Source organism: Pseudomonas azotoformans (genome assembly GCF_900103345.1).
In the GTDB taxonomy this organism is placed as follows: Bacteria; Pseudomonadota; Gammaproteobacteria; order Pseudomonadales; family Pseudomonadaceae; genus Aquipseudomonas; species Aquipseudomonas azotoformans.
In genome coordinates this window covers 1,379,130-1,436,800 of the sequence record NZ_LT629702.1, presented here as the reverse complement: position 1 = coordinate 1,436,800, position 57,671 = coordinate 1,379,130, and the positions used below count along the sequence as shown (strand labels likewise).

Below are 57,671 nucleotides of genomic sequence, written 5' to 3'. Positions count from 1 at the left end.
GGTGTGCGCCAGGAAGCCAGCCTGCGCCAACCCATCGCGCGCCTGGCCGAGCTGGTTGCCCAACAGTGTGTGTTCGACGCCGCGCCAAGCCTGGCCGAGCTGGCCGAGTACCTGCGCGACCTGCGTGAAGAGCTCGACGAACTGCCCGACACCCTGCCCCTGCTCAACGAGCTGCACCAGGCCGACCCCGGCTGCCTGGCGGTCGTGCAACAGTATGCTTTGCCACAACCCGTGCTGGACGGGTTGATTGCCCAGGAAAACCTGACCCGCCTGTACCGCGCCAACCCGCAGATGGCCCGCTTCGATGGCCCGGCCTTGAGCCTGGCCGCGCGCCAGGTCAGCCAGGCCGAAAGCAACCTGCTCAAGAGCAATGCTCACGTGCTCAGCGCCACCCTGCACCAGCGTTTTCTGGAGCACGTGAAGCAATCGGCGATGTCAGTGACCCAGCTGGATGCCCAGGCCCGCGAGTTCAAGAAAGCCTATGCCAAGGGCCGTCGCGAACTGGAACATGAGTTGGGCAAGACCATGCGCTATCGCTCCATTCGCGAAATGGCCAGTGGCGACAGTGGCCGGGTGATCAACGACCTCAAGCCCATCTGGCTGATGAGCCCGTTGTCGGTGTCCGACACCCTGCCCTTGACCCCGGACCTGTTTGACGTGGTGATTTTCGACGAGGCCAGCCAGATCCCCAGCGAAGAAGCCGTGCCCGCCCTGAGCCGTGCGCAGCAGGTGATTGTGGTGGGCGACGAGATGCAGTTGCCACCGACCAACTTCTTCTCCAGTGCCGGTGACCCGGACGATAACGACCTGATCGCCATGGAGGACGGGGAACAGATCGCAATCAACCTCGATGCCGACAGCCTGCTGAGCCAGGCCGCACGCAACTTGCCGGCGACCCTGCTGGCCTGGCACTACCGCAGTCGCCACGAGGCGCTGATCAGTTTCTCCAACGCAGCGTTCTACGAAGGGCGGCTGATCACCATTCCCGACCGGCGCATCGAGCGCCCTGCCCCGGCCCACGCAGCCCTCGACTCCAGCGACGCCCAGGCCGTGATCCAGGGCGCCGACACGCTGCTCGACAGCCCGATCAGCTTCTTGAAGATGAGCGATGGCGTCTACCTCAGCCGCAGCAACCTGGCCGAAGCCCGCTACATCGCCAACCTGGTGCGTGAACTGCTGCAACGCGAGACCGGCCTGAGCCTGGGCATCGTGGCCTTTTCCGAGGCCCAGCAAGGCGCCATCGAGCAGGCCCTGGAAGACCTGGCCAGCAATGATTCGGCCTTTGCCACACGCCTTGAGCGTGAGTACGTGCGTGAAGATGCCGGGCAGTTCAATGGCCTGTTCGTCAAGAACCTGGAAAACGTGCAGGGTGATGAGCGCGATGTGATCATCCTGAGCATCTGCTACGCGCCGGGACCGAACGGCAAGATGCTGATGAACTTCGGCCCGATCAACCAGCGCGGCGGGGAAAAACGCCTTAACGTGATCTTCAGTCGTGCGCGCAAGCGCATGGCGATTGTCTCCAGCATTGAGTCCGAGGCCATCACCAACACCCACAACGACGGCGCCGCTGCATTGCGCGCGTTCCTGCAATTTGCCCAGGCCAGTGCCAGCGGCGATGCACCGCGCTCCCAGGGCATCCTGGCCAACCTCAACCCGGGCGCCAAGCAGTCCTTTGCCGTCGGCCTGCCCAAGGACAAGCTGCGCAGCGCCCTCGCCGTCGCGTTGCGCCAACGCGGGCATTCGGTGCAGGAGTATGTCGGGCGTTCACAGTTCCGCTGTGACCTGGCGATCAGCGACGCCAGCGGTGAATACTTCAGTCTGGGGGTGCTGCTCGACAGCGACACGGCAGCGGCGACTGACGTGCGTGAGCGTTATATCTTCCGCCCGACGGTATTGCGCAGCTTCGGCTGGAAGATCATCGATGTGCTCAGCCATGACTGGCTGCGCGATCCGGAGGAAGTGCTCAAGCGCATCGAAGCGCTGCTTCGGGGTGAAGAAGCGCCTGCACTGCCAGCGCTGGAACAGGTCGTGGAAACCGTCGAGATCGACGCCGAGCCAGCGGTAACCCTTGAAGCGGCGCCGTCGATGCGCGAGTTCACCTATGGCGAAGGCAACTCCAATAAGTTCTGGCGTATTGGTGTCACCGAGGCCGAGGTGGTGGTGAGTTTCGGCCGCATCGGCACCAAGGGCCAGACCCTGATCAAATCCTTGGAAAACCCCGAACGCGCGTTGCGTGAAGCAGAGAAACTGATCGCGGAGAAACTGCGTAAAGGCTATCAAGAACAGGTATGAATGAAAGGACGGCGCCCGCCCCGGGCGCCTGTCCACCCCCAAACCGTAAACCCACGCTCCATGCACCAGCCCCTGCCCTAATGCTGAAACGTCATCATCTCCCCCTCGCCCGCATGTTAATCTGGCCCCACCACGAATAGACATTGATCGTCACAAGACGATGACCAGAACCAGGAAAGCCCATGCCAAAGATTTCTCACTCAGCCCTGCGCCGCAACTTCCGTGAATTGCTCGCCACCCCAACCTGCGTTGAAACCGCTTCCGTCTTTGACCCGATGTCGGCGCGTATCGCCGCTGACCTGGGTTTTGAAGTCGGCATCCTCGGTGGCTCCGTCGCCTCGTTGCAGGTATTGGCCGCACCCGATTTTGCGTTGATCACCCTGAGTGAGTTCGTTGAGCAAGCCACCCGCATCGGCCGCGTTGCCCAGTTGCCGTTCATCGCCGACGCCGACCACGGCTACGGTAACGCCCTGAACGTGATGCGCACCGTCGAAGAGCTTGAGCGTGCCGGTGTGGCCGCGTTGACCATTGAAGACACGTTGCTGCCGGCGCAGTTCGGGCGCAAGTCCACCGACCTGATCTCCATTGAAGAAGGCATCGGCAAGGTCCGCGCGGCGCTGGAAGCACGTGTCGATCCGGAGTTGTCGATCATTGCCCGGACCAATGCCGGCGTGTTGCCGACCGAAGCCGTTATCGAACGCACCCAGGCCTACCAGAAGGCCGGCGCCGACGGGATTTGCATGGTCGGTGTGGCCGATTTCGAGCACCTGGAGAAGATCGCGGAAAACCTGACGGTGCCACTGATGCTGGTGACCTACGGCAACCCCAAACTGAATGATGCCCAGCGTCTGGCCAGCCTTGGCGTGCGCATAGTGGTTGCCGGTCACGGGGCTTACTTCGCCGCGATCAAGGCGACGTATGACAGCCTGCGTGCCCAACGCCAGTTGACCCACAGCACTGATAACCTCAGCGCCACCGAGCTGACGCATACCTACACGCTGCCGGAAAGCTACGTGGCGTGGGCGGAAGAGTTCATGGATGTTAAAGAGTGAAGACAACGTCGGAGCGAGGGGGGCTTCCCCCCCTCCTCCTGTTTTCACGACGTCCACTGCTCCCCGCCTGGCCAATCCTTGGTGGGAATATCCGCAATGGTCCCGTCCTTGACCCCATCGATGCCATAACGCTCGATTGAATCCCCCAATATCTCGCCGAACTTGTCCGACTTGACCTGCGCCTGCCCTTCCTTGACCAGCCCAGGCACGATAGCCGCCAGTACCGCCACGCCAGCCGCCAGGAAGCCCAGCACGCCCGCCGTGGCCGCCAGGCCCGGGAGAAAGCGCGGCAAGTTCGCCCCGAGTAAGCCCAGGCCGCCCTCCGCGGCCGAGGCGCTGCCGGCCAGCACACCCAGCGAGCCTGCGGTGATGCCAAAGCCTCCAGTCAGCTTGTCGCCCCGGCGCAACGCGTTGACGCCATCAAAAATGCCATACGCCCCGGCGACGATGCCGGCCAGGCCGCCGATACCTTTGGCGGCTTCCTCGAAGTTCTTCGCCACGACCTTGGCATGCTTGCCGTCCTTGACGTTGTCCTTGACCTCATCGAGCAGGTCGAGCATGACCTTGCCGTCCTTCATATCCTTGAGGGTCTGCTCACCGTTCTTGATCGACTTGGCGAGGTGTTCCTGGTAGCCCTTGGTGCCGCCCTCGATCAGTACGGTGGTGGTCTGCACGGAGCCGGTGGTGATGTCGACGATGTTGCGCGTGGTCAGCTTTCCACCGCTCTGCGCCCCGCGTGCAATGGTGACACCCGCCAGGAACAGGCCGCTTACACCATGCAGCACACCGCTGCCGTAGGCGCCCTTGGCGCCGCCATTGGGGTCGAAGTCCGACAACTTGCCCATTTTGTCCAGGGCCTTGGTGCCCTGGCGGAGTAGGTCCCAGTTGCCACGGAAACCCGCCAGGACCTGGTCGGTGGTGGCCACGGTGCCGTCCTGGTTCAGCAGCAGCTCGGGACTTTCCTGGCGCATCTGGTCGATCAACGTGCGGACCTTGTCTTCATCCAGCTCGGCGCCGCCGTCCTTGCCGAAAGCCGTCTTGATGTCGTCGAAGCTGGCGCCCTTGAACAGGTTCTCCTGGGCGATGCTGGAGAAATTCTCGTTGAGCTGTTGGTCATGCTGGGCCGTGAAGGCCGGATCGAGCGCGGCGTTATAAAGCGCTACTTCCAGGCTGAACTCCGAGGCGGCCTGCTCGGGCGTGTTGTGCTTGAGCAACTCACGCAGGCGGTCGCCACTGGCCAGCTGATCCTTGTAGAAGGTCTTGAAGTCTTCGTTATGCGTGGATTTGGCGACCGCGCCCTGGATCGCCTTGGCATCGTCGATACCCAGAATCGACTGCAGGCTGGTGGCGGTGGCATAAAAACCCGCCAGTGCTGCGTGCTGGTCGGTCTTGCCGTCCTTGGTGTTGGCGTCCCACGCGGCGTCCAGGGCCTTGCCGGACTTGACTTGGTCCTCATAGGTCTTGGTGACGGCGTCCTTCAGGCCGGGATTCTCTTCAAACAGTGTCTTCACCGCCTGGTCGCCGGCGTTCTTGATGTACTCGGCAGTTGGCTTGTCGCCCTGCAAGATGGCCATGTGGTCGTTGATGTCTTGCAGCAGCTTTTGCGGCTCCCAGATCGCGCCCGAGCGGTTGGCGATGGAAACCTTGCCATAGTCGCTGTTCCAGACCCCGGCGTTGGCGCCGTCGACCACCAGTTTCTGCGCCTCTTGCAGTTCCAGCAGCACCGCGGCCTTCTGCTCGGCCGTGTACTTTTCCGGATGCTCGAAGATGTCCTTGTCCAGCTTGCGGGTGTCGACCTTGCCCGTGACGTTGCCGGTGGCCACGTCGGTGATCAGGCTGGCAAGACTCCGGGCATCGGTGGGTGCGGATGTCTTCAGCCAGGCCTGCACGTCGTCGCGACTGACCTTGCCGTCGGGCTTATCACCAATACTGTTGCCAGCGGTGTCGAGCTTGCGGAAGGCGCCAGGCTGGGCGAAGAAGTTGAGCGCCTCTTTCTCTTCCTTGCTCAGTTGCGGGTTTTGCTTGAGGTAGTCCTTGATGTTCTGTTCGGTGACAGCGCCATCGCCGCCGGTCTTGCCACGGATCGAATCGAACCTGGCATCCAGGATTGCACCGTATTGGGCGATCTGCCTGGAACCTGCGTCGGCCTCCGGGTGGATCTTGAGAAAGTCCTTGTAGCTACCGACCTGGTCATTGGCCGGGGGCTTCGCCAGCGCCTCGAAACCGTATTTGCCGAAATCCTGCAAGCGCCCCGCTTCGGTGCCATGGCGCGCTTCGCCGCTCTTGGTAAAGCCGTCGACACTGCTGTTGGCCACGTCCTTGCCGGTCAGCGCGTTACCTTTCTCGTCAAAACCCACCACCCGGTCGAGCACCTGGCTGGCACGGAAGGCCGCGTTGGGGTCCTTGTCGAAATCGCCGACCTGCTCCTTCAATGCATCCTTCACCCCACTCTGGTTGCCAAGGTTTTTCAGCAGCGGATTGTCATTGATGTCCTGGGCCGAGCGCCTGTCACCCTCGGGCAGTTCCCAGACGATGCCAGCCTTGTCCGCCGCCTCACGGCGCTTATCGTCCAGGCCCACCGTGTCCGCGTGCGGCAGCTCGCCCTTGAGGTTCTCCCAGCCATACTTGCCGAAGTCTTGCAGGCGCCCGGCCTCGGTGCCGTGCCTGGCATCGCCGCCCTTGGTGAAACCGTCCACGCGACCATTGTCGATCGTGTTGCCAGCCAGGCGCGAACCGTTTTCATCGAAGCGCTCGACGTGGCCCAGCACCTGGTTGGCGCGATAAGCCGCGTCCGCATCGTGTTCAAAATCACCGACACGTTCGCGCAACTTGTCCTTCACTCCGCTCTGGTTGCCGAGGTTCTTCAGCAGCGGGCTATCGTCGATGATGTCTTGGGCCGAGCGGTGGTCATCCTTGGGGCGCTGCCATTCGATACCGGCGTCCTTGGCCTTGGCCCGATCGACCGCGTTACCCCATTCGGCGCTGGAATCGTTATTCGTGACAGTCTTGATCGCGGGTGCATTGCTGACCGGTGCTGACATGCGTGTGCTCCTTGAAGACGGGAGGCCGGGGCATGATCGTCAGGGGCGATCATGTCGGACCAGTCAGGAGAGCAAAGACCTTGAGGGTTACTGAAAGATGACAGGCCGACCTGTCGGGTCGACGCCGCGCGCCTTGCAAGCCACTGATGCACCGATGCCGAAGGGATGAAACCCAGCTTGTGAAATGTTGTGAAAAAATCCGCCGCAGAATCTGCGGCGGCAACCAAAGGATGTTGTCGAAGCAGAGCGGCTAAGACAGGTTCAACGTACACCCGAAAGAAATTAAACAGCGTGAAGTTTAATTAATTGAGTTTCATCCCTTGGCCCGCTGCCGGCCGCGCAGACTGTGCCTGGAATCAACCTCGGCAACCACGCCGAACACAATAAAAAACCGTAACAGCTCACCTGCAAACATCTGCCCAAACAACGTTATGCGCCATTCAATCAGTGCGGTGTTTCTGTGCGCGCGTTCATTATTCCGGGGAAGTCACAACATGATTAAACAGTCGAGCCTATTGGCACTGGCGGTGTGTGCCGGTATCAGCCAGATGGCCTTTGCCGAGTCGGTCACCGACCAGGCGGATGCCAAGGGATTTGTCGAGGGCAGCAGCGTCACCGGCTTGTTGCGCAACTACTACATGAATCGCAACCGTGAAGGCGGCCGGGCCGATAACATCGACTGGACCCAGGGCGCGATGCTCAACTACGCCTCGGGTTTCACCCAGGGCACCCTCGGCTTCGGCGTGGATGCCTATGCCTACGGCGGGCTGAAACTCGACGCCACCCACGCGGACGCCGGCACCGGCAACCTGCCGACCGACCGCCATGGCGATCCTGAAGACGCCTACGGCTCAGTCGGCGCCGCAGTGAAGATCAAAGTCTCCAAGACCCAACTCAAATTCGGCGACATGCAACCCACGGCCCCGGTCTTCGCCACCGGTGGCACGCGCCTGTTGCCACAGACGGCCACCGGGTTTGACCTGACCAGCAGCGAAATCGCCGGCCTGGACCTGGAAGCCGGGCATTTCACCAGCACCAACAGTGGCATGACCAGCAACCATGACCACGATATCTACGCCACCTACGCCAACATTGCCGCCAACAGCGCAAGCTTTGTCGGCGGCAAGTACAGCTTCAGCCCGTCCCTGAGCGCCACGCTGTATGCCGGTGAGCTTGAAGACATCTGGCGCCAGTACTACACCAACCTCAACTACGTGATCCCGTTGGCGCATGACCAGTCCCTGGCGCTGGACGGCAACCTGTACCGCACCCTCGACACCGGCAGCGCCAAGGCCGGGGCGATCAACAACACCACCTACTCGGTGGCGGCGGCGTATTCGTTCCTGCAGGCGCACACCCTGACCCTGTCGTTCCAGAAGGTGCATGGCGACACGCCGTTCGACTACATCGGCACCGGCAACAACGGCGCCGGCGAAGGTGGCGATTCGGTGTACCTGGCCAACTCGGTGCAATGGAACGACTTCAACGGCCCGGGCGAGCAGTCCTGGGGTATCCGCTATGACCTGAACATGGCCAGTTATGGCGTGCCGGGGTTGAGTTTCATGGGCCGCTATATCAACGGCTCGGATATCGATGGCACCCACACGCCGGCCCATAGCGCCTATGTCGGCAACTACGGTGCGGATGGCGCGCACCACGAGACCGACCTGGAAGCCAAGTACGTGATCCAGAGCGGTCCGGCGAAGAATCTGTCGTTGCGTGTGCGTGATGCAATCGTGGCGTCGAATGCCGACCAGCGCGATGGTGACCTGAACGAGCTGCGGTTGATCGTCGACTATCCGTTCACCCTGCTCTAAACAACCGCCCCGCCTGTAGGAGCGAGCTTGCTCGCGAAGAACTTGAGGACCCCGCATGCATTCAGGATGTATGCGTTATCGTTGACGTTTTTCGCGGGCAAGCCCGCTCCTACAGGGGGACGTGTCAGCCTACCCAGCCGACGGCGGTCTTGGGTATGACTTCCGACTCATCCAGTTTCGAGGCAAACATGCTCACCGCCTGTACCGCATCGCTGGTGCTGGTGCGAATCTGCAGGATCACCGAACCGGCCTGATCGGCCAGGTTGACGCCGCGTTGCGCGCCTTCCTGGGTCGCGTTCATGCTGGTCACTGCGTCGCGGGTTTCCGAGAGGATCATGCCGATCATCTCGGCGATTTCCGCCGTGGAGCGGCTGGTGCGTCCGGCCAGTTGCCGCACCTCATCGGCCACCACCGCGAAGCCACGCCCCTGGTCCCCGGCGCGCGCCGCCTCGATGGCTGCGTTGAGCGCCAACAGGTTGGTCTGGTCGGCAATACCGCGAATGGTGTTGACGATGGCGGTGATCTGTTCGGAACGGTCGCCCAGTTGCCCCACCAGCCGCGCAGAGGCGCCGATATTCTCGGCGATGCGGCGCATTTCCGTGGCGGTCTCCTGGATCACCTGGGTGCCATGTTCGGCAAAACGCTCGGTCTCGGAAGAAATATGGTAGGCCCGTGAGGCGCCACGGGAGTCTTCCTCGAATTTCTCCACGCGCTCGGTGATGTCGCTGGCGAACTTGGCGATCTTGATCAGTTTGCCGTCGCCGTCATACACCGGGTTGTAACTGGCCTCCAGCCACACCACATGCCCGTGCTTGCCCAGGCGCTTGAATTGCCCGGTAAAGAACTCACCGTTGTTCAAGCGACGCCAGAAATCGGCGTACTCATGGCTGCTGACCAGCGCAGGCTCGCAAAACAACCGGTGGTGCTTGCCTTTGATTCCCGCGAGGGTGTAGCCCATCACGTTGAGGAAATTCGCGTTGGCGTCCAGCACCTGGCCACTCAGATCGAATTCGATAACGGCCATCGCACGGTCCACGGCCGTCAACTTGCTGCGGGTGGCCGCGTCCTGCTCCACCTGGGCGGTGACGTCCAGCGCGTACTTGACCACTTTCAGCACCTGGCCGCGCTCGTCCAGCACTGGGTTGTAGCTGGCTTCCAACCAAAGGGTCCGGCCGTTGGCATCCACGCGCTTGAACGTGCCGGAGACAAACTTGCCGGCTTTCAAATCACTCCAGAACTGGCTGTAGGCCGGGCTGCTGGTCAGCGCTGGCGGGCAAAAGTCGCGATGGGACTTGCCGGCCAGTTGACTGGCGCTGTAGCCCAGGGTCTTGAGGAAATTGTCATTGGCCCGCAGCACTTTGCCGTTCAGGTCGAATTCGACCACGGCCATGGAGCGCTCCAGTGCACTGATCAGTCCTTTGTACTCGGTGACTTCGGCCGTCCTGGCCGCCAGTTCTGTTTTGAGTGATTTATTGAACATGACGTGCCCTCAGCCGTGCGGAAAAACCCTGTGTCTTGATGAGCTATCGGCTGCGGAATACGTGACTTTACGGGCCTTGAGGGGATTATTTTCTGGCGTCAAATACTTGCGCGATCAAGGTTTTGCATCGAGCCACGCAAGACGTTCGCGCATGCCCGTACTGGCCGCCGGACCGGGCTGCAACGTGCACTGGTCAAACCCCACCACTTGGCCATCCGCGCTGGCCAACATGGGCTGCACCGGCCTGCCCGTTTCACGCTCTACCAACTCGACACTGGTGCCCTCCTCGGCGTAATGCCGATTGCCCCAGGCCACCAGCGACATCAACACCATGCGGAAATCCTCGCCCTTGGCCGTCGGCACATATTCGTAGCGCGGCGGTCGTTCGCTGTAGGCGCGGCGCTCCAGCATCCCCGCCTCCACCAAGGCACTCAGGCGACGCGTGAGCATATTCGGCGCGATGCCCAGGCTGCGCGAGAACTCATCGAACCGACGCAAGCCCTGCAACGCGTCGCGCATGATCAGGATGCTCCACCACTCCCCTACCCGCTCAAGGCTGCGGGCGATGGGGCATTCGTCGCTGATGAGGGACTTGCGTTGCATGGGGATTCCTGTGGGTCAGTGCCAATGTGCGTGATGCCATGTTACTTTCATGATGATAGTGACGTCCATAAGGTCTGTTCCTTCACCGCAACTGGAGTCGATTGATCATGAGTAAACGCATCGTTGTAACAGGTATGGGCGCACTGACGCCGTTGGGCGCTGACGTGGAATCTACCTGGCGACGCCTGTTGGCCGGGCAATCGGGTATTCGTCGCCTGCCGCAAACGTTGATCGGTGATTTGGCCGTCAGCATCGGTGGCCAGGTGCAGACCGTACTCGAGGACCCTGAAGCCGGATTTGATCCCGACCGCCTGCTGGCAGCCAAGGAACAGCGCAAGATGGACCGCTTCATCCTGTTCGCCCTGGCGGCGGCGGACGAAGCCTTGAAGCAGGCCGGCTGGGCGCCGAACACGCCTGAAGCGCAGGAGCGCACCGCGACCATCATCGCCTCGGGTGTCGGCGGCTTCCCGGCGATTGCCGACGCGGTGCGCACCACCGACAGCAAAGGCCCACGGCGGTTGTCGCCGTTCACCATCCCCTCCTTCCTGAGCAACATGGCCGCCGGGCATGTGTCGATCAACTACGGGTTGAAAGGCCCGCTGGGTGCACCGGTGACGGCCTGCGCAGCGGGTGTGCAGGCCATCGGTGATGCGGCGCGCATGATCCGCGCCGGTGAAGTGGATGTGGCGGTGTGCGGCGGTGCTGAAGCGGCGATCCATCGCGTCAGCCTTGCCGGGTTTGCTGCGGCGCGGGCGTTGTCCAGTGACTTCAATGACAGCCCGGAGCAGGCTTCACGGCCCTTCGACCAGGCGCGGGACGGCTTCGTCATGGGCGAAGGCGCTGGCATCCTGGTCATCGAGGAGCTGGAGCACGCCCTGGCCCGAGGTGCGCAGCCGATTGCCGAACTGGTCGGCTACGGCACCAGTGCCGATGCCTATCACATGACCGCCGGCCCGGAAGACGGCGACGGCGCACGCCGAGCGATGCAGCAGGCCTTGCGTCAGGCCGGGATCGGCGCAGACCAGGTGCAGTACTTGAATGCCCACGCCACGTCGACGCCGGTGGGTGATAAAGGCGAATTGGCCGCGATCAGGACGTTATTCGGTGCGAACGGCAGCCCGGCGATCAGCTCGACCAAATCCGCCACCGGTCATCTGCTGGGGGCGGCGGGCGGTATCGAGGCGATCTTCACCGTGCTTGCCCTGCGCGACCAGATCGCCCCGGTCACCCTCAATCTGCAACACCCCGACGCCCTTGCCGAGGGCCTCGACCTGTTGCGCGGTGCTGCCCGGCCGATGCCGATTGACTATGCACTGTCCAATGGCTTCGGGTTTGGCGGCGTGAATGCCAGCGTGCTGTTCCGCCGCTGGGCGTAGTTTGCCCCTGCCGTCATTTTCGGGGACCATGGGCGCCTTTCTGAACCTGCCAACGCGAGGCGCCCATGGCCAACCACGACCTGCACTACACCCCGGACCCCGATGCCGACTCGATTTCTTCGGATGTGATCGGCTTCAACGGCATCCTGGTGTCCACCCAGATCCCGACCCGTGCCGATGGCAGTCTGGAACTGGGCGACATCACCCTGCAAAGCGAATGCACCCTGCAAGCCCTGAAAGTCGCCCTGGAAAAGGCCGGCAGCTCCATGGACCGGGTGATGCACCTGACCATTTATCTGACGGACATGGCCGATCGCGCCGCCTTCAACGCAGTCTACAAACGCTTCTTTGCCAAGCCCTGGCCCGTACGTGCAGCGGTTGGCGTGGCCGCGCTGGCGGTAGACGGCATGCGCGTAGAAGTCACGGCCATGGCCGCTCAGGCCTGAGTGGGTGCCGGTCAGGCATTTCACAGCTACAATGCGCGCCTCAACCGTGACAAGCCTGACTAAAAAAACTATGTCCTTGCCCAAGCACCACCTTGAATTGCTCAGCCCTGCCCGCGATGTCGCCATCGCGCGCGAGGCGATCCTGCATGGCGCCGACGCCGTGTACATCGGCGGCCCGAGCTTCGGCGCGCGCCATAACGCCTGTAACGACGTGAGCGATATCGCGCAACTGGTGGAATTCGCCCGCCGTTACCACGCCCGCGTGTTCACCACGATCAACACCATCCTGCATGACAACGAACTGGAACCGGCGCGCAAGCTGATCCATCAGCTCTACGACGCCGGCGTCGATGCGTTGATCGTGCAAGACCTGGGCGTGATGGAGCTGGATATTCCGCCCATCGAGCTGCACGCCAGCACCCAGACCGATATCCGTACCCTGGGCCGTGCCAAGTTTCTCGACCAGGCCGGTTTCTCACAGTTGGTATTGGCCCGTGAGCTGAACCTGCAAGAGATCCGCGCCATTGCCGACGAAACCGATGCCGCCATCGAGTTCTTCATCCACGGCGCCCTGTGCGTGGCGTTCTCCGGGCAGTGCAACATCTCCCACGCGCAGAACGGCCGCAGCGCCAACCGTGGCGACTGCTCCCAGGCCTGTCGCCTGCCGTATACGCTCAAAGACGATCAGGGCCGCGTCGTGGCCTTTGAAAAGCACCTGCTGTCGATGAAAGACAACAACCAGAGCGCCAACATCCGCGCACTGGTTGAAGCCGGCGTGCGTTCGTTCAAGATCGAAGGCCGCTACAAGGACATGGGTTATGTGAAGAACATCACTGCCTATTACCGCCAGCGCCTGGATGACGTGCTTGAAGACCGCCCGGACCTGGCGCGCGCGTCCAGCGGCCGTACCGCGCATTTCTTCCTGCCCGACCCGGAAAAGACCTTCCACCGGGGCAGCACCGACTATTTCGTCACTGACCGCAAGGTCGACATCGGCGCCTTCGACACCCCGACCTTCACCGGCCTGCCGGTGGGTGTGGTGGAAAAAGCCGGCAAGCGTGACCTGCAAGTGGTCACCCATGAGCCGCTGTCCAATGGCGACGGCCTGAATGTGCTGGTCAAGCGCGAAGTGGTGGGTTTCCGCGCCAACATCGCCGAGCCTAAAGGCGAGTTCGAGGAAGACGGTGAGAAGCGCTACCGCTACCGCGTCGAGCCGAATGAAATGCCGGCCGGCCTGCATCAGCTGCGCCCGAATCACCCGTTGAACCGCAACCTCGACCACAACTGGCAACAGGCGCTGCTCAAGACCTCATCCGAGCGCCGTATCGGCCTGACCTGGGCCGCACGTCTGCGCGAAGCACAGCTGGAAGTCACCGCCACCAGCGAAGAAGGTATCAGCGCCAGCGTCACCCTGCCCGGCCCGTTCGGCGTGGCCAACAAACCGGAACAGGCGCTGGACACCCTGCGCGACCTGCTCGGCCAACTGGGCACCACCGAATACCACGCGACCGACATCCAGCTGGATGCACCGCAAGCGTTCTTCATCCCTAACTCGCAGCTCAAGGCCTTGCGCCGTGAAGTGATCGAAGCGCTGACCGCCGCGCGCGTGGCTGCGCACCCAAGGGGTGGCCGCAAGGCGGAAACAACGCCACCGCCGGTGTACCCGGACGCGCACCTGTCGTTCCTCGCCAACGTCTACAACCAGAAAGCCCGCGACTTCTACCACCGCCATGGGGTGAAGCTGATCGACGCCGCCTTCGAAGCCCACGAAGAAACCGGCGAAGTACCGGTGATGATCACCAAGCACTGCCTGCGCTTCTCGTTCAACCTCTGCCCTAAACAGGCCAAGGGGGTGACGGGCGTGAAGACCAAGGTGGCGCCGATGCAATTGATCCATGGCGATGAAGTGCTGACCCTGAAGTTCGACTGCAAACCCTGCGAGATGCACGTGGTGGGCAAGATCAAGGGGCATATCCTTGGCTTGCCACAGCCGGGCAGTGCGGTGGAGCACTTCAACCCGGAAAACATTATTTTCCAGGGCACGCACTGACCCTTTGCACGCGGGGCCACCACCAGCCCCGCTGCAACCCCGCAGCCGCCACTAGAATCGCAGCCACACCCAGCCATTGCAGCCAGCCCAGGCGATGCCCGAAGGCGATCCAATCGACGAAGATCGCCGCAATCGGGTAGATAAACGACAGTGCGCCGGTCAGGGCTGTCGGCAGTTTCTGGATCGCGCCGTACAACAACACATACATCACGCCGGTGTGCACCACGCCGAGTGTCACCAGTGCGCCCCACGCGCTGGTCGTAGCCGGCAAGCTGTTCCAAGGCACCAGCGGCGCCAGTAGCAACGCGCCGGTGGTTACCTGGATCAACGCCATCAAATGGGGCGGCACTGCTTTCAAGCGTTTGATGATCAGCGCGGCAATCGCGTACAGCAACGCCGCGCCCAGTGCCAAGACGATGCCGGTCAGGTAATCGTCGCCAGTTGGTTGTTCACCATGAGCGCTGACAATCGCCAACATGCCCAGGAATGCCACGCTCAGCCAGGCGAGTTTCTGCACAGTGATTTTCTCGCCCAGAAACACGGCCGCCAGTATCACCAGCATGAACGGCTGCACGTTGTACACCGCCGTGCTGATGGCAATCGACGCGCGGGAATAGGATTCGAACAGCAGCAACCAGTTGCCGACAATCGCCACGCCACTGAGCATCGCCAGGCTGAGCTTGGCCCAGCTGATCAGGTCCAGGCGCAGATAACCGAGCAGCGCGCACACCAGCAACAGCGTCAGCCCGCCGATCACACAGCGCCAGAACACCACTTCGATCACCGACACGCCGGAGACCAGGACAAACCAGCCAATGGTGCCCGAGATCAGCATGGCGGCGACCATTTCCCACGACCCGCGACGGATGGATGTATCCATGATTGAGGCTCCTCAAGTGAGGCTCAATTATGGCAATCTGCCTGGTAACGGCTCCAGCGACTAAAATAGGCAATATGCCTGGCTTGCCTTTACTTATTAGGCGGAAACCATGATTGACACCATCGACCAGCAACTGATCGCCGCTTTGATGGACGACTCGCGCCTGTCGCTTAAAGCCCTGGCGGGGATTACCGGCTTGTCTTCGCCGAGCGTCGGTGAACGCCTGCGCCGTCTCGAAGAACGCGGCGTGCTGACCCACTACACCGTCGACATCGACCCCAGGCACTTCGGCTACCTGCTGCAGGCCATCGTGCGCATCCGCCCCTTGCCCGGCAAACTGCATGAGGTGGAGCGGCAGATCCAGGCGATTCCCGAGTTCACCGAGTGTGACAAGGTGACCGGGGATGATTGCTTCATTGCGCGATTGCATGTGCGCACCATGGATCATCTGGACAGCCTGTTGGATCGGATTAACGCCTATGCCGAGACCAACACCGCCATCGTCAAGAAAACCCCCGTCAAGCGACGGTTGCCACCGCTGTCCGGTCCTTGAGTCATCGAGTGAAGACGACCGGTTTATAAGAAATCCGCTGCAGTACGACTTTTGGCACTCCATTTTGACTAGTCATACTGATTTGAATGTAGGAGCCGTCAGCTTTTTCCACGCGTTGAACCTTTTGCGTGAAGAGGCCCTGCATTTTTCCAGTCGCGATGGTTTCGACATCCTGATCGGACAAGTCGGGGAATGATTGTTTAATTTGCTGAATCAGTTTTTGGCGGATCTGGTCCAAGTTGGTGGATCCATAATTGACAGTCACTGTCCCTTCAAAGGCCTTTACCGGTTTGCCCACCGCCTTCTGAAATTCGCGGCCGAAAGAACTTTCTCCGCCATCAGCTGAGTAACAGATCAATAATCGAACGCTGTCAAATTTTGGGTCTGCCGGATCGACGCCTTTAGCTTTCAGGTATTTGACGAACTCAGCCGCGGTGTATTCTTTTCCGTCAATGACGGCCTTGGAAGGTCTTCCCAGCGTCTTGTCGAAAAAGCCGCGTTCTACCCCGTGTGCGACGATATTCAGGCGGGTTCCTTGTTTATAAGTATCCGTATACGTATGAACCTCTCCGCCCATCACATTGAGGTCATTCATGGGGCCGCCCATTTGCACCACATATTCATTTTCCGGCATTGACGATACCGTTTTTTCGCCTGCTGGTTTTTCCTCAATCTGTGATTGAGTCGGTGCAGGGTGTTTCTCGGACGTGTGCGGCGTCATGTTTTTCCGTGCCGGACTGTCAGGTTTCAGGGCTAACGCATCCGCCAGGTCACGTGTTTCCTGATCGCTCAACGGCTCATTTCTGATGGCCTTGGCCAAAAGACCACCCAACATTCGGGCCTGTCCGTAAAACGGCACAAATCCTTGTGCGAAATCTCCTGCACCGTTCAAGACACCGTCCATGGTCGCTTTGTCCAGGCCAAATACCTTGCCGATCTGATTGTTTTTATTCAAATCGAGTAAAAGTGCGCTAAAGGGATTGTCCAGATACCGTTCCACGGTATCGGCCGCCGATTTGCTGATACCCAAGGCATTCAACGCTTCACCGATGCCCTCAAAAGGATGCTCAAGATGGGTCAGAATCGATTCAAACAAGCCTCGTAAATCATCAGCGCCGACGTTCTTGCTGATTTCACGCTCCAACGCGATCTCATATTCCTTTTGAGTCATTGGCGTGAGCGGGCGACTGCTGTTGATACCGTTCTGGAGAAAGTAGTAGTTCCCTTTATTGCCCGCTCCCAAGAGGTTGCCGTAAGCATCGTACTCAAACAGTACTTTTTCTCCGTCGGGGCGCAGCCCTGAATACAATGTCCGGCCTGTTTCCGTTTCTTTGACTTGTTCAATTTGAGTCAAACCATTCACCGGTGCCGGAGGACTATTTATTTCTCTGTCCATCCGCTCAAAGATATTCCCCTGTACATGCGCGTAAGGTCCAACGATGGCATTGATATCATCGTTGCCATATTGCTTCATGACGTCCTTGACCCGATGGGCACGAGCCGGCCCTGCACCTTCGGTAAAGTGAGCGGTAAATGTTTCCAATCGGTCGGCGTCTGTAGCCACCCCCTTGAGCCACTTGTTCATCTGTTCTTTGTTATCAAACGGAATGAATGAGTTGCCCGCTTGCTGCGGCATGAATAGCACTATGTTTGGCCGGTTCGGCTCAACAGGTACCCGCTCTATGACAATCATGTCCTTGGACTGAATACCGTCTATCGCAAACGTCTTGACCTGGACTTTCGGCAAACCGGTTTTCCCGGGCATCAATACGGCATCGACCAACTTCTCGGTTTCAACATTGAGCGTACCGCTCTTTATGTCTCTCGCCTTGGCGTCTCTGAACTTGTCCTCTGTGGTCTTCAGCGTGTAGTCGGAAGACTCCGGCTCCCATCTCGTTTTTTCACTCGTTGGCGTTGTCGAATAGGGGGGGGTTGAAGCGGAGATCGAAGCGCTTTGCAGGGTTGTCATATCAGCGAATATTCCAGTATCTACGAAGGGGCCTTTTCCAGGCCGCGCAGTGATTTGACCGCGTGGCTTGTAATCTCCTGCGTGGCCGCTCCGTAGGAATTTGTTCCAACTCGACGTGTGACTGGTTATTGCGATAAACGGCGCCTACTCGCGCAGCATTTTCGCCGCTGCAAGCAAACCCTGGAACTGTCGATAACGTATCCCTAACACCGCTTGCTGCATGGCGTCCGGCAAATACCTCGCCTTCACCGGCATCCCCGCCTGCAATAACCCATTCCCCTGCCCGATCGACAAGAAGCCCAGCTTCGCCGCACCGATACACGCGCTCAATTCGCTGCCGTGCAAGGTGAAGATGTCCCGTTGCAGGATATTGGCCAGCAATTGCGCCCAGTATTCACTGCGCGCCCCGCCGCCCACCAACGCGCAGGCACCCACGTCGGCCCCCGCTGATTGCACTGCGCGCAACGCATCCCGCAGCCCGAACCCCACGCCTTCCATCACCGCATAACCGAGCATCGCCGGTGTACAGTCATGGCCCAGGCCCATGAAACCACCGCGCAGCAGCGGGTCGTTATGCGGCGTGCGTTCACCGGCCAGGTACGGTAGGAACAACGGCGTACTAAGTGGCACTGCCTGTTCGATCGGCAGTTGCGCCTGCACCTGGTCCAGCAAGGTTTGCTCATCCGCCGTGCCCGTGAGCCGCGTGACCCAACGCAGGCAACTGGCGCCGGCGAGCATGGCGCCCATGGTGTACCAGCGATCAGGCAGCGCATGGCAGAAGCTGTGCACGGCACTCGCAGGATTACCGGCAGCGTGATCGGTAATCGCGACAATCGCAGCGCTGGTGCCGAGGGTGATGAAGCCATCGCCGGCATTGATCGCCCCGATCCCCACGGCCGCCACCGGGTTGTCACCACCGCCGCCGGCAATCACCACCGAGGGCGCCAAGCCCAGGCCTTGCGCCGTCAGCACGCCACTCGCAGTGCCACCTTCCACCAGCCGAGGCATCTGCTCCAGCGAGAGTCCCGTGGCCCGCAGCATCGGCGCGAACCACTCACGTTGCGCCACATCCAGCCACAACGTCCCCGCTGCATCGGACATCTCGCTGATGCGCTCGCCACTCAAGCGCAAACGCAGGTAATCCTTGGGCGACAGTACGCAATCAATGGCCTTGAACACCTCGGGCTCATGGCGTTGCAGCCACAGCAGTTTCGGCGCCGTCAGCCCGGCCATGGGCAGGCTGCCAGTGATGTTGGCAAACGCAGGACCCAACTCTTCGGCCTCGGCGATGGCACGGGAGTCGTCCCACAGGATCGCCGGGTACAACACGCGGTTGTCCGTGCCCAGCAACACCGCGCCGTGCATCTGCCCGGACAGGCCGATACAGGCCACGCGGGCAAATCCAGGATGCCCGCGCAATTCGGCCAGCGCCTGCAGGCACGCTTGCCACCAATCTTCCGGCGCCTGCTCGGACCAGCCGCTGTGGCGCCGCGACACACTCAAGCGCACGCCGGCATGGGCCAGCACCGTACCGTCAAGGTCCATGAGGATGGCCTTGAGTTCCGAGGTGCCGAGGTCGATGCCGAGGGAAACGGGACTGCTCATAAGGGGGTCATTCCAATCCATTACAGCCACATGAATTACGCCATTGCAGAGTCGGCGCCAGGCGCACACTGTGGGCGGGTGCGTCGGGCGACGCCATGCGCTGCAACAACAGGTTCACTGCCTGCGTGCCCAGTGCCTGGACCGGCTGCGCGATCAGGGTCAGGCGCGGCACGAAAAAATCCGCCCAGTCAAAATCATCAAAACCCACCAGGGCCATCTGCGCCGGTACGTCGATCTGCGCCTCACGCAGGGCCTGCATCGCGCCGAGGGTCATCAGGTTATTGCCGGCCATGATCGCCGTGGGTGGCGCCGCCAGGCCCAGCAACTGCACGGTCGCCTGGCGCGCCGGAGCGGTATTGGAGCCGCCGTTGACCAGCAACTGCGGATCGAACGCCAGCCCCGCGCCGTGCAGCGCCGCGCGATATCCGGCAACCCGCTCATCGGTGGTGCTGAACCCCTCACGCCCGGCGATAAAGCCGATGCGCCGGTGCCCGTGTTCAATCAAGTGCGTAACCAAGGCTTGGGTGGACTGCGTGTTCTCCACCCCGACCTGGTCGAATTGCTCGCTCATCATGCGGTCCACCAACACCGCCGGGATCTGGTTGTCCCGTAGGTACTCCAGGGCCTTGGAACCGTTGGAGGGCGCCAGCACTATGCCGTCGACCCGTCGATGATGCAGCGCCGTGACCACCCGTAGCTCCTGCTCCGGGTCGTCATGGGTGTCGACAAACAGCATCATGTAGCCGTGCTTGGCGCACTCGTTTTCAATGGCGTGCACGGTTTCGCTGAAGTAATGGTTGGACAGCGCCGAAATCGCCACGCCAATCGTGCTGGTGCTTGACCGTGCCAGCGAACGCGCCAGGGTGTTGGGGATGTAGCCCAACGCCTGGATCGCTTGCTGCACCGCGTGCACCGTTGCCGGGCTGACCTTGCGGGTGCCGTTCAACACATGGGACACCGTCGACGTCGACACCCCCGCCCTGCTTGCCACGTCATCCATGGTGACCACGGCGCTGTTCCTCTCAATGAATCAATGTTTGCTCGACCAACCGCTGTACGTTGCGACGTTGTCACGGGTGATCAGTTTTGGCGTGAGCAGGGTAACCGCTTCGGCCGGGGCTTTGTCATTGAGAATGTCGTTGCCCACGTTGACGGCGGTCTGCGCCATGGCCCATGGGTCCTGGCTGGCCGATGCCTGGATCTGCGTGTCGGTCTTCAGCGCGTTCTCGATATCCGGCGCACCGTCCACCGAAGTGATGATGATGCCGCTGCGCTTGAGCTGCTTGGCCGCCAGGTCGCTGCCGATGGCTTGCGGGTCATTGATCGCGAACAGGCCGTCGATTTTCGGGAAGCGCGTGAGGTAACCCTGCATCACGTTCAGGCCGCCTTCGCGGGAGCCTTTGCCGTCCTGGTCATCGGACAGCACCTTGATCTCCGGTGCGCCGGCCAGTGCGGCCTTGCAGCCTTTGACCCGGTCGGTCACGGCGGTGACCTGCGGGCCGTTCTGGATGATCACGTTGCCCTTGCCGGAGAGCTTGTCCACCAGATACTGGCAGGCCAGCTTGCCGGCTTCGACGTTGTCGGTCTGCACCGTGGCGTTGACGCCCTTGGCGTCCACATCCACCGCCACCACGACGATGCCAGCGTCGCGGGCTTTCTTGATCGCCGAGGCCATGGCGGACGGGTCGACGGCGTTGATCAGGATCAGGTCGACCTTGGACGAGATGAAGTTATCGATCTGCGAGAACTGCTTGCTCAGGTCATAGTCGGCCGACACCGAGGTGACCTTGACGTTGGGGTTCAGCTCCTTGGCGCGGGCGGTAGCGCCATCGGCCAGGGTCACGAAATACGGGTTGCCCAGCGAGCCCATGCTGATGCCGAGGGCCTTCAACTCACGGGCTTCGACGGCTTGGGACATCAGGGCAGCCAAGGCAATGACCGGAAAGATACGTTTGAGGTTCATGCGGGTCTCTCTTGTGATTGTTGTGGGAGTGAATTCAGGTCCGTGCACCGGACTGGCGATAACGATCCAGCGCTACCGCGCCGATGATCACGATGCCCTTGATGATGTACTGCCAGATGTCCGAGACGCCCAGCAGCACCAGGCCGTTGGTGAGGACCGCAATGATCAGCGCGCCGATCAGCGTGCCGCCGATGGTGCCGACACCACCGGTAAAGCTGGTGCCGCCGAGGATCACCGCGGCAATCGCATCCAGCTCGTAGGATTGCCCCAGTTGCAGGCCATTGGCGGCGAACAGGCGCGACGCGCTCATCACCGCGCCCAGCCCGGCCAACGCGCCGGACATGGCGTAGACGAACAGCAGCACCTTCCACACCTTGATCCCCGACAACCGCGCAGCTTCCGGGTTGCCACCCACCGAGTAGATCTGCACGCCCATCACGGTGCGGCGCAGGATGAACCACGACAACGCCACCACTGCCACGGCGATCACCACCAGCCAGGGCACACCGAGGATCGAGTCGTTGCCGATAAAGGCAAACGGCAGGTCCGGGTTGAACACGGTCTTGTCGTCCGCCAACAGGCGCGCCAGACCGCGCATGGCTGTGAGTGCACCGAGGGTGACGATAAACGGCGGCAGGCGCATAAAGGCGATCAGCCCGCCGTTGACCAGGCCCAGCAACAGGCCAAAGCCGATACCGGCGGCAATCCCGAACATGCCGAACTGCGGCGACATCGACGCTTGCAACGCGACCACCGCCGACGCCGCGAGGATCGCGCCCACCGACAGGTCGATGCCCGCCGTGAGGATCACAAAGGTCATGCCCGCCGCCAGCACCACGTTCACCGACGCCTGCTGGGTGATGATCGACAGGTTCTGTACCGTCAGGAAGTTCTCGCTGGCCAGGGCAAAGCCCACCAGCAGCAGGATCAGCACCGGCAACATGCCGACCGTGCGCATCAGCTCGCGCGCGCGCTGTGCCTTACCGGTTGTTGCGATATTCAATTCAGCCATGGGCCACCACCTGATCGCCACCGGTGGCGAGGTCAATAATACGTTCCTGGGAAATAGCGTCGCCGGAGGCGCCGCCGACTTCTGCGACCAACTGGCCTTCACGCATGATCAGCACGCGGTCGCAAGTGCCGATGATTTCCGGCAGCTCGCTGGAGATCACCACGATGCCGACCCCTGCCTGGGCCAATTGGTTGATGATGCGGTAGATCTCGGACTTGGAGCCGATGTCGACGCCACGGGTGGGTTCGTCGAGGATCAACACATGGGGCTTGACCTCCAGCAGCCGTGCCAAAAGCACCTTCTGTTGGTTGCCACCGGACAACGCACCGACATTGACCTTGCCCGAGGCCACGCGAATCGACAGTGACTTGATCGCCTGCGTGGCGCGCTGCGCGGCATGGGCGCGATCGAGTACCCCGCCGGCATGGGCATCCGGCACGCAGGCGCAGACATTGATGTTGTCCGCCACGCTCATGTCCAGGAACAGGCCCTGGGCCTTGCGGTCTTCGGTAAGGTAGACGACACCGGCACGGATCGCATCCGCCGGGGTGCGCAGTTGGGTGACGGTCTTGCCGACCACCTCCAGGGTTCCCGAGGTGCGTGGGTCGGCGCCGAAGATCAGCCGCGCCAGTTCGGTGCGCCCTGCCCCGACCAGGCCGGCGATGCCCAGCACTTCACCGGCATGCAGGTCGAAACTGCACGAGCGCACGCGCTTGCCATCGGCCATGTCGCGCACGCGCATCACCACGTTGCCGGGGTTATAGGCGGCGTGTTCCTTCTTGTAGAACCCTGACAGGTCGCGACCCACCATCATCTTCACCAGCACTTCGGCCGACAGCGCCTCGCGGGTCAGTTCGCCGATGTACTGGCCGTCGCGCAGCACCGAGACGCGGTCCGACAGCTCGTAGATCTCGGCCATGCGGTGGCTGATATAGATGATCGCCAGGCCCTGGCTGCGCAGTTGTTTGATCAGCGCAAACAGGCGGTCGGTCTCACGGGAGGACAGCGGCGTGGTCGGTTCGTCCATCACCAGGATCTTGGCGTGGGCATGCAAGGCGCGGGCGATTTCCACCAATTGGCGCTCGGCAATCGACAGGCTGCTGACCCGTGTGGCCGGGGTGAACTCGGCGCCCAGGCGTTGCAGCACTTCGCTGCAACCGGCCTGCATGCCATTGCGGTCAATGGTCCAGCCACGCCGCAGTTCACGGCCCAGGTAGATGTTCTCGGCCACGCTCAGGTTGGGGCACAGGCTCAGTTCCTGGTAGATCACGGCGATGCCGAGGGCTTTGGCGGTGGCGGGGTCGAATGTGGGGACGGGCTGGCCGGCAATGCGGATTTCACCGCCGGGGTCGGCCTGGTAGGCGCCGGAGAGGATCTTCATCAGCGTCGATTTGCCGGCGCCGTTCTCCCCCATCAAGGCGTGGATTTCGCCGGGGTAGACCTTCAGGCCGACATTCTTGAGCACGCGCAAACCGTTGAAGGTTTTGCTGATGCCCTGCATTTCGAGCAAGGGTTCAAGGCTCATGGATGAGCTCCTGGTTTTATTATTTTTGTCGTCAGTGGGCCGACTCTAATGTAGAAACATTTCTTTACGCAAGCGCTTGCGCTGCTCATTTATCGATAGATGAAACGTTTCATCAGTCGTTAATCCGAAAAGCAGCTAATTGGACCCGATGATATTCATTTGAAGTGGGATAGCTGGTAGCCCGCCATCAAAACGCCACAATCTCTGCTATTGTCCAATGACCTCATCTCCTCCTCGTCGCCCCCCAGCGATCTTCTGTGAGCATGCTCTGCGCCATTGTCGTTCGATGATGGCGGGCCTGAACGTCACGGAACGCCAACGCGATGGACACACCGTTACCCGAACAACCGCAATCGCGGGCTGAAAAGATCGTCGAGTTCAAGCGGCAGAAAACCCTGCTCAAGACCGGCGCCCTGCAAGACGCAATCTTCAACAGCGCGTACTTCTCCAGCATCGCCACCGACGAGAAGGGCGTGATCCAGATCTTCAATGTCGGCGCCGAACGCATGCTCGGCTATGCCGCCGCCGATGTGGTCAATCGCATCACGCCGGCCGATATTTCCGACCCTATCGAGCTGATCACCCGCGCCGCCGCCCTCAGCCTGGAGCTGGACACGCCGATCACGCCGGGCTTCGAAGCGCTGGTGTTCAAGGCCTCGCGGGGTATCGAAGACATCTACGAACTGACCTACATCCGTAAGGACGGCAGTCGCCTGTCGGCCATGGTCTCGGTGACCGCGCTGCGCAATCGGTATGACACCATCATCGGCTACCTGCTGATCGGCACCGACAACACCGCACGCAAGCAGGAAGAAGCCGAGCGCAAAGGCTTCGAGCGGGCACTGGAAGAAAAGAACCTGGAGCTGGAGCACGCCAGCCACATGAAGTCCGAATTCCTCGCGACCATGTCCCATGAGCTGCGCACACCATTGAACGCGGTGATCGGCTTTTCCGAAGCGCTCAAGGACGGCCTGGTCGGCGACATGAGCGAGACTCAGCGCGAATACATCGGCGACATTTTCACCAGCGGCCAGCACTTGTTGTCGTTGATCAACGACATTCTCGACCTGTCCAAGGTCGAGGCCGGCATGATGGAGCTGGAACTGGAAAACGCAGAACTGGCGGGGCTGTTGGCCAATAGCCTGCTGATCGTGCGGGAAAAGGCCGCGTTGCAGCGTATCCAATTGAAGCTGGAATATCCCGAGGACCTCGGCCTTCTACAGCTGGACCTGCGCAAGACCAAACAGATCGTCTACAACCTGCTGGCCAACGCCGTGAAGTTCAGCGCCCACGGCAGCTCCGTGACGTTGACCGTGCGCCAGGTGCCCCGCGCACAGGTCGGGCAGATTCCCGGCGACTGGCCGGTGTACCGCTTTGCCTTGCCCGACGGCGCTGATCAACCCTTCCTCGAACTCAGTGTCAGCGACACCGGCATCGGGATTGCCGAGGTGGACATGGACAAGCTGTTCAAGGCGTTCAGCCAGATCGACAGCAGCCTGGCGCGCAAATTCGAAGGCACCGGCCTGGGGCTGGCGATGGTCAAGCGGCTGACCGACCTGCATGGCGGCAGTGTCGCCGTGGCCAGCCGTGAAGGCTGCGGGGCGCGGTTCGTCGCCTGGCTGCCGCTGCACCGCGCCCCGGAGGCTGCATGGCCCACATCCTGATCGTTGAAGACAATGAAGCCAATATGCGCCTGGCGCGCCTGTTACTGGTCAATGCCGGTCACACCGTGCTGTGGGCTGCGGATGCGGAGACCGGCCTGACCCTGGCCCGCGAACAGCAACCGGCGCTGATCCTGATGGACATCCAGTTGCCCGGCATGGACGGCCTGGCTGCCACCGCGCTGCTCAAGCGCGACCCGCTCACGGCCCACATCCCGGTGATCGCCCTGACTGCAATGGCGATGAAAGAAGATCGCGAAAAGACCCGGCTCGCCGGTTGCGACGCCTACATCATCAAGCCGCTGCGTTACAAAGAGCTGTACCAGGTGATCGACACCTTGCTGCAACAGCACACCCGCCCTCTCACATGAGTCCTCTCCATGGCCAGCCAACCCGCAACGTTGTTGATCGTTGATGATGAACCCCAGGTGCGCAAACTCCTGGAAACCTTGCTGCAACATGAGGGCTACCAGACCCTGAGTGCGAGCAGTGGCGAAGAAGCCTTGCAGTTGGTGGCCCGGCAGCCGCCGGACCTGATCCTGCTGGATATCATGATGCCGGGGATGGACGGCTATGAAGTTGCCAGCCAATTGAAGGGCGATGACGCCACGGCGGGTATTCCAATCATCATGCTGTCGGCCCTCAGTGAACCGAGCGCCCGTGTCAGCGGGCTTGAAACCGGTGCCGAGGAATTCATCAGCAAGCCGGTGGAACGTGTCGAGCTATGGTTGCGGGTGCGCAACCTGCTGCGACTCAAGGAACGCGGCGACCTGGCCAGCCAGTCCCGTGAGCTGGCGCAACGGCAAAGCGGCATGAGCGTGCATGACCTGGCCCACCAGTCTCTGGAAAACGACTTGCGCCAAGCGGTGGCGCGCAATGACTTCACCGTGCATTACCAACCCAAGGTCGAGGTGCTGAGCGGTCGCATCTGTGCCCTCGAAGCGCTGCTGCGCTGGGAACGGCCGGAATACGGCGCGGTATCGCCCGCAGTGTTTGTACCGATCCTGGAAAGCCTGGGCTTGATCGTCCCCGTGGGCCGTTGGGTGATCGAGCAGGTCTGCCAACAGATCGCCGAGTGGCAACGTGGCGCGATTGGCGCGGTGGAGGTGTCGGTGAATGTCTCCGGCCATCAATTGATCGAAGGCGACCTGATCGCCGATATCGCACGCACCCTTGCCCGCACCGGGGTCGAGCCGCATTGGCTGGAGGTGGAACTGACCGAAGGCTCGCTGATGGAAAACACCCAGCACACCATCGCCAGCCTGCAGCGCCTGCACGCCATGGGGGTGAAGATTTCTATCGATGACTTCGGCACCGGCTATTCGAGCCTGGCGTACTTGCGGCGGTTTCCCATCGACACGCTGAAGATCGACATCGCGTTTATCCGCGAAGTCACCAGCAACCCGCAGGACGCGGCGATCACCCGTACCATCATCGAACTGGCCCACAGCCTCAGCCTGCGGGTGGTGGCCGAAGGCGTGGAAACCCAGGCGCAACTGGCGTTCTTGAAGGAGGCCGGCTGTGATCAGATCCAGGGCTACCTGTTCAGCCGGCCGCTGCCGGTGGACACCCTGGAGCGCCTGTTGCTGGAACGTTTAGAGCGTCCGTGAGATTTCCGCACGCAGGCACTCGATCAAGCCCCGGTGGGTCGCACTCAAGCGCTGCGCACCGCTGACCAATGCCAGTTCCGAGGGCGGCACCGGCGGCAGTTCGCTACAGATCCAATGGCTGGGCAGGACCGCGCTGTTCGGCAGGATGCTGACGCCCAGGCCGGATGTTACCGCCGCCTGGATCCCGGTGAGACTGTGGCTGCCAAACGCCACGCGCCAACTGCGCCGGGCCTTGTCCAGGGTGCGGATGGCGCGCTGGCGGTAGATGCAGCCTTGGGGGAACAGCGCCAGGGGCAAGGTCTCGGCCTGCACATCCTGGCCGTGGCCGCACACCCACACCAACGGCTCCGGCCAACTGGCATGGCATTCACCGCTGCCGGCTTCGCGCTTGACCAGGGCGATGTCGATTTCGCCACTTTCCAATTGCCGGCGCAGGTCGGTGCTCATGCCACTGACCGTTTCCAGGCGCGCTTCCGGCCGGGCGCGGACGAACCCCGAGAGCATCGAGGCCATGCGTGTGGCGTCGAAATCCTCGGGCACGCCCAGGCGCACCGGCACCACACTGGCCTCGGTATTCAAGGCTTCGCGCGCTTCGCGGGACAGGTTCAACAAGCGGCGGGCGTAATGGGTCAGCAACTCGCCATGTTCGGTCGCGCTGACCTGCTGGCCGGAACGGTCGCGCACCAACAGCACCTGCCCCACGCTGTCTTCGAGCTTGCGAATCTGTTGGCTGACAGTGGATTGAGTGCGGTGCACACGCTCGGCGGCGCGGGTGAAGCTGCCTTCGTCCACCACGCAGACCAGGGTGTGCAGCAGTTCAAGATCAAACATGGTGGCGACCTGCTTATCGACAATTCAACTGTGATGCAGAGGTTAATTTAATTTCCAACTGACCACCAGGTTTCCTATGCTCAAGCGCTCACCCCTCTTGGCTAAAGGTGCCCCATGTCACTCGAACATTCCCCTCGCCCGCTATGGCTGACCTTTGATTGCTACGGCACGCTGATCCAGTGGGACGAGGGCCTGCGCGCCGCCGTCGAGCGGATACTCGATGAAAAGGGTGAGCATCAGGTCGACCGCGAGACCCTGATCAGCGTCTACGACCACCATGAACACGCCCTCGAACAAACCCCGCCGCACCGCAGTTTCCGCTCCCTCGCCGGCCTGGGCTTGCAGCTCGCTCTGGAACAACTGGGCCTGCCAGCCAGCGCGCACGATGGTGCGATCCTCACCGACAGCATCAGCGCCATGCCGCCGTTTCCAGAGGTGGTGGCAACCCTCAAGCAGTTAAAGGACTTGGGCTACAAGCTGTGCATCGTCTCCAACACCGACGACGATGTGATCGCCGGCAACGTGGCACAGCTGGGCGGCACTATCGACCGCGTGATCACTGCGCAACAGGCTGGAGCCTACAAGCCCGACCGTCGACTGTTCGACTATGCCCACCAGCAACTGGGCGTAAGCCTCGACCAGGTGGTGCATATCTGTGCCAGCCCGCACCTGGACCACGCCGCTGCGCGGGATATCGGGTTCCGTTGCGTGTGGATCGACCGTGGCACGGGTCGCCAATTACTGGCTGATTACACACCCGACGCCATTTTGCCGAGCCTTGACGGCGTGCCTCAACTGTTCAAGTCCTTAGGATGGTGAGCCATGGCGCATACCTTTACCCCTTCGTCCCTAGGCCCGCGCGCGGGGCGCTTCAATCTTGATAGCCTTGCCGCCATCGAAGCCCGCGTAGAGCTGGCCGCCTGCCTGCAACTGGCGGCGTTGCATGGCATGGAAGAAGGCATCTGCAATCACTTTTCAGCAATGGTGCCGGGGCATGACGATGTGTTTTTCGTCAATCCGTTCGGCTACGCCTTCGAGGAAATCACCGCCTCCCAGCTGTTAGTGTGTGATTTGCACGGCAACGTGATCGACGGCAACGGTACACCCGAAGCCACGGCGTTCTTCATCCACGCCCCATTGCATCAGCAGCAGCCACGCATCAAGGCGGCGTTCCATACCCATATGCCCAACGCGACGGCGCTGTGCCTGCTGCAAGGCCCGCCTCTGTTGTGGCTGGGGCAGACGGCACTGAAGTTTTACGGGCGCACGGCGGTGGATGAGGATTACAACGGCCTGGCCCTGGATGTCCGTGAGGGGCAGCGTATCGCCGCAGCGTTGGGCGATGCCGACATTCTGTTCCTGAAGAATCACGGGGTGATGGTGGTCGCACCGAACATCGCCGAAGCCTGGGATGATCTGTACTACCTGGAGCGGGCGGCGCAGGTGCAGTTGAAAGCCATGGCCAGCGGGCGGCCACTCAAGCCGATTGACCCGGCGGTGGCACAATTGGCGTATGAGCAGATGCGTGAGGGCGACCCGGCGAGTGCGCGGGCGCATCTGGACAGTGCGATGCGGCGGTTGAAGCGGTTAGGTTCACACTTCGACCAATGACACACTGCGCTAAAAATGTGGGAGGGGGCTTGCCCCCGATAGCACCAGGCCAGTCAATGTATCTGCAGCTGATCCATCGCAATCGGGGGCAAGCCCCCTCCCACATGTCGAGCGACGCAGTTGCAGACGCCGCTACGGGTCCAGCACGCCGCCGCTGTAGCTGTCGGATAAGCGCGTACCGGTGAACTTGGCGACCACCGAACCCTGGGCCACCAGGCGTTCGCGGTGGCCGGTGACCATACGGCCGGCCTGGGCGGCGTGCAGGATCACTTCGGAACACGGGTCACCGGGGCGGCCGATGATGCGTGCGAAACGCTGGCCTTCCTCCACGTAATCCCCCAGGGCTTTCTCGAATACCAGCACACCGGCGCAAGGCGCGAGGATGGTTTCCATGCAGCCCATGTCGACCACGTCGCCCGGCCACTCGGCGATGGCGGCCACCTCGTCGATCACGCCATTGATGCATAACCACGCCCATAGGCCGTCGGCATCCTGTTGCGCCAGCGCATCGCTGACGTCCGCCTGGCCGCGCAGCTCAATGGTCGCGGCCAGTTGCGGCGATGCATGGTTGATGATGGTCTCTTCGAAGGAACCATCGCCGCCCTCGTCCCAGACGATCACCAGCTCCACGCGCAAGGCCGCCGCCAACGCCAGCCCCTGGTCAGGCCAGAAACGGCGGTGGATGTAGAGGTACGGCAGCGCTTCGTCATCGGTGTGCAGGTCCAGCACCAGGTCGGCCTGGGCGGCCAGTTGCACCAGGCTTTTTTGCCACTGCGCCAGGTTGCTCGCCGGCTGCGCCATGGCCAGGGAATGATCGAAAGCGCGGTTGAAGTTCTGCCCGGTGGCTTCGTGAAAGCGCCCCAGCAAACGGCCCTGGCGGAACTGGCCGATGCCGAACGGGTTGGCCTGGGGCACCACGGTGACGCTGCCCTTGAGGCGGCCTTGGTCCTGGCACGCCTGCAAACGTGGCAACAGCTGATGCAGGACCAGCATGCCGGCGATTTCATCCGCGTGCACACCCGCCTGCAGGTGCACCCTTGGCCCGCTGCCGTCGCCTTCGAAGCGCCAGGCGCCAATGTGCAGCGGGTTGCCGGCGTCGCCGATGACCTGCCACGAAAGGTCGTTTGCCATGCCTTGCCCTCCTCTCATCCATTAACCGCTAGAGATTGAACACACGTTCAACTAACCTGAACGCTGTGGTGTTTCCATCAAAGGCCTGCCCATGACCGTCGACCCTCCCAAACTGCGCCGTGCCGACCCCGACGAGCGCCGCGACCTGCTGATCGCCGCCGCCCTTACCTGCCTGGCCCGCGACGGGCACGCCGGGATTTCCGTGCGCCGCATCGCCTCCGAAGCCGGTGTATCGGTGGGCTTGCTCAACCACCATTTCGGCAGCATCGACGCGCTGATCGCCGAGACCTACCACAAGCTGGCCAACGAGCTGACCAGCGCCCTGTGGGAACAGGTCGAGCTGGCTGACGGCGCCGCCGCACGGCTGGACGCGTTTCTCAGTGCCTCGTTCTCGCCACGGGTCATGGACCCCGACCTGCTCGGCGTGTGGGTAGTGTTCTGGAGCCTGATCCGCCACTCGCCCCACGTTAACCAGTCCCACGAAAACAGTTACCACGCCTACCTGGGGTTGATCCAAGGCCTGCTGGACGACCTGGCCCGCAGTGAAAACCTGCTGATCCACGACAGCCACCTGGCCGCCATTGGCCTATCGGCGATGCTCGACGGACTCTGGCTCGAAGGCTGCCTCAACCCCGGCACCTTCAGCCCTGCCAACGGGTTGCACATCTGCCGCTGCTGGGTACAAGGCTTGCGTCACGGCGCATTCAGCGCCGATTACATCCTGTGACACCGGTTTATCCGGCCGACCTGCGCAGCGGCGTGCCGCGCCGTTCGGCAATGGCATAGATGCCCTCAATCAGGAAGGTCAGGCACAGGTAGACGCCTGCCACCAGCAGCAGCGGCTGGTAGATCTGCAAGGTCTGCGCGCGCACCACGTTGGCCGCGCCGAGCAGGTCGACCACGGCAATGGTCGACGCCAGCGCGGTGGATTTGAGCAGCATTACCGTCTCCCCGGCCAGGGTCGGCAGCAACAGACGCATCGCCCGTGGCAAACGCACGCGCAACAAGGCTTGGCGTGGGGTCATGCCGAACGCCGAGGCGGCTTCCATCTCGCCTTTGGGCACCGCCAGCAGGCCACCGCGAATCACCTCGCCGACATAGGCGCCTACCGACAACACCAGGGCAAACACGATGTACCAGTAGCCATCGCGCAGATACGGCCACAGGAAGCTGCCACGGATCATCGGGAACTGGGCGAACAGGCTGCCCAGGCCGTAGTAGAAAATGTAGATCTGGATCAGCAACGGCGTACCGCGCAGCACGCTGGTGTAGGCCAGCGCACTGCGCGCCAGCCACTTGCGCCGCGACAACCGTGCCAGCGCCACCAGCACCGCCAGGGCAAAACCGAGTACTGCCGAAATCACCAGCAGCGACAAGGTGGTCTGCAACCCCTTGGCGATGAGCCCGGCGTAGTAGCTTATCCATTCAGGCATGTGCGCCTCACTCGACAACCGGCATCCAGCGACGGATACGTCGCTCCAGGCGCCCGGACAGGTAGTTGGAAGCCAGCGTCACCAGGTAATACAAGGCGGCGGCCGTGAGGTAGAACAGCAGGTATTGGCGGGTCGACCCCGCCGCCTGCTTGGCGGTGTAGAGCAGCTCGTTGGTGCCGACCACGCTGATCAAGGCGCTGTCCTTGATCAGGTTGATCCACAGGTTGGACATGCCGGCCAGGGCGAACGGCGCCATGATCGGCAGCGTCACCCGCCGGAACAGCCCCAGCCCGCTCAGGCCAAAAGCCCGCGCCGCTTCGATCTGCCCGTGGGGGATCGCCAGGATCGCCGCGCGAAAAATCTCCGAGGCATAGGCGCCCTGCACCAGCCCCAGCACCAGGATCGCCACCAGCGGGCCGCTGATATTCACCTGGGCGAAGCCCAGCCACAGCATCAGCGCGTTGAGGCCCATGGAGCCGGCGTAGTACAGCAGCAGAATCAGCAGCAGTTCCGGCACCGCGCGAAACACCGTGGTGTAGCCGCGCATCAGCAGCGCGATGGGACGCGGCGCGCTGAGCTTGGCGCAGGCCACCACCAGGCCGATCAGCAAGCCCACCGCAAACGACCCGGCGGAGATCTGCAGGGTCATCCATAACCCCTTGAGCAACGCCTGGCCCCACCCTTGTTCGCCGAAGCCGAGAAGGTCGAACATGGTTATTCGGTCTTCTGGGCGATTTGCTGGTACGGGCTGTCACAGGTCTTGCTCACAAACGCCGGGGTCTCGGTGCGCTTGCACGGGCTGACCGACAGGCCGAAATAGTGCTGTGACAGGTCGTCGTAGTCCTTGCTCACCAGCAACTCGCCGATGGCCTTGTCCAGCCGGGCCTTGAGCGCGGTGTCTTCCTTGCGCAGGCCGGCGCCGACGCCACGGCCGATGATCGGGTCGTAGGGCACGCTGGCGATGTGCGCCAGGCCGCTGGCTTCCGGGGTCTTGACCATCATGGCGATGGCGGTGTCGTCGGCCATCATGTAGTCGATACGCCCGGCGATCAGGTCCGCGTTGGCCGATTCCTGGGTGTCGTAGTACTTGAGGTCGGCGATGTTTTCGTAATACTTCTTCAGGTAATTGGCGCTGACCGTGGAGATCTGCACGCCGATCAACTTGCCCTTGAAGCCCGCCGGGGATATCTCCACTTCGCTGCCTTTTGGCCCCGCGACGCCCAGCAGGGAATCGTAGTAGGCGCGGCTGAAGGCGATCTGTTTTTCGCGCTCGTCGGTCACCGACATCGACGAGAAAATCACGTCGATCTTCTTCGCCAGCAGTGAGGGAATGATGCCGTCCCACGCCACTTCCTTGATCTGGCACTCAGCTTTCATGCCTTCACAGAGCTTGTGGATCAGGTCCACCTCGAACCCGGACCACTGGCCGTTACCGCCCTTCACGGTAAACGGCGGGTAGGGTTCGGCCGCCACCGCAAACACGATGGGCTTGTCAGCCGCCCAGGTGAAACCTGCGGCCAGCATCAACACTGCACTGCTCAACCACGTTGCCATACGTTTGAATTGCATGATGTTGCCCCGTCTTTTTCTGGAGTTAGCGAGTTTGGTGCGCGTTGACGAACTGTCGGCAACGTTCACTGCGTGGGTCGATAAACACCGCGTCCGGCGAACCGGTTTCTTCGATCCTGCCTTGGTGCAGGAACGCCACTTTCGACGACACATCCCGGGCGAATGCCATTTCATGGGTGATCAGGATCATGGTGCGGCCCTCTTCGGCCAGGGAGCGGATCACCCGCAGCACTTCGCCCACCAGCTCTGGGTCGAGCGCCGAAGTGGGTTCGTCGAACAGCATGACTTTAGGGCGCATGGCCAGCGCCCGGGCAATCGCCACGCGCTGTTGCTGGCCACCGGAAAGGAAGGCCGGGTATTCGTTGCGCTTGGCGGCCAGGCCGACGCGGTCGAGCAGGCTTTCTGCGCGTTCGATGGCCTCGGCGCGGCTTTCGCGCAATACCTGGGTGGGGGCTTCGATGAGGTTTTCCAGCACCGTACGGTGCGGCCACAGGTTGAAGTTCTGGAACACCATGCCCAGGGTCGAGCGGATCCGTACCAACTGCCGGGCATCCGCCACCAGGGGTGCGCCGGGGCGGTCGTAGTTGAGCTTGATGCTTTCGCCGTCTACATGAATGCTGCCCTGGTCCGGCACTTCGAGCATGTTGATGCAGCGCAGCAAGGTGCTTTTGCCCGAGCCGCTGGCACCGATCAGCGAGATGACTTCGCCTTCGTGGGCCGTGAGGGAAATGCCCTTGAGCACTTCGATATTGCCGAAGCGCTTATGCAGGTCAATGACCTCGATCATCTTCCTGGCTGCGACAGGTTGCGCCACTTCAACCCTGGGCGCGGCGGCGATACGTGGCTCACCGGCCAGCTTGGCGACAAACTGCGCGATACGTTGGCAGGCCTGCGCCAGGCGTTCTTCGCCGAGGGTGAACGAGAGCCGCACGAAACCTTGCGCGGGCTCGCCGAAGGCCGCCGCATCCAGCACCGACACCCCAGCCTCGCGAAACAGGCGCCAGGCAAAATCCAGGGAGCCCAGGCCGGTGCCGCGCACGTCCACCAGCACGAACATCCCCGCTTGCGGCGCCCGCACCTGGATCCCAGGGCAGGCGCTCAGCCCAGCCACCACCAGGTCGCGGCGGCGCCGATAAATCTCGCGCATGCCCTGGGTCACTTCATCATGGGCCAGCACGGCGGCGGTGGCGGCTTCCATCACAAAGCCCGGCAAGCCGTACAGCATGCTGAGCACCAGAGTTTCGGCATGGGTGATCAGCGCGGGCGTGGCGATGAGCCAACCGATGCGCCAGCCGGTCATGGCATGGGACTTGGAGAGGCTGCCAATCACCACGCAGCGCTCGGCCATGCCCGGCAGTGCAGCGAGGCTGTGGTACTTGCCGTCGAACACCAGGCTTTCGTAGACCTCATCCACCACGACCCACAGGTCGTGGGCGATGGCCAGTTCGGCGATGGCCTGCAGCTCCTGCGGGTTGAGCACCACGCCGGTGGGGTTGTTCGGGTTGGAGAAGAAAATCGCCCGTGTGCGCGGGGTGATCGCGGCGGCGAGCAACGCGCCGTCGACACGAAAGCCCGACTCAGGGGAACACGGCACGCGCACCAGTGTGGCGCCGCTGGCCTTGAGCGTGGCTTCGTAGGTGACGTACATCGGGTCGAGCACCAGCACCTCGTCACCGGCCTGCAACAGGCACAGCGACGTCACGAACAAGGCGTTCTGCGCACCGGCGACGGTGATGACGTTTGCGGCATTGAGCGGGCGTGCCAGCGTCTGGCTGTAGCGTGCTGCAATCGCTTCGCGCAGTGCCGGGCGGCCAGGGATTTCGGTGTAGTGGGTGTCGCCGTCGCGCAAGGCACTGACGGCAGCGTCGGTGATAAAGGACGGCGTGGCGAAATCCGGGTCGCCGACGCTGAGAATGATGATGTCTTCGCCCTGGCTGGCGGCGTGGAACGCGGCGTGGTGGATGTCCCAGGCGGCGACGCCCTGCCCTGCAATTCGATCGACGAAGGGAGAAAACCGCATGCCAGAGCCTCTCATTCAAGAAGAAAAAGCGCTAACCCGTTCGGTTGCAAACGGGGGGATGCGGTCAACATAGTGCAAACTGAACAGTCGTTCAATGGGCTTGTTTGGCTCGGTGTCGTTTATCGTCCAAAGAGGTCGTTATGGTGATTTCTGCTCATTTACAACCAGCCCTTTCAAGGTATTCGAGGGCGAGCACTGCAACTGTGGCGAGCGGGCTTGTCCTGCGTGGGGGTTGCGAAGCGACCCTGGAAAGAGCAATGCGCTGAGTCAGGCACGCTTCGGCCGCGGGTTTCAGGGCTGCTTTGCAGCCCAACGCAGGACAAGCCTGCTCGCCACAGGGTACTTATCGCCTGTTCTACGGGGCTGACAGATCAGGTACCGAGCCTCATGCAAAACCCTCGACATCCCTGTCGAAGGGTTAACGCTTGGGGGGCGCCAAAAATTCCGCGCCGATGGGGTCCTTTATCGTGCTGGCCAGGATACGGTCGATATGCGACAGGTCTTCGAGCGTCAGGTGCCAGCCAAAGGCTTCTTCATAACCCTTCAACTGCTCCGGCCGGCGGGCGCCCCACAGCGCAATGGTCGGGCCTTGGTCAAGCACCCAGCGCAGGGCCAGGGCCAGCACTGACTTGCCGTGGCACTCGCGGGCATAGCTACTCAGCGCGGCCACGGCGGCCAGGTAGTGTTCAAAGCGCGGCGCCTTGAACTTGGGGTCGAGCGTGCGCACATCGTCGCCGGCAAAGCGCGTGTCCGAGTGCATGCTGCCGCTGAGCAAACCTCGGCACAGCGGGCCGTAGGCCAGGACCACCAGGGAATGCTGCTTGGCGTAGGGCAGGATGTCGCTGTCGATGGCGCGCTCGAACAAGTTGTACGGCGGCTGCACGGTGGCCAGGGCGGTGTACTGGCTGAAATCGTCCATTTGCGCGGAGGAATAATTGCTCACGCCGACCGCCAGGATCTTGCCCTCACGGCGCAGGCGCTCCAGTTCATCGGCGGTTTCTTCCTGGGCCACCAGCGGATCGGGCCAGTGCACCTGGTACAAGTCGATGTAGTCGGTTCCCAGGCGTATCAAGGAATCTTCGACCTCTTTGCGAATGCGCTGGGCCGTGGCGTTGCGCCGGATGCCGCCGGTGTCCCATTGCAGCCCCGCCTTGGTCGCGATCACGGCGCTGTGGCGCACGCCGCGCAAGGCCTTGCCGATCAGCTCTTCGGACAGGCCAAAGCCGTACACTGGTGCGGTATCGATCAGGTTGATGCCCACCGCCAACGCGTGCCGCAAAGTGCGTGAGGCTTGTTCGGGGTCCGCACCGCCCCATAGATGCCCGCCCATGGACCAGGTGCCGAGGGCGATCCGCGAGACCGCTTGTTCGATGCCGGCAATTCTGATGGTCTCAACGCGCATGAAAATATCCCGTGGCTTGCAATAATGCTTGGAAAAACAATTACTCTAAGTCATCCACGGTTGAATCGGGCTCAACGCCGCATACAGCCGAACTCCCGCATAAGAGGCTTGAAAATGGCTGCTTTCAACCGGTCCGAATTGGCGGATCTCAACGTGTTCATGGCCATCATCCGCCGCCGCAGCTTTCGCCATGCCGCCCATGAATTGGGCGTGACCACCTCGGCCTTGAGCCACACCATGCGCAACCTGGAAACCCGCCTGGGGGTGAAGCTGCTGTACCGCACCAGTCGCGCCGTGGAACCCACCGATGCGGGTTCGCTCCTGGCGGAAAAACTCACCCAGGGCTTTGCCACCATCAAGGACGGTCTCGATACCCTGGAGTTGTACCGTGAAACGCCAATCGGCCGGCTACGCTTGAATGTGCCACGGGATGCGGCGGTCTTATTGCTGGCGCCGATTCTCGGAGAGTTCTGCGCCGCCTACCCGCAACTGCGCCTGGACCTGATCGTGCAGGACCAGATGATCGACATCATCGCCGAGGGCTACGACGCGGGTATCCGCTACGGCGCCACCGTGCCCCAGGACATGGTCGCCGTGCCATTGACCGGTGAGCTGCGCTGGATCATGGTCGCCTCGCCCGCCTACCTGGCCCGCCAGGGCACGCCGCAGGTGCCCAAGGATCTACTGCAACACACCTGCATCCGCATGTACCTGGGCGACAAGACCACCTACAAGTGGGAACTGGGCAACGGCAGCCGCCAGCAACGCATCGACGTGCCAGGCCACTTCAGCGCGGCTGATACCGAGACCATCGTCAATGCGGCGCTGCAAGGGGTGGGCATCGCCTACTGCCTGTCCAATCGCGTGGAGCAGGAACTCAAGGACGGCCGCCTGGTGGAGGTCATGCCCGACTGGGCCTGCATGGGCGAGCCGTTGTGCATGTACTACCCCAGCCGGCGTCAGTCGCAACCGGGGTTGCGGCAGTTGATGGACATGATCCGGATGAAAACCATTGGCTCGCAGTTGATCGAGCCGCATTAAGCCAGCCTCCGGGCGGCCAGGCGCTGGACAGAAACAGCAACGAATAAACCGCTCGCGATTGGAATCCTCAGGGCCACCTGTGACACAGACATTGCATCCAAAGGCAGCCAATGCCTTGGCGATGCGCCTGTCAATCACAGCATGAGCACCTATGGAATGATCAGTTCAAACAACATGAATGCCTTCGCCAAATTGCCCACCGATACCCTTCAGGCGCGCCCTGCAAGGCTGCGACGCGAGGCGCAAGAGCCGGCCGGAACAGACGATTACAATCCCGACACCCGAACGGAAGGCGATAGCGAATTGGCAGCGCTTTATCGCAGCGAACTGGCCAAGACCCTTGAACACCCGGGACAAGCATCCCACCTCACGCTCCATCCGATCCCTGCCAGCTCGACGTTCGGACAATGGTGGAACCAGTTGGAGCAGGCTTTCCGTTCTCCCGACGTCCAGCAGTGGATACAAGACCGGGACATAAAGCCGGACTCGATAAGGATCAATCCCGCGTCAGGCCAGATTTCTTTCACGCTTAAAACAGCACCTGGGCTGGTGGTGCATACCCTGGGGCTCGACGACCCAGGCTGGGCCGCTGTCAGCGGACCGATCCTGTCTGCAGGCCGCGTCATCGCCTCTGGCAGCAGCGACACAATGTTTTCCCCGCCATTGTCAGCCACTGCCAATAGGGCTCCCATGAGCCTGGTGCAAGGTTTTTATAAAGAACCCGTGCTCTTGTCCCCCGATGCAATCAAGCAACGCGTGGCCGAACTGCTGCAGGACAAAACCTTCACTGAACTGAAACCGGAGCGCTTTTCAGACCTGCACAGCAGCCGCAGCGAGGAACGGCTGGAAGAGCAGCAGGCGCAGCTGGCCGATATTCGCAACCGCCACCAGGTGGCGCACGATTTGAAGCACCTGGTCGGTTTTGTCAGAGAGGGAACACGGGATGAGTCGGAAATAGCCCGTGAACTGGACACCCGCATAGTGGATGTCGACCCTGCAGGCACCTACAAACCGGCGAGCGCCGACAGCTACAAAAGAGTGAGCCTAAGGCAATTTATCAAGGACCATGGCTGGATAATCCCCACTACCCTCGATCAACTGGACAATCTGGCCAACGCGTTGCTGACCCCGCCACCCAAGGCGCCGGCTCACGGAAACTACGGTGGTGCGCGCGCATGGCCTGCACCATTGGATGCCGCGAGTGAACAGCAATTGAGAGCCGATATCCTGAGCGGCAGGGTTGGAGATATTGACCTGCGTCCTTCCCGCAGCGTCCTGGAGTACGTGTTGGATGGCGCACAAATACTGCCTGCGCAAACCGCTGACCCAAGGCGTCTGATCGACCGCTTGATCGAGTCGCCCAGGGGGCAGGCATTGGGGCGGGCCATTCAGGCCCGATTCGAGGCCCGCTCGGTCAAAGGCAGTATCAACGATTGGTTGCTCGCAGCCCTGACCCTGGACCTGTCCGCGCCTGCGGACACCGCCTCGGGGATGACGCAAAGCCGTATCGCAGGCTACACGCTGCTTTCCGCGCAAAACTCGGGTAAGACCGCTGCAACGGTTTTGGCGGAATTGACGGCCGAACTGGCCAAGGAATCGTCGCCTGAACAGGCGGCGATTCAAGCGACGTTGATGCTGTCCAGCCGCGCCCCGGAGTTTCTGGTCAAGGACATTCCACAAGATATTCTCCTGGGTACCCACAGTTGGGTGAGTTTCACTACCGCAGTGGCTCGTATCGAAGCCCTCGCCCCAGGGGCGAGCGCAACGATGAGTTATGCCCAAATCATGCTCCAGGCCAGCATCGGGCCCATCTCCGACGAAGAGCAACGTACTGAGTTTGTTGCTCAGACCGTAGCACTCAAGGAGTGGGCCACTGCCAACGGCATGCCATATCCGGTTACCAGTGCCTCAATGACGCAAGTGCGCGAGGCATTTGCAGCGCAGATCAGCGAACTCAAGAACGCCTCGCACGCGTCCGTCGCACAGATGCCGACCGCCAAGGGCATGGCGCTGGAGCAACTGAAAAAGGCCATGCCGCACCTGGACCCAAAGCACTTCGAAGAAAAATGCATCAGCGTCAAACCGTCGAACAGATTCTTTCCGGGGCCCTACTCGATACTGGATTTGTACATCGATGGTCGAGGTGTCCTGGGAGCACCGAGCTCTGCTGATAATTGGGGGGAGTCGGGCCGAAACCTTATTCGAGCGGCCACTGACGGGGGGGTCGATTTACCCGATGACAACCGGCCGGGAGCCTGGGTCTCTTCATCGGCTGCATTCGACATCAATGACGCCCTGCAAAAGCTCAAACAACTGCCACGTCTATCCGACGCATTCGAAGGTGCATTCACGGCTTATTCCGATGCGGTCAAGACCGCAACAGCTGCGCATATAAAATACATGGTGTCGAAACTGCCATTGGCGGACCGTCAGAATTTCGAGTACGGGAAAGTCACCATCGCCAAGGAAGTCCATTACGAATGGGGCGGCTCAAGCGTCAGTGAACGCAACAAAGCAACTGAAGGCCACGTACAGATCAAGATCGAACGCGATGGCCAGATCTACAACTATCAACTGGACCGGCTGCAAGGGAAAATCACCCAACGCCCCGACCTGGGCGACTTCAAGACAGAGGAGCCCTATTACAAAGGTTCCCGGCCCTTCAACGCGTTCAAGGTGATCACGCCTGAAGGTCAATACCCCGCCGGGATAACGGACGAGGCAAAAGGCGTCAAGGGTATTCCCGATAGCTTTGCCAGCGCGAGAACCGCCTACCTTGCAGACGCCATCCTCCAGGATATGGATTTGCCCGGGCTGAAAAAGGCGGCCAAGGGTCAAACGACCTTTGACACTGAAGTGCCACTCCATGAAAAAGTCAAGGAATTCGCCCTCAACCTCATTCCGTTCAGGTCGGCCATCGTCAATTTTCAGAACGGCAACACTGCCCAGGGCGTGGGTGATCTGGTGTGGGATGTATTCGGATTCCTTGTCGGTTTCGGTACCTCACTCAAAGGCGCGAAAGCCGCGGCGACCGGTGCGGCTTCACTCGCCAGGTTGGGGCATGGTCTCAAGATCGTCGGACGCGCAGCCGTGGGCGCACTCAATCCACTGGGTGGGCTGGATGACCTGGCGCGTGGCGTAGTGAAAGGTACCGCACATATCCTTGGCGAGGGGTACAAGGGCATCCGGCATTTAAGGACACACCGCAGCGTCAATCTGCTTGAATTGGCCAAAAAGCCGGATATCGCTGAAGGTACCTACAAGGCAATCAATGGCGCGGCTGAAAGCAAAGCCTTGGCCAAGTTCGATGAGGCTGCCGGTAAGTGGTACGCCTATGATCCGCGTACTCGGCAAGCCTACGGCAAACCGCTGGATAATTTCGCCGCTGACGCCCCGAGGGCCACAGTCTCCGACAGTTTGCAAACGGTTGGCAGCCCTGACGAGGTGATCAGTGCCAGCCAGGAGCATGGCCTGGCGGCCCGCGGAAGGTTCAAGGTGGGGCAAGAGACGGTAGACGGCACGGCTGTCATGTTTCAGGGCAACTGGCACCGGTACGACGCCGTCAAGAAAAAAACGCTGGGTGGCCCCCTGAAAGACTTCACCCCGAATCGAGTAGCGGCGGGCGGTGAAATGCGGCCCCTGGATACGCAGCTTCTGGATTATCAAGCCAAGTACATCGCCACGGACCAACTCTCGACCAAGGGCTTGCAAGCCAATGTCTATGTGGGTCGCAGCCAGAAGGAATATGTGAAAATCGACGGGGTGCTGTATGAATCCCGGCTGCACAAAGGTCAGCGCGTCATCCGACACCCCAAGGGGACGGGGCCCGATATTCCCGTCCGGGACCTGGGGGCTTCGGGATGGGAGCCCACTTCCCGCTCCGCGCGCCTGCTGGGTGGCGCAGGCGAGTCCCCGTTGCGCTGGAAACTAGGGGACAGTACGTATGTCGTCCCCATGGATGGCATCAAAGTCGTGAATAGCTCGACATCCCCCTTCACGCTCAACTACAAGGGCGTGGATCACAACGTCATATTCGACAGTTCGGCAGGCGCCTGGAAGGAAAGCAATCTTTCTACCGGGGTCGATTCACTCAATCACCAGTACTATTGGCGAACCAGCAAAGGCAAATGGCAACGAGGGTCGTTCGACCAGTTTTCAAAAGCTAAAAAGCCGGATGCCCATCGTTATGCATTTGTCGATGTGGCGCCGTCGTCGGCGTTGAAAATTCCCGACGATGTAAAGCCTATCCCCAAGAACCTTCATTACTTTTGGGCGGGTCAGGATATTCCATCCAAGCTGGTGGAAACCATGGCCAGCAATGCCGTGCAGGCGCCCGGGTACAAATCCATCCTGCATGTGGATGCAGACAGCCCCGCCATTTTCCAACAGATAAAGCAAAAACTGGAAAGCAAAGCCCCAGGACTGGAAGTGCGTAACCTCAGTGAGGATGACGTATTTCAACAGCTGAAAAGCGGCGAAATGTACGATTACTTCCGACAGGGGCAAGGAAAAAACCTGGCCGCTGCCTCAGACGTTGCACGCTATCCCATCGTAAACAAATATGGCGGGTTCTATCTCGATACGGATGATGTCATCCAGGCAAAAGTCGGGGCAGATGCAGTGAATGCCGGCCCGAGTGATGTACTGCTCAACCGACCGGTGGCGCATAGTCTGACCGACTACAAGCCGTTCTATAACACCAGCAATTTCGGCTCACAGACAAACAACCCAGTCATTTCCGACATGATCGCCGAGATGAAAAAGCGCTTCGCTGACAACAAGGCCTACTTCATGGCCAACCGCCCGACGGTGACCAGGGGCGCCAACGGCAGGGTTCAATACACGCCTGAGTTCAATGCCTACGAACGCAAGATTTTTGAAACGGTCGGCCCGACGCTGTTCAATGACAACCTCAAGCTGAAACGACCAGACATGTACGACCTGGGTTTTGATGGCATCACGAGGGAGAACAAGGTAGTCGGATCAACACTCGAACCCTATGGTCCGAAAGTCCAGATTGAACGAGATGTTCGTCAGTCCTACATACGCAGTGGTATCACCCCACCTGAAACACTGGATAAACGACTGGTCAGGCTTAAGGAACATTATTTCCCGCTTCAGCACAGATTCAACGTCAAGATTGGTGCCGAGCACTCCTGGATCGATTCCTGATCCCTGCAGCGTCGGCGACTAGTCCTTATCTTGTGTAGGACCTGCGTCCGCAACTTCATCCAGATCCCTGAGCGGCACTTGTGCATCATCCATCAACGACCCCGGGTCTTCATTGCCCGGGTCGTTGAGCTCATCATCTTCGAGGTCTTTTGGCATGATCGTCTCCTCTAACCACCTTGGGTCTCGATACCGGCATCGGTTTTGGGGCGTCGGCTAGGAGCCCGGGTTATCCACCTGGATATAGAACGCGTAAGCCCCCAGCAACAGCCAGAACACCATGAACAGCCAGGGCGCACGCATTGAGAATAGCAGCGACTTGCGATAGCCCTTGTGGGACGACTCCATCTCGGAAAACAAAGGTGACTCATCGTAGGCCAGGCCCATCACCGGCTCGCTGCGCAGCAGCTCGCTCTGTTTGTAGTGCCAATGGTCGATGATCTCGTAGGCGGCACGGATGCCAGGCCAGGCGTTCAACGAACTGAGCACGCCGAGCATCACCAGGAACACCGGCACTACCAGGGTGAACAACTTGCCCCATTCGGGATTGAGGTTGCCCATGCCCGAGACGAAGGCGATCACCAGGAATGATTGCGCGGTGAGGTAGGCGTCAGTGCGGTTGGCCAGGATGGTGGTTTCGTACTGGATCTCGCGCCGGTAGAAGTCCAAGCGATCCTTGGGCGAGCCGAAGATCTTGGCGTTGTGTTCGCTATGGTCGGTCAGGGCCGCTTCCGGCGTATGGGGCGAGATGATTCTGGGCACGACGGTGCTCCCTGCAGGTTCGAGTCCTGTTAGGAGAGTCGGCGGCGAGTGAAGTTCAAGTTTGTTCATGCACCAAGTTGGAGCGCCTGCCGGGCACTGCCCTCTTGTGGTGAGCGGGCTTGTTGTGGTGATGACCTTCTGTGGTGAACAGGCTTCTGTGGCGAGCGGGCTTGCCCCGCGTTGGGCTGCGCAGCGGCCCCAGAAAGAGCGGGAGCGCTGCGCACTCCAACGCGGGGCAAGCCCGCTCACCACAACAAGCGCCTCGCCACAAGATTCGCGGTTTCGGCACACGCATTGCTTTATCCATTTATCTACCTGCAAACAGGAGCATTCGTTACCCCCCGACCCAGAGCCGATCCCATAAGAAAGTAAGGACCAGGCCCAGTGGCACCCTCAGCCACGGGCTCATAAAAATGCGTTTTTTGAAACGGCAGTGCCACCCAAGCGTCCCTCGGCACTGACAAGGTACTGGAATGGCTCGATCTTTCTTCGATGAAATGAATGACGCAAACGGCGCCTGCCGTGCGCACTATCAGGACTTTTCCCGCTGGCTGGCGAATACGCCGCCGGAACTGCTGGCCCAGCGTCGCCGCGAAGCCGATTTGCTGTTTCACCGCGCCGGGATCACCTTCACCCTCTACGGCGACGAACAAGACACCGAGCGCCTGATCCCCTTCGACATCATCCCGCGCAGTATCCCTGCCAGTGAATGGAGCGTGATCGAGCGCGGCTGCATCCAGCGCGTCAATGCGCTGAACATGTTCCTCTCCGACATCTACCACGACCAGCGGATCATCAAGGCCGGGATCATTCCCGCGGACCAGGTGCTGGGTAACGAGGGCTATCAGAAGGCCATGGTCGGCCTGGACCTGCACCGCGACATCTACTCGCATATCTCGGGTGTCGACCTGGTGCGTGACGGCGACGGCACCTACTACGTGCTCGAAGACAACCTGCGCACCCCCAGCGGCGTGAGCTACATGCTCGAAGACCGCAAGATGATGATGCGCCTGTTCCCCGAGGTGTTTGCCAAGCAACGCATCGCGCCGGTGGACCACTACCCCAACCTGCTGCTCAAGACCCTCAAGAGTTCCAGCCGCCTGGACAACCCCAACGTCGTGGTGCTGACCCCAGGCCGTTTCAACAGCGCGTTTTTCGAACATGCGTTCCTGGCCCGGGAAATGGGTGTGGAACTGGTGGAAGGCGCCGACCTGTTCGTGCACGACCTCAAGGTGTTCATGCGCACCACCGACGGCCCCAAGCCGGTGGACGTGATTTACCGGCGTATCGACGACGCCTTCCTCGACCCCAAGGCCTTCAACCCCGAGTCCATGCTCGGTGTGCCCGGCCTGGTTGCCGCCTATTGCGCCGGCAACGTAGTGCTGGCCAATGCCATCGGCACCGGCGTGGCGGACGACAAGTCGATCTACCCCTATGTGCCGGAAATGATCCGTTTCTACCTGGACGAAGAACCGGTGCTACAAAACGTACCGACCTTCCAGTGCCGCAAGCCCGATGAACTGTCCCACGTCCTGGCCCACCTGCCGGAACTGGTGGTCAAGGAAACCCAGGGCTCCGGCGGCTACGGCATGCTGGTCGGCCCGGCCTCAACCGCCGCCGAGATCGAGGACTTCCGCCAACGCATCAAGGCCCGTCCCCACGCCTACATCGCCCAACCGACTTTGAGCCTGTCCACCTGCCCCACCTTCGTCGAAAACGGCATCGCCCCACGGCATATCGACCTGCGGCCCTTTGTACTGTCGGGCAAGGAAACCCGCCTGGTGCCCGGTGGCCTCACCCGTGTGGCACTGAAGGAAGGCTCGTTGATCGTCAACTCGTCGCAAGGCGGCGGAACCAAGGACACCTGGGTGGTGGAGGGCTGAGTATGTTGAGTAGAACCGCCGCAGATCTGTACTGGATGTCCCGCTACCTGGAGCGTGCCGAAAACCTGGCGCGCATGCTCGAAGTCAGTTATTCGCTGTCGCTGATGCCCCAGGCCGGGCGCAGCGATGGCCTGGACGAACTGGCCATGTCGCTGCTCAGCAGCGGCACCCTGGACAGCTACCTTGAGCGGCATAAGCAGCTGGACGCCGAGCGCATGCTGCACTTCTTCGCCCTCGACGAAGAAAACCCCGCCAGTATCTACAACTGCCTGCGCGCCGCCCGTGGCAATGCCCACGCCGTACGCGGACGCATCACCGCCGACATGTGGGAAAACCTCAACGCCACCTGGCTGGAAATGCGCAGTATCGCCGCCGGCGGCCTGGCGCGGCATGGCATCAGCCACTTCTGTGATTGGGTCAAGCAGCGTTCGCACCTGTTTCGTGGTGCCACCTCGGGGACGATCATGCGCAATGACGCCTATCGGTTCATTCGCCTGGGCACCTTTGTCGAGCGCGCCGACAACACCCTGCGTTTGCTGGATGCGCGCTACGAGATGTTCGGCGAGGAATCGGAAGAAGTCAGTGATTTGTCGGCACGCGGTTATTACCAGTGGAGCGCCCTGCTCCGCGCGTTGTCGTCGTTCGAGGCGTATACCGAGCTGTACCCGAACGCGCTGAATGCCCGTTCCGTGTCCGAATTACTGCTGTTGCGCAGCGATGTGCCGCGCTCGCTGCATGCGTGCATCGAGGAATTGAGCCATATCCTCGCGGACTTGCCCGGCAGTTATGGACGCACGGCGCAGCGCCTGGCGGCGGAGTTCGAGGCGCGACTGCGGTACACCGGCATCGATGAGATCCTTGAAGACGGCCTGCATAGCCGTCTCACGGAATTTATCGACACCGTGCGCGAGCTGGCGCGGGCGATTCACAGCTCGTACCTGGAGGTCATCTAAAGTCCACTGGGATTAAACAATGTGGGAGGGGGCTTGCCCCCGATAGGAGTGGGTCAGTCAGCCAATTCGTGGACTGATTCACCGCTATCGGGGGCAAGCCCCCTCCCACATTCCGGTTACTGGTGTTTTACCAGCACCGGCTCGGCGCGGTATTGGTCGGGGAAAAGCTTCTTGAGCTGCGCCACCTTCGGCAGATCATTGATCACGATGTAGGGGTAGGACGGGTTCTCGGTGAGGAAGTCCTGATGGTAGGACTCTGCCGGGTAGAACACCTTGCCCATCTCGATTTTAGTGACGATGGGTGTGTCGAAGGACTTGGCCGCATCCAGCTGGGCAATGTAGGCCTGGGCGACTTTTTGCTGTTCGGCGTTCTGCGCAAAGATCGCCGAACGGTACTGGGTGCCGGTGTCAGGGCCCTGGCGGTTGAGTTCGGTGGGGTTGTGGGCCACCGAGAAGTAGATTTGCAGCAATTTGCCGTAGCTGATCTTGCTCGGGTCGTAGGTGACCGATACCGACTCGGCGTGGCCGGTGTTGCCGTCGCTCACGGACTCATACTGCGCCGTGCTTGCCGCGCCGCCATCGTAGCCGGACACGGCGTTTTTCACGCCTTGCACATGTTGGAACACCCCTTGTACGCCCCAGAAACAGCCCCCGGCGAACACAGCGGTTTGCAGGTTGCCGGCTTCGGCTGGCAGGTCCAGGGCGGGTGGCGCGATCACCACCGCGTCGTCGGCCGCGCCGAAGGAAAAGGCCTGGCTTTGGCCGACGAACGCGGCGAAGGCCAACACGGGCAGGTATTTGAATACATTCATGGCAGGCACTCCGGGTTAACCAAAGGTGAAGGCATACGCCGACACGTTGGGGTCAAGGAATTCAATGGTGAAGGTGCGGTCCTGTACGGCGCCCGGCTGACGCACCAGCTGGTACAAACGCTGTTCGGTGACGGTGCCGCTGCCATCCGGTGCGACATCGGTGCCATGGGCATCGCCCGGGGCCTGGCCGTCGAGGGTGACCTTGAAACGCACCGGCTTGCCGTCGGCGCCCGGGCCGAGCACCAGGTGCAGGTCGCGGGCGTGGAAGCGGTAGACGATGCGCCCACCGGACTGGTCAAGGGTGGCTTGCTGGCCGCCAACGTTCCATTGGCCTTGCAGGGTCCAATTATTGAGTGCCAGGGGGCCGGACTTGACGAAGTTTTCGGCGCGCTGCGAACCCAAGTAGGTTTCCGGCGATTGCACCTCGTTCATGTCAGGCACTTGTTGCACGCCCTTGGCATCGGCCTCGATCAAACCGCCCGCGACGTTCTTCGCGCCGGCTTCACGCAACAACTGCTGGATCACCCGCTCCGACTCGGCGTAGTCACCTTCGCCAAAGTGGTGGTAGCGAATCTGGCCCTTGGCGTCGGCAAAATAATGCGCCGGCCAGTACTGGTTGTTGAACGCGCGCCAGATCTTGTAGTTGTTGTCGATGGCCACCGGGTAACTGATGCCCAGGTCCTTCATGGCCTGGGTGACGTTGTTCACGTCGCGCTCAAAGGCGAATTCCGGCGCATGCACGCCGATCACCACCAGGCCCTGGTCGCGGTATTTCTCGGCCCAGGCCTTTACATACGGCAAGGTGCGCAGGCAGTTGATGCAGGAGTAGGTCCAGAAATCCACCAGCACCACCTTGCCCTTGAGTGCTTCGGCGGTCAGTGGCGGGCTGTTGAGCCATTGCACGGCGCCATCGAGGGATGGCAGCGCGCCTTCGATCGGCAAGGTGTCGCTGTGATTGGCGGCCATCATCATCGCACCGCCGGGCTGCGCCGGCTTGGCGCTGAGGCGATCCACCAGGCTTTGTTCCAGGCCACCGGTGGACGCGGTCGACAGCCGCGACAGCACACCTGTGTCGAGGCCCAGCGCAATAGCGGCCACACCGGCCAGCATCAGCGCGCCCAGACCACGGCGCAGCCATTCGCCGGCACCGAGGGACTTTTTCATGAAACCAAAGACTTTACCGCCGACCAGCAACGCCAGCGCGAGGGAGGTGGCAGCACCGGCGGCGTAAGCCAGCAAGAGCAAGGTAGTGCCGATGCTGGCGCCCTGCAGCGCGGCACCGGTGAGCACCAGCCCCAGGATCGGCCCGGCGCACGGCGCCCACAGCAGCCCGGTGGCCACGCCGATCAGGAACGACGCGCCCGGACGCGGCCTGGCATCGGCCCCGGCGGCTTCCGACAAACGACTGCCGGCGGCTACCAGTGGGCGCGTCAGGCGCTCCGAGAGTTGCGGCAACAACAATGTGAGTCCGAACAGGGCAACGCACAGCAACGCGAGCCAGCGCCCGTATTGATTGACTTGCACCACCCAGCCGCCGCCCACCGCCGCCAGCGAGGCCACCAGGGCGAATGTCACCGCCATCCCCGCTAACAGCGGCAAGCCACTGCGCAAAAACGGCTGCCCGGTGCGAGCGAAGACAAAAGGCAGAACAGGCAGGATGCACGGACTGACGATTGTCAGCACGCCGCCCAGGTACGCGAGAACCAGAAGCCACATGGGATGGACCCTTATAAGAAATAGACATCGGCTTACGCCGCCGTGAACGTCATGGCGGCGCCGTTCATGCAGTAGCGCAGGCCGGTGGGTGGCGGGCCGTCATCGAACACGTGCCCCTGGTGGCCGCCACAGCGACGGCAGTGGATTTCCTTGCGCAGCACGCCGTAGGACGTATCGGTACGGCTGGCCACCGCGTTCTCCAGCGGTTGCCAGAAACTCGGCCAGCCGGTGTGGCTGTTGAATTTGGTGGCCGAAGCAAACAGCGGCAGCGCGCAACCGGCACAGGCAAACGTACCGGCACGGTGTTCATCGTTGAGCGCGCTGCTGTAGGGACGTTCGGTGCCCTCCTCGCGCAGGATCGCGTATTGCTCGTCGCTGAGCAGGCTGTGCCATTGCGCGTCGGTGTGGCTGACCTCGAAGGTTTCGGCGGCTTCGGCGTCAGTGACCATATTGAGTTGCTTGAGCAGGCCGCCCGCCAGGACGGCGACACCCAGGCCGCCACTGGCCAGGAGTATTTGTCGGCGTGAGTACATGATGTTCTCCCTCTTTGATCCGCGGCGATCCCTGTAGGAGCGAGCTTGCTCGCGAAGAACGCAAAGGCACCGCGTTCTATCAGGATGCACGCGTTATCGTTGACGACCTTCGCGAGCAAGCTCGCTCCTACAGGATCAGTGGGGAGATGTTGGGCTGTTTACGGTCGCGGAATCCTCACGCAGAGTTAAACAATTCGTGATAACTACACTGTTGCAAAAGCCGCACAATGCGCGAACTACAAGCGAAGGTTTCTCTTACATGGATCAGCCCAAACGTGTCCTGGTGGTCGAGGACGATGCCCATATCGCCGACCTGATCTGCCTGCACCTGCGTGACGAACAGTTCGAGGTGGTGCACAGCGCCGATGGCAACGAAGGCCTGCGCCTGCTGGAGCAAGGCGGCTGGGATGCGCTGATCCTCGACCTGATGCTGCCCGGCGTCGATGGCCTGGAGATCTGCCGGCGCGCCCGCGCCATGACGCGCTACACCCCGATCATCATCACCAGCGCACGCTCCAGCGAACTGCACCGCATCCTCGGCCTGGAGCTGGGCGCGGATGATTACCTGGCCAAGCCGTTTTCCATGCCGGAACTGGTGGCCCGCGTGAAGGCGTTGCTGCGCCGGGTCGACGCCATGGCGCGCAACCTGAAGATGGACGCCGGCAGCCTCGACCTCGGTCAATTGTTCATCAACCCGCTGACCCGCGACGCCACGTTGCAAGGCCAGCGCCTGGACCTCACCCCACGGGAATTCGATCTGCTGTACTTCTTTGCACGCCAGCCGGGCAAAGTGTTCTCGCGCATGGACTTGCTCAACGCGGTGTGGGGCTACAGCCACGAAGGCTATGAACACACGGTCAACACCCACATCAACCGCCTGCGGGCCAAGGTCGAAGCCGACCCGGCCAACCCGGCGCGCATCCTCACGGTGTGGGGCCGTGGCTACAAGTTTGCCGAGAGCCCGCCATGAAGCTCACCCTCACCCAGCGCCTGTCGCTGGTGTTCGCGGTTTTGCTGTTGATCTGCAGCGGCACCTCGGCGTGGCTGCAGGTGCGTTCCAACCACATGCACGAGCTGGAAGTGGTGCAAGGCCTGTCCCGCGATCTCGCGGCGCATATCGCCCGCGACACCCAATTGATGGACGCCGACGGCCTCAAGCCCGACGCCGTGCGCAACCTGTTCAGCCAGTTGATGCTGGTCAACCCCAGCGTCGAGGTGTACCTGCTCGACATCGACGGCCGCGTGGTTGGCAATGCCGCACCCAGTGGCCACCTGCTGCGCGACAAAGTCGACCTTGCGCCCATCCGGCGATTCCTCGCGGGGTTCATGCTGCCGATCCTCGGGGACGACCCGCGCAGCGTCGATGGGCGCAAGGTATTCAGTGCCGCGCCCCTCATGGCCGGCGGTAAGCAGACCGGATTCCTGTATGTGGTGCTGCTCGGTGAAGCTCACGATGAATACGACGCCAAGGACGCTACGGGCATGGCCTTGAAGATTGCCCTGTGGTCCATCGGCTTGGTCGCCCTGCTCTGCCTGATGGCCGGCCTGATCGCATTTGCCTGGATCACCCGGCCGCTGCGTCAACTCACCGACAAGGTTGGCCAGTTCGACATCAATGGCGCGCCCAAACCGGCAGAAACCACCGCACCGCCACTCACCAGCGGCGATGAGATTGCGGTGCTGGACCATGCCTTCATGCAAATGGAAAACCGCCTGGGCGAACAGTGGCGCGCCATCACCCATCAGGACCAGGAACGCCGGGAAATGGTCGCGAATATCTCCCACGACCTGCGCACACCGCTGGCCTCGTTGCATGGCTATCTGGAAACCCTCTCGCTCAAGGATGCCAGCCTCAGCCCCGAAGAACGCCGCCGCTACCTCGGGATTGCCCTGGACCAGAGCCGCAAAGTCGGCGGCCTGGCCCAATCGCTGCTGGAACTGGTGCGCCTGGAACATGGCTTTGTGCAGCCGGTGATCGAAGGTTTTTCATTGCCGGACCTGGTGCAGGACATCTTCCAGAAATTCGAACTCACCGCCGAAGCACGCGGCATCACGCTGACGGCGAGCCTGCCGCCGCAGGTGCCGACGGTGCAGGCAGACCTGGGGTTGATCGAACGGGTGCTGACCAACCTGCTGGACAATGCCCTGAGGCACACACCGGTGAATGGCGAAATCGAGGTCATTCTGTCGCCTCAAGCACACGCGGTAGCGGTCACGGTCAGCGACAGCGGGCCTGGCATCGACGCTGAATTACGCGAAGGCTTGTTCCTGCGCGCATTCACCATTGGTGGCGCCCGGCGCGACGGGGGATTGGGCCTGCGCATCGTGCACCGCATCCTGCAACTGCACGGGCGCAGCATCAGCCTGGTGGACCGCCCTGGCCGAGGGGCGACCTTTACGTTTTGCCTAGAAACCCGAGCATCAGCGCGTTGACCTGTTGCCCCTGCTCGTTCTGGATCCAGTGGCCGCAGTTGGGCAGCACGTGCTGCTCAAGCTGAGGCACTGAGTCCGGCATACGCTTGAGCGTATGCGCCTCGAACACCCCGACCGGGTCGCGGTCGCCGATCAGGAACAGCGTGGGTTGCAGCACCTGCTCGCCTGCCAGGTGTTCCGTGCGTTGCCAGTTGCGCTCGAAGTTGCGATACCAGTTCAACGGGCCGCGAAACCCCTGCTCGGTGAAGGTTTGCACGTAGACGTCGAGGTCTGCCTGGGAGCACCAGTGCGGCAAGGCGCCGGGCGCTGGAACGCCTTCAAGCAACCGGGCATTCGCCGGTTTGCGTTGCAGAAACACATCCTGATCCTGCATGAACAGCCGCAATGTGCGTTCGATATCGGCGTTCAATTCCTGCTCGGCAACGCCGGGTTCCTGGAAATACAGGATGTAGTTGAAACGGTCGGCGTACAGCTCACGCATGATTTCAATCACCGGCCGCCGCGCTCGCCCGGCGAAAGGCACCGACATCGTGATCAGGCGCGTGACCCGTTCGGGTTCGAGCAAGGCCAGGTGCCAGGCGACGACCGCGCCCCAGTCATGGCCGACCATCACCACCTGGGAATGACCAAAGTGGTCCATGGCCTGCTGGATATCGCCGCATAGCGTCAGCACATCGTAAGCGGCCACCTCGGCCGGTGCGCTGGTCTGGCCGTAGCCACGCATTTGCGGGGCAAATACCCGATAGCCCGCCGCCGCCAGCGCGGGAATCTGCTCGCGCCAGGAGTGCCAGCACTCCGGGAAACCGTGCAGCAGCCAGATCGGCGTGCCCTGATCAGGGCCGACAATGTGGACACTCAACTCAATACCGTTGACGCTGATGATCTGCTGGCTCATGGGCATCGCCTTCTTCAAGGTTTTTGCCAGCGTGCGCGATTACCGGCCCAGGCGCCAGCATCATTGATGGCAGGAATAACTCACGCCAGCGCCCACCAGCGCGGCAACAACTTGCGTACCCGGCCCTCGCCAAAACGGTCATCGATCAGCATCACCACGCCACGGTCCTGCTGGCTGCGGATCACCCGGCCCGCCGCCTGCACCACCTTCTGCAGGCCGGGATACAGGTAGGTGTAGTCGTAGCCCGCGCCGAAGATCGCCCCCATGCGCAGTTTCATCTGTTCATTGACCGGGTTCAGTTGCGGCAGCCCGAGGGTGGCAATGAACGCACCGATCAAACGTGCTCCCGGCAGGTCAATGCCCTCGCCAAATGCCCCACCCAGCACGGCAAAGCCGATGCCTTGGCTGTGTTCGGTGAACTGATCGAGGAACGCCTGGCGCTCGGCCTCGGCCATGCCGCGTGACTGCTGCCACAGCACGATCTGCGGATGTCGCTCGGCGAGCAACTGCGCGACCTGTTGCAGGTAATCGAAGCTTGAGAAAAACGCCAGGTAGTTGCCCGGTTGTTGCGTGTACTGGCGCGCAATCAGCTCGACGATAGGCTCCAGCGAAGCGTGGCGATGCACGAAGCGCGTGGAGATTTCGTCGACGATGCGCACCTGCAGCTGCTCGGCCTTGAACGGTGATTCCACATCGACCCACGCCGTATCCGCCGGCAAACCCAGCAAGTCGGCGTAGTAGTGGCGCGGGCTCAGGGTCGCGGAAAACAGCACGCTGCTGCGGGCAGCGGTCAGCCGTGGGCGGATGAATTCGGCGGGCACCACATTGCGCAGGCACAGCGTGGAACTGCTGCGTTTGCCGCCGAGCTGGCGCTTGCTGATGTCGAAAATGAAGTGCTCGTTGAACAGCTCCGCCACCTTGGCAAATTGCAGCACGTCGAAATAGAAGGTTTGCAGGTCGCCGCTGAGGGACTCGGGATGCTCGTTGAAGTATTCGCCCATGGCGCTGGCGCACAGGCTCAGGGCCTGCAGCAGTTTGTCCGGGCGTGCCGCGTAGGCCTGGTACGGCGCCAGCTGGTCCTTGTGCAGCGCGTTCCACTCACGGTTGAGGCGCTGCAAGGGTTTCTTCAACGGCTCAGGGGCGCTGTCACGCAGGGTCTTGAGGTGGTACTGGTCGAGGCTGGCGCTGTACATCGAACGCGCCCGTTCGACCAGGTTGTGCGCCTCGTCCACCAGCACCGCCGCGCGCCATTGGTTGAGCTGGGCCAGGCCGAACAGCATGGCGCCAAAGTCAAAGTAGTAGTTGTAGTCGGCGACCACCAGGTCGGCCCAGCGCGCCATTTCCTGGCTCAGGTAATACGGGCAGACCTGATGGGCCAGGGCCACGTCACGCAGGTTGCGCTGGTCGAGCAGGCGTACCTTGGACGCGGCGATGCGCGCGGCGGGCAAGCGGTCGTAGAAGCCCTTGGCCAATGGGCAGGACTCGCCGTGACAGGCTTTGTCCAGGTGTTCGCAGGCTTTGTCCCGCGCCACCAGTTCCAGCACGCGCAGTGGCAAGCCAGGGCGGCTGGCATACAACACTTGGGCGGCGTCCAGGGCGAGTTTGCGGCCAGGGGTCTTGGCGGTGAGGAAGAACAACGTGTCCAGTTGCTGGGGCGCCAGGGCCTTGAGCAACGGGAAAATCGTGCCGATGGTCTTGCCGATGCCGGTCGGTGCCTGGGCCATCAGGCAGCGGCCGGTGCTGACCGCCTTGTACACCGACTCGGCCAGTGAACGCTGGCCAGGGCGAAAATCCGCATGGGGGAACGCCAGCGCCTGCGCGGCGGCGTTGCGCGCTTCGCGGTGCTGCATTTCCTGCTCGGCCCAGCCGAGGAACAGCGCGCATTGCTGGTTGAAGAACGCTTCAAGGTCGCTGGCGTCGAAGCGTTGATTGAGCAGCGTCTCGCCCTCGCCGACTATATCGAAGTACACCAGCGCCAGGTCGATGTCCGGGAGCGCGAGTTTCTGGCACATCAACCAGCCATACACCTTGACCTGAGCCCAGTGCAATTGCCGATGGTTGGCGGGCTGCGCATCGAGGTCACCACGATAGGTCTTCACTTCTTCCAGGCGATTGGCGTCCGGGTCATAGCCATCCGCCCTGCCCCGCACCGTGAGCTGCTGGTATTGACCCTCCAGCGCCACTTCATGCTGGTAGTGCTGGCTGCGCCGCGACGCCACGGTGCGGTGGCCGGCAATGCCTTCCTGGGCGCTCGGCGACGGCGTGAAGCGCAGGTCGAGGTCACCGACCTTGGCCGTGAATTCGCAAAGCGCCCGCACCGCCACGGTGTAACTCAAGCGGGTTGTGCCCAGCGCACATAGCAGACCGTCACCGGCATCTGGTACTCACCGCAGAACTCCAGCCAGCGCAGCTGGTTGTCTTGCAGGCGATCGCCGGGGCCTTTCACCTCGATCATGCGGTAGGTCTTTTGCGCGGGCCAGAACTGGATCAGGTCGGGCATGCCGGCGCGGTTGGCGCGGATGTCCAGCAGCAGCCGCTCGAACCAGTAGCGCAGGTGCTCGGCGGGCAAACAGGCCAGGGCTTGTTCCAACAGTTCTTCGCTGAGCAGGTTCCAGAACACGAAGGGCGACTGGACACCCCATTTGTCGCGGTAGCGTTGGCGGATAGTGGTTTTGTAGCGCTCGTCCTGCAACTGCTCGAAACACGCGGCGAACAGCGGCGCACGGCGCTGGTGAAAATCCTCGCTGTGCAAGTCTGCGGGGCCGCGCTGGAACGGGTGGAAAAACGAACCCGGCAGCGGCGCGAAGATCGCCTCCCAGCACAGCAGGCCGAACAGCGAATTGATCAGGCCGTTTTCCACGTAGTGCACCGGCCCATCCGGCTCGCTGAGGTGCGCCTGCACGCAGTACTCCACCGACATCAACGGTTCCGGCAGCGTGAGGGCCAGGTCCAGGCGCGTGACCGGCCGTGGCTTGACCTTGGGCAATGCCGGCTCGCCCAGTTTGCGGCGCAGGCGTGGGATAACACGCAGCAAGTGCTGCTGTTCGGCGGCGCTTTCCGGGGCCTGTTGGGCGACGTTCGCCAGGGCCATGGCTTGGGTGTAGTCCTCCTGGCGTTCCAGCACGCGGATCAGCCGTGAGCGGGTACCGGGGTAGGCGCAATTCCGGTAAATCCGCTCCGCCAGGGCCAGCTCGGCAATGCGCTCGCAATATTGACCCATCTGGAACAGCAACTTGGCGCGGCGTTTTTCCAGCCAGGGGTTATCGGTGTCCAGCGTGGCAATCCCGGCCAGCACGTCTTCCAGCGGCTCACCGGCCTCGTACGCCTGCTGGCATTGGTGCAGGAACAGATACCCCTGCACATCGTCACGGTGGCGCAAACCCCGGGATTCGGCGCAGAACTCGACTTTTTCATAGGTGTAGATGCCAAGGTCGGCCAACACGAACTCGGACCAGTCCTGATGCAGGTTGCCGAAGAACATCAGGCGCAGACGGTCGCAGAGTTCCATTACGGTGAGACTGAACAACCTGTCGGCCAGGTCGGGGCACCAGGTGGCAAAGCTGCGGCTGTCCGTGAATTGCGCCGACAGCCCTTCCAGCCAATCGGTTTTCTTGCCTTTGGGCTGGTCGATCCAGGGCTTGAAAGCGGCCAGGATTTCACCTTTTTGCAGCACGGCGAACAGCTCTTCAAAGGCCAGTAGGTACTGATCGTCCACCCAACCCAGTGCCATCAGCGGCCCGGCAGCGGCATGGGGGCAACCAATCTCCAGGTAATTGAGCTTGCCCGCACGAAAGTGCACGCCCTTGCGCATCACCATGCGCACCAAAAGCGCCTGGGACGCCTGCGGCAACCTGTCAAATTGCTGAATAAAAAGCTGTTCGTCCCTTTCGAGCAAATCGGCATAGCGCTGCCCCAGCCAGAGCAGCACTTGGCGGAAGTTATGCAGGTAATACAGGGGGTCGTCGAGGGGATTGGCCATTTCATGCGCTGATCTAATACTGGTTATGCATACAGAGTGCCGCTCCAAATGCGGTGTTGCAATCGGTAATAGATAAATGGCGCCTGCAACTTTTTGTATAAAAGCGATCAGATGGGAGAATCGATGGCGTAACATTTGTCGCCCGCCGCCTCTGGCGCGGGACTTTTCAAAGTCAAGGTAAGGGTTATGAACATGAAGAATTTGGGTCTGCCACTGGTTGCACTCACTTTTCTGGTATTGGCCGGTTGCGCGACGCAAACCGTAGTGACACTGCAAAATGGCACGCAGTATTTGACCAAGGACACCCCAAACGCCAAGACCGCCGATGGCTTCTACGAATTCACCGACATCGCCGGCAAGCGCATCCGAGTCAAAGCCGCTGATGTCGCGACGGTCATCAAAGAAAAATAACAATGAAAAGCCCCGCACTGCGGGGCTTTTTTTGCGTTATCGCCGTTCGTTACCGATATTTAACCGATACCACAGGCCGTCTGGAGGGGGGTGGCTGGCGGGGGCCTCATTGGCATTGATCAACCGATGCTCACACCGTCCGCCCAGAG

General features: G+C 61.6%; 46 protein-coding genes (2 of these 46 cut by a window edge). 20 read left to right on the top strand and 26 right to left on the bottom strand.

Annotated elements, in window-relative coordinates; translation table 11 throughout:
- Both BLR69_RS05945 and BLR69_RS05940 read left to right on the top strand, forming a co-directional pair.
- A protein-coding gene (locus BLR69_RS05945) for a WGR domain-containing protein (protein ID WP_071495630.1) crosses the window boundary here: on the top strand, positions 1 to 2,295 show its 3' end. The gene continues 3,144 nt to the left of window position 1, outside the view; 2,295 of the gene's 5,439 nt are visible here — the last part of the coding sequence; its start codon lies off the left edge, out of view; the stop codon is at positions 2,293 to 2,295.
- A 182-nt stretch (positions 2,296 to 2,477) separates the two neighbouring features.
- Complete coding sequence (locus BLR69_RS05940; protein ID WP_071495631.1) at positions 2,478 to 3,347, top strand: isocitrate lyase/PEP mutase family protein; 870 nt, start codon at positions 2,478 to 2,480, stop codon at positions 3,345 to 3,347.
- A gap of 44 nt (positions 3,348 to 3,391) precedes the next feature.
- Here the strand turns inward: BLR69_RS05940 and BLR69_RS05935 are convergent, their stop codons facing one another.
- Positions 3,392 to 6,388 carry a type III effector HrpK domain-containing protein gene (locus tag BLR69_RS05935; RefSeq protein ID WP_071495632.1) on the bottom strand — a complete coding sequence of 999 codons (2,997 nt, stop codon included), beginning with the start codon at positions 6,386 to 6,388 and terminating at the stop codon, positions 3,392 to 3,394.
- Between the two features lie 494 nt (positions 6,389 to 6,882).
- Here BLR69_RS05935 and BLR69_RS05930 point away from each other — a divergent pair, with 494 nt between their 5' ends.
- Positions 6,883 to 8,205, top strand: a complete 1,323-nt coding sequence (locus BLR69_RS05930) for an OprD family porin (protein ID WP_071495633.1) — start codon at positions 6,883 to 6,885, stop codon at positions 8,203 to 8,205.
- Between the two features lie 124 nt (positions 8,206 to 8,329).
- Here BLR69_RS05930 and BLR69_RS31310 read toward each other — a convergent pair whose 3' ends face one another.
- Positions 8,330 to 9,685, bottom strand: coding sequence for a methyl-accepting chemotaxis protein (locus BLR69_RS31310; RefSeq protein WP_071495634.1), 1,356 nt, complete (start codon positions 9,683 to 9,685; stop codon positions 8,330 to 8,332).
- A 114-nt stretch (positions 9,686 to 9,799) separates the two neighbouring features.
- The gene (locus BLR69_RS05920) at positions 9,800 to 10,288 is read right to left on the bottom strand and encodes a winged helix-turn-helix transcriptional regulator (RefSeq protein WP_071495635.1); all 489 of its coding nucleotides are present in this window, start codon (positions 10,286 to 10,288) and stop codon (positions 9,800 to 9,802) included.
- 107 nt (positions 10,289 to 10,395) lie between these two features.
- Here BLR69_RS05920 and fabF point away from each other — a divergent pair, with 107 nt between their 5' ends.
- The 3 genes from fabF (at position 10,396) to BLR69_RS05905 (ending at position 14,160) form a co-directional block, all read left to right on the top strand.
- Complete coding sequence (gene fabF, locus BLR69_RS05915; protein WP_071495636.1) at positions 10,396 to 11,664, top strand: beta-ketoacyl-ACP synthase II; 1,269 nt, start codon at positions 10,396 to 10,398, stop codon at positions 11,662 to 11,664.
- Between the two features lie 65 nt (positions 11,665 to 11,729).
- Positions 11,730 to 12,110 carry a RidA family protein gene (locus BLR69_RS05910; RefSeq protein WP_071495637.1) on the top strand — a complete coding sequence of 127 codons (381 nt, stop codon included), beginning with the start codon at positions 11,730 to 11,732 and terminating at the stop codon, positions 12,108 to 12,110.
- A gap of 70 nt (positions 12,111 to 12,180) precedes the next feature.
- Entirely contained in the window at positions 12,181 to 14,160 is a 1,980-nt protein-coding gene (locus BLR69_RS05905) for a peptidase U32 family protein (RefSeq protein WP_071495638.1), read from the top strand.
- Here BLR69_RS05905 and BLR69_RS05900 read toward each other — a convergent pair.
- On the bottom strand, positions 14,138 to 15,040 hold the full coding sequence (locus BLR69_RS05900; RefSeq protein WP_071495639.1) for a DMT family transporter: 903 nt from the start codon (positions 15,038 to 15,040) through the stop codon (positions 14,138 to 14,140). The two genes, BLR69_RS05905 and BLR69_RS05900, sit on opposite strands and share 23 nt — an antisense overlap.
- A gap of 109 nt (positions 15,041 to 15,149) precedes the next feature.
- Between BLR69_RS05900 and BLR69_RS05895 the strand changes: the two genes are divergently transcribed.
- The gene (locus BLR69_RS05895) at positions 15,150 to 15,593 is read left to right on the top strand and encodes an Lrp/AsnC family transcriptional regulator (RefSeq protein WP_071495640.1); all 444 of its coding nucleotides are present in this window, start codon (positions 15,150 to 15,152) and stop codon (positions 15,591 to 15,593) included.
- A gap of 1 nt (position 15,594) precedes the next feature.
- Here BLR69_RS05895 and BLR69_RS05890 read toward each other — a convergent pair whose 3' ends face one another.
- From BLR69_RS05890 to BLR69_RS05865, 6 genes are all read right to left on the bottom strand, one after another.
- Positions 15,595 to 17,562: a dermonecrotic toxin domain-containing protein gene (locus tag BLR69_RS05890; RefSeq protein WP_071495641.1), complete on the bottom strand. Its 1,968-nt coding sequence runs from the start codon at positions 17,560 to 17,562 to the stop codon at positions 15,595 to 15,597.
- Between the two features lie 144 nt (positions 17,563 to 17,706).
- Positions 17,707 to 19,167 (bottom strand): xylulokinase, encoded by a 1,461-nt coding sequence (gene xylB / locus BLR69_RS05885; protein WP_071495642.1) that lies wholly within the window; start codon positions 19,165 to 19,167, stop codon positions 17,707 to 17,709.
- Between the two features lie 7 nt (positions 19,168 to 19,174).
- Positions 19,175 to 20,176 (bottom strand): LacI family DNA-binding transcriptional regulator, encoded by a 1,002-nt coding sequence (locus BLR69_RS05880; RefSeq protein WP_071495643.1) that lies wholly within the window; start codon positions 20,174 to 20,176, stop codon positions 19,175 to 19,177.
- Positions 20,177 to 20,197: 21 nt separating this feature from the next.
- Positions 20,198 to 21,130, bottom strand: a complete 933-nt coding sequence (locus tag BLR69_RS05875) for an ABC transporter substrate-binding protein (protein WP_071495644.1) — start codon at positions 21,128 to 21,130, stop codon at positions 20,198 to 20,200.
- 34 nt (positions 21,131 to 21,164) lie between these two features.
- Positions 21,165 to 22,142 carry an ABC transporter permease subunit gene (locus BLR69_RS05870; RefSeq protein ID WP_071495645.1) on the bottom strand — a complete coding sequence of 326 codons (978 nt, stop codon included), beginning with the start codon at positions 22,140 to 22,142 and terminating at the stop codon, positions 21,165 to 21,167.
- Complete coding sequence (locus BLR69_RS05865; RefSeq protein ID WP_071495646.1) at positions 22,135 to 23,667, bottom strand: sugar ABC transporter ATP-binding protein; 1,533 nt, start codon at positions 23,665 to 23,667, stop codon at positions 22,135 to 22,137. The genes BLR69_RS05870 and BLR69_RS05865 overlap by 8 nt, the downstream gene beginning before the upstream one ends.
- Before the next feature lie 323 nt (positions 23,668 to 23,990).
- On the opposite strand from BLR69_RS05865, the gene BLR69_RS05860 reads away from it, so the two are divergent.
- From BLR69_RS05860 to BLR69_RS05850, 3 genes are read left to right on the top strand one after another with little or no spacing between them, the layout of a single operon-like run.
- Entirely contained in the window at positions 23,991 to 25,331 is a 1,341-nt protein-coding gene (locus BLR69_RS05860) for a sensor histidine kinase (RefSeq protein WP_071495647.1), read from the top strand.
- On the top strand, positions 25,316 to 25,699 hold the full coding sequence (locus BLR69_RS05855) for a response regulator (protein WP_071495648.1): 384 nt from the start codon (positions 25,316 to 25,318) through the stop codon (positions 25,697 to 25,699). The genes BLR69_RS05860 and BLR69_RS05855 overlap by 16 nt, the downstream gene beginning before the upstream one ends.
- 9 nt (positions 25,700 to 25,708) lie before the next feature.
- Positions 25,709 to 26,938 (top strand): EAL domain-containing response regulator, encoded by a 1,230-nt coding sequence (locus BLR69_RS05850; protein WP_071495649.1) that lies wholly within the window; start codon positions 25,709 to 25,711, stop codon positions 26,936 to 26,938.
- Here the strand turns inward: BLR69_RS05850 and BLR69_RS05845 are convergent.
- Positions 26,924 to 27,769, bottom strand: a complete 846-nt coding sequence (locus BLR69_RS05845; protein ID WP_071495650.1) for a LysR family transcriptional regulator — start codon at positions 27,767 to 27,769, stop codon at positions 26,924 to 26,926. The genes BLR69_RS05850 and BLR69_RS05845 overlap by 15 nt on opposite strands.
- A gap of 114 nt (positions 27,770 to 27,883) precedes the next feature.
- On the opposite strand from BLR69_RS05845, the gene BLR69_RS05840 reads away from it, so the two are divergent.
- Entirely contained in the window at positions 27,884 to 28,588 is a 705-nt protein-coding gene (locus BLR69_RS05840) for a haloacid dehalogenase type II (protein ID WP_071495651.1), read from the top strand.
- Between the two features lie 3 nt (positions 28,589 to 28,591).
- Complete coding sequence (locus tag BLR69_RS05835) at positions 28,592 to 29,380, top strand: aldolase (protein ID WP_071495652.1); 789 nt, start codon at positions 28,592 to 28,594, stop codon at positions 29,378 to 29,380.
- Positions 29,381 to 29,512: 132 nt separating this feature from the next.
- Here BLR69_RS05835 and BLR69_RS05830 read toward each other — a convergent pair whose 3' ends face one another.
- The gene (locus BLR69_RS05830) at positions 29,513 to 30,511 is read right to left on the bottom strand and encodes a M14 family metallopeptidase (RefSeq protein ID WP_071495653.1); all 999 of its coding nucleotides are present in this window, start codon (positions 30,509 to 30,511) and stop codon (positions 29,513 to 29,515) included.
- 91 nt (positions 30,512 to 30,602) lie between these two features.
- On the opposite strand from BLR69_RS05830, the gene BLR69_RS05825 reads away from it, so the two are divergent.
- Positions 30,603 to 31,238: a TetR/AcrR family transcriptional regulator gene (locus BLR69_RS05825; protein ID WP_071495654.1), complete on the top strand. Its 636-nt coding sequence runs from the start codon at positions 30,603 to 30,605 to the stop codon at positions 31,236 to 31,238.
- A 7-nt stretch (positions 31,239 to 31,245) separates the two neighbouring features.
- Here the strand turns inward: BLR69_RS05825 and BLR69_RS05820 are convergent, their stop codons facing one another.
- The 5 genes from BLR69_RS05820 to BLR69_RS05800 form a co-directional block, all read right to left on the bottom strand.
- Positions 31,246 to 31,944 (bottom strand): ABC transporter permease, encoded by a 699-nt coding sequence (locus BLR69_RS05820; RefSeq protein WP_071495655.1) that lies wholly within the window; start codon positions 31,942 to 31,944, stop codon positions 31,246 to 31,248.
- 7 nt (positions 31,945 to 31,951) lie between these two features.
- Complete coding sequence (locus BLR69_RS05815) at positions 31,952 to 32,656, bottom strand: ABC transporter permease (RefSeq protein WP_071495656.1); 705 nt, start codon at positions 32,654 to 32,656, stop codon at positions 31,952 to 31,954.
- A 2-nt stretch (positions 32,657 to 32,658) separates the two neighbouring features.
- Complete coding sequence (locus BLR69_RS05810) at positions 32,659 to 33,498, bottom strand: transporter substrate-binding domain-containing protein (RefSeq protein ID WP_083365848.1); 840 nt, start codon at positions 33,496 to 33,498, stop codon at positions 32,659 to 32,661.
- Positions 33,499 to 33,538: 40 nt separating this feature from the next.
- Positions 33,539 to 35,533: an aminotransferase class I/II-fold pyridoxal phosphate-dependent enzyme gene (locus BLR69_RS31305; protein ID WP_071495658.1), complete on the bottom strand. Its 1,995-nt coding sequence runs from the start codon at positions 35,531 to 35,533 to the stop codon at positions 33,539 to 33,541.
- A 418-nt stretch (positions 35,534 to 35,951) separates the two neighbouring features.
- Positions 35,952 to 36,935 carry an aldo/keto reductase gene (locus tag BLR69_RS05800; RefSeq protein WP_071495659.1) on the bottom strand — a complete coding sequence of 328 codons (984 nt, stop codon included), beginning with the start codon at positions 36,933 to 36,935 and terminating at the stop codon, positions 35,952 to 35,954.
- A gap of 114 nt (positions 36,936 to 37,049) precedes the next feature.
- Here BLR69_RS05800 and BLR69_RS05795 point away from each other — a divergent pair, with 114 nt between their 5' ends.
- Positions 37,050 to 37,976: a LysR family transcriptional regulator gene (locus tag BLR69_RS05795; RefSeq protein WP_071495660.1), complete on the top strand. Its 927-nt coding sequence runs from the start codon at positions 37,050 to 37,052 to the stop codon at positions 37,974 to 37,976.
- 156 nt (positions 37,977 to 38,132) lie between these two features.
- Positions 38,133 to 43,148: a glycosyltransferase gene (locus BLR69_RS05790; protein ID WP_232000957.1), complete on the top strand. Its 5,016-nt coding sequence runs from the start codon at positions 38,133 to 38,135 to the stop codon at positions 43,146 to 43,148.
- 18 nt (positions 43,149 to 43,166) lie between these two features.
- On the opposite strand, the gene BLR69_RS30895 is transcribed toward BLR69_RS05790, so the two are convergent.
- Both BLR69_RS30895 and BLR69_RS05785 read right to left on the bottom strand, forming a co-directional pair.
- The gene (locus tag BLR69_RS30895) at positions 43,167 to 43,304 is read right to left on the bottom strand and encodes a hypothetical protein (protein ID WP_166794300.1); all 138 of its coding nucleotides are present in this window, start codon (positions 43,302 to 43,304) and stop codon (positions 43,167 to 43,169) included.
- Between the two features lie 57 nt (positions 43,305 to 43,361).
- Complete coding sequence (locus BLR69_RS05785; RefSeq protein ID WP_058425920.1) at positions 43,362 to 43,907, bottom strand: hypothetical protein; 546 nt, start codon at positions 43,905 to 43,907, stop codon at positions 43,362 to 43,364.
- A gap of 473 nt (positions 43,908 to 44,380) precedes the next feature.
- Here BLR69_RS05785 and BLR69_RS05780 point away from each other — a divergent pair, with 473 nt between their 5' ends.
- Entirely contained in the window at positions 44,381 to 45,790 is a 1,410-nt protein-coding gene (locus BLR69_RS05780) for a circularly permuted type 2 ATP-grasp protein (protein WP_071495661.1), read from the top strand.
- 2 nt (positions 45,791 to 45,792) lie between these two features.
- On the top strand, positions 45,793 to 46,743 hold the full coding sequence (locus tag BLR69_RS05775; RefSeq protein ID WP_071495662.1) for an alpha-E domain-containing protein: 951 nt from the start codon (positions 45,793 to 45,795) through the stop codon (positions 46,741 to 46,743).
- Between the two features lie 116 nt (positions 46,744 to 46,859).
- Here BLR69_RS05775 and msrA read toward each other — a convergent pair whose 3' ends face one another.
- The 3 genes from msrA to msrB are packed head-to-tail and all read right to left on the bottom strand — an operon-like array spanning position 46,860 to position 49,804.
- Entirely contained in the window at positions 46,860 to 47,555 is a 696-nt protein-coding gene (gene msrA, locus BLR69_RS05770; protein WP_071495663.1) for a peptide-methionine (S)-S-oxide reductase MsrA, read from the bottom strand.
- 15 nt (positions 47,556 to 47,570) lie between these two features.
- Positions 47,571 to 49,271 (bottom strand): cytochrome c biogenesis protein DipZ, encoded by a 1,701-nt coding sequence (locus BLR69_RS05765; protein ID WP_071495664.1) that lies wholly within the window; start codon positions 49,269 to 49,271, stop codon positions 47,571 to 47,573.
- Positions 49,272 to 49,303: 32 nt separating this feature from the next.
- Positions 49,304 to 49,804, bottom strand: coding sequence for a peptide-methionine (R)-S-oxide reductase MsrB (gene msrB, locus BLR69_RS05760; protein WP_071495665.1), 501 nt, complete (start codon positions 49,802 to 49,804; stop codon positions 49,304 to 49,306).
- A 259-nt stretch (positions 49,805 to 50,063) separates the two neighbouring features.
- On the opposite strand from msrB, the gene BLR69_RS05755 reads away from it, so the two are divergent.
- Both BLR69_RS05755 and BLR69_RS05750 read left to right on the top strand, forming a co-directional pair.
- The gene (locus BLR69_RS05755) at positions 50,064 to 50,774 is read left to right on the top strand and encodes a response regulator transcription factor (RefSeq protein WP_058425926.1); all 711 of its coding nucleotides are present in this window, start codon (positions 50,064 to 50,066) and stop codon (positions 50,772 to 50,774) included.
- Positions 50,771 to 52,237: a sensor histidine kinase gene (locus BLR69_RS05750; RefSeq protein ID WP_071495666.1), complete on the top strand. Its 1,467-nt coding sequence runs from the start codon at positions 50,771 to 50,773 to the stop codon at positions 52,235 to 52,237. The genes BLR69_RS05755 and BLR69_RS05750 overlap by 4 nt, the downstream gene beginning before the upstream one ends.
- On the opposite strand, the gene BLR69_RS05745 is transcribed toward BLR69_RS05750, so the two are convergent.
- The 3 genes from BLR69_RS05745 to BLR69_RS05735 form a co-directional block, all read right to left on the bottom strand.
- Positions 52,200 to 53,132, bottom strand: coding sequence for an alpha/beta fold hydrolase (locus tag BLR69_RS05745; protein WP_071495667.1), 933 nt, complete (start codon positions 53,130 to 53,132; stop codon positions 52,200 to 52,202). The genes BLR69_RS05750 and BLR69_RS05745 overlap by 38 nt on opposite strands.
- Before the next feature lie 80 nt (positions 53,133 to 53,212).
- Complete coding sequence (locus tag BLR69_RS05740) at positions 53,213 to 55,468, bottom strand: ATP-dependent DNA helicase (RefSeq protein WP_071495668.1); 2,256 nt, start codon at positions 55,466 to 55,468, stop codon at positions 53,213 to 53,215.
- A complete protein-coding gene (locus BLR69_RS05735; protein WP_071495669.1) occupies positions 55,465 to 57,111 on the bottom strand; it encodes a VRR-NUC domain-containing protein in 1,647 nt (548 codons plus the stop codon). The genes BLR69_RS05740 and BLR69_RS05735 overlap by 4 nt, the downstream gene beginning before the upstream one ends.
- A gap of 186 nt (positions 57,112 to 57,297) precedes the next feature.
- Here BLR69_RS05735 and BLR69_RS05730 point away from each other — a divergent pair, with 186 nt between their 5' ends.
- Positions 57,298 to 57,522 carry a YgdI/YgdR family lipoprotein gene (locus tag BLR69_RS05730; RefSeq protein WP_071488353.1) on the top strand — a complete coding sequence of 75 codons (225 nt, stop codon included), beginning with the start codon at positions 57,298 to 57,300 and terminating at the stop codon, positions 57,520 to 57,522.
- 119 nt (positions 57,523 to 57,641) lie between these two features.
- On the opposite strand, the gene BLR69_RS05725 is transcribed toward BLR69_RS05730, so the two are convergent.
- A protein-coding gene (locus BLR69_RS05725) for a polyurethane esterase (protein WP_071495670.1) crosses the window boundary here: on the bottom strand, positions 57,642 to 57,671 show its 3' end. Its footprint extends 1,401 nt past the window's final position; only the last 30 of its 1,431 coding nucleotides appear in the window; the start codon falls outside the window, past its right edge; it ends in the stop codon at positions 57,642 to 57,644.

Bases quoted from the DNA above. Each gene is read 5' to 3' on its own strand.
- BLR69_RS05815 (WP_071495656.1), bottom strand. From the start codon at position 32,656: ATGTTCGACCTTCTCGGCTTCGGCGAACAAGGGTGGGGCCAGGCGTTG.
- BLR69_RS05895 (WP_071495640.1), top strand. From the start codon at position 15,150: ATGATTGACACCATCGACCAGCAACTGATCGCCGCTTTGATGGACGAC.
- BLR69_RS05860 (WP_071495647.1), top strand. From the start codon at position 23,991: ATGGACACACCGTTACCCGAACAACCGCAATCGCGGGCTGAAAAGATC.
- BLR69_RS05830 (WP_071495653.1), bottom strand. From the start codon at position 30,511: ATGGCAAACGACCTTTCGTGGCAGGTCATCGGCGACGCCGGCAACCCG.
- BLR69_RS05730 (WP_071488353.1), top strand. From the start codon at position 57,298: ATGAACATGAAGAATTTGGGTCTGCCACTGGTTGCACTCACTTTTCTG.
- BLR69_RS05735 (WP_071495669.1), bottom strand. From the start codon at position 57,111: ATGGCCAATCCCCTCGACGACCCCCTGTATTACCTGCATAACTTCCGC.
- BLR69_RS05930 (WP_071495633.1), top strand. From the start codon at position 6,883: ATGATTAAACAGTCGAGCCTATTGGCACTGGCGGTGTGTGCCGGTATC.
- BLR69_RS05820 (WP_071495655.1), bottom strand. From the start codon at position 31,944: ATGCCTGAATGGATAAGCTACTACGCCGGGCTCATCGCCAAGGGGTTG.
- BLR69_RS05750 (WP_071495666.1), top strand. From the start codon at position 50,771: ATGAAGCTCACCCTCACCCAGCGCCTGTCGCTGGTGTTCGCGGTTTTG.
- BLR69_RS05890 (WP_071495641.1), bottom strand. From the start codon at position 17,562: ATGACAACCCTGCAAAGCGCTTCGATCTCCGCTTCAACCCCCCCCTAT.
- BLR69_RS05840 (WP_071495651.1), top strand. From the start codon at position 27,884: ATGTCACTCGAACATTCCCCTCGCCCGCTATGGCTGACCTTTGATTGC.
- xylB (WP_071495642.1), bottom strand. From the start codon at position 19,167: ATGAGCAGTCCCGTTTCCCTCGGCATCGACCTCGGCACCTCGGAACTC.
- fabF (WP_071495636.1), top strand. From the start codon at position 10,396: ATGAGTAAACGCATCGTTGTAACAGGTATGGGCGCACTGACGCCGTTG.
- BLR69_RS05875 (WP_071495644.1), bottom strand. From the start codon at position 21,130: ATGAACCTCAAACGTATCTTTCCGGTCATTGCCTTGGCTGCCCTGATG.
- BLR69_RS05780 (WP_071495661.1), top strand. From the start codon at position 44,381: ATGGCTCGATCTTTCTTCGATGAAATGAATGACGCAAACGGCGCCTGC.
- BLR69_RS05835 (WP_071495652.1), top strand. From the start codon at position 28,592: ATGGCGCATACCTTTACCCCTTCGTCCCTAGGCCCGCGCGCGGGGCGC.
- BLR69_RS05795 (WP_071495660.1), top strand. From the start codon at position 37,050: ATGGCTGCTTTCAACCGGTCCGAATTGGCGGATCTCAACGTGTTCATG.
- BLR69_RS05850 (WP_071495649.1), top strand. From the start codon at position 25,709: ATGGCCAGCCAACCCGCAACGTTGTTGATCGTTGATGATGAACCCCAG.
- BLR69_RS05910 (WP_071495637.1), top strand. From the start codon at position 11,730: ATGGCCAACCACGACCTGCACTACACCCCGGACCCCGATGCCGACTCG.
- BLR69_RS05845 (WP_071495650.1), bottom strand. From the start codon at position 27,769: ATGTTTGATCTTGAACTGCTGCACACCCTGGTCTGCGTGGTGGACGAA.
- BLR69_RS05790 (WP_232000957.1), top strand. From the start codon at position 38,133: ATGATCAGTTCAAACAACATGAATGCCTTCGCCAAATTGCCCACCGAT.
- msrB (WP_071495665.1), bottom strand. From the start codon at position 49,804: ATGTACTCACGCCGACAAATACTCCTGGCCAGTGGCGGCCTGGGTGTC.
- msrA (WP_071495663.1), bottom strand. From the start codon at position 47,555: ATGAATGTATTCAAATACCTGCCCGTGTTGGCCTTCGCCGCGTTCGTC.
- BLR69_RS05765 (WP_071495664.1), bottom strand. From the start codon at position 49,271: ATGTGGCTTCTGGTTCTCGCGTACCTGGGCGGCGTGCTGACAATCGTC.
- BLR69_RS05870 (WP_071495645.1), bottom strand. From the start codon at position 22,142: ATGGCTGAATTGAATATCGCAACAACCGGTAAGGCACAGCGCGCGCGC.
- BLR69_RS31305 (WP_071495658.1), bottom strand. From the start codon at position 35,533: ATGCGGTTTTCTCCCTTCGTCGATCGAATTGCAGGGCAGGGCGTCGCC.
- BLR69_RS05810 (WP_083365848.1), bottom strand. From the start codon at position 33,498: ATGGCAACGTGGTTGAGCAGTGCAGTGTTGATGCTGGCCGCAGGTTTC.
- BLR69_RS05825 (WP_071495654.1), top strand. From the start codon at position 30,603: ATGACCGTCGACCCTCCCAAACTGCGCCGTGCCGACCCCGACGAGCGC.
- BLR69_RS05935 (WP_071495632.1), bottom strand. From the start codon at position 6,388: ATGTCAGCACCGGTCAGCAATGCACCCGCGATCAAGACTGTCACGAAT.
- BLR69_RS05800 (WP_071495659.1), bottom strand. From the start codon at position 36,935: ATGCGCGTTGAGACCATCAGAATTGCCGGCATCGAACAAGCGGTCTCG.
- BLR69_RS05745 (WP_071495667.1), bottom strand. From the start codon at position 53,132: ATGAGCCAGCAGATCATCAGCGTCAACGGTATTGAGTTGAGTGTCCAC.
- BLR69_RS31310 (WP_071495634.1), bottom strand. From the start codon at position 9,685: ATGTTCAATAAATCACTCAAAACAGAACTGGCGGCCAGGACGGCCGAA.
- BLR69_RS05900 (WP_071495639.1), bottom strand. From the start codon at position 15,040: ATGGATACATCCATCCGTCGCGGGTCGTGGGAAATGGTCGCCGCCATG.
- BLR69_RS30895 (WP_166794300.1), bottom strand. From the start codon at position 43,304: ATGCCAAAAGACCTCGAAGATGATGAGCTCAACGACCCGGGCAATGAA.
- BLR69_RS05905 (WP_071495638.1), top strand. From the start codon at position 12,181: ATGTCCTTGCCCAAGCACCACCTTGAATTGCTCAGCCCTGCCCGCGAT.
- BLR69_RS05755 (WP_058425926.1), top strand. From the start codon at position 50,064: ATGGATCAGCCCAAACGTGTCCTGGTGGTCGAGGACGATGCCCATATC.
- BLR69_RS05865 (WP_071495646.1), bottom strand. From the start codon at position 23,667: ATGAGCCTTGAACCCTTGCTCGAAATGCAGGGCATCAGCAAAACCTTC.
- BLR69_RS05775 (WP_071495662.1), top strand. From the start codon at position 45,793: ATGTTGAGTAGAACCGCCGCAGATCTGTACTGGATGTCCCGCTACCTG.
- BLR69_RS05855 (WP_071495648.1), top strand. From the start codon at position 25,316: ATGGCCCACATCCTGATCGTTGAAGACAATGAAGCCAATATGCGCCTG.
- BLR69_RS05940 (WP_071495631.1), top strand. From the start codon at position 2,478: ATGCCAAAGATTTCTCACTCAGCCCTGCGCCGCAACTTCCGTGAATTG.
- BLR69_RS05920 (WP_071495635.1), bottom strand. From the start codon at position 10,288: ATGCAACGCAAGTCCCTCATCAGCGACGAATGCCCCATCGCCCGCAGC.